General features: G+C 63.9%; 32 protein-coding genes (1 of these 32 cut by a window edge). 25 read left to right on the top strand and 7 right to left on the bottom strand.

Features of this window, described 5'->3' with window-relative positions; genetic code table 11:
• A partial coding sequence (locus ISP20_RS13560; RefSeq protein ID WP_239535790.1) for a GspMb/PilO family protein occupies positions 1-210 on the top strand: 210 nt, incomplete at its 5' end.
• A gap of 664 nt (positions 211-874) precedes the next feature.
• Positions 875-3,256: a type II secretion system secretin GspD gene (gene gspD, locus ISP20_RS13555; RefSeq protein WP_204636615.1), complete on the top strand. Its 2,382-nt coding sequence runs from the start codon at positions 875-877 to the stop codon at positions 3,254-3,256.
• A 55-nt stretch (positions 3,257-3,311) separates the two neighbouring features.
• On the opposite strand, the gene ISP20_RS13550 is transcribed toward gspD, so the two are convergent.
• Together ISP20_RS13550 and ISP20_RS13545 are read right to left on the bottom strand one after the other, a co-directional pair.
• Entirely contained in the window at positions 3,312-5,099 is a 1,788-nt protein-coding gene (locus ISP20_RS13550) for an EAL domain-containing protein (RefSeq protein ID WP_204636614.1), read from the bottom strand.
• A gap of 14 nt (positions 5,100-5,113) precedes the next feature.
• Complete coding sequence (locus ISP20_RS13545; protein ID WP_204636613.1) at positions 5,114-6,754, bottom strand: methyl-accepting chemotaxis protein; 1,641 nt, start codon at positions 6,752-6,754, stop codon at positions 5,114-5,116.
• A gap of 780 nt (positions 6,755-7,534) precedes the next feature.
• Here ISP20_RS13545 and ISP20_RS13540 point away from each other — a divergent pair.
• Positions 7,535-18,478 (top strand): autotransporter outer membrane beta-barrel domain-containing protein, encoded by a 10,944-nt coding sequence (locus ISP20_RS13540; protein ID WP_204636612.1) that lies wholly within the window; start codon positions 7,535-7,537, stop codon positions 18,476-18,478.
• Between the two features lie 43 nt (positions 18,479-18,521).
• Here the strand turns inward: ISP20_RS13540 and ISP20_RS13535 are convergent, their stop codons facing one another.
• Complete coding sequence (locus tag ISP20_RS13535; RefSeq protein ID WP_204636611.1) at positions 18,522-19,133, bottom strand: FMN-dependent NADH-azoreductase; 612 nt, start codon at positions 19,131-19,133, stop codon at positions 18,522-18,524.
• A gap of 190 nt (positions 19,134-19,323) precedes the next feature.
• Between ISP20_RS13535 and pdxR the strand changes: the two genes are divergently transcribed.
• The 10 genes from pdxR (at position 19,324) to ISP20_RS13485 (ending at position 27,299) form a co-directional block, all read left to right on the top strand.
• Positions 19,324-20,763 (top strand): MocR-like pyridoxine biosynthesis transcription factor PdxR, encoded by a 1,440-nt coding sequence (pdxR, locus tag ISP20_RS13530; RefSeq protein ID WP_204636610.1) that lies wholly within the window; start codon positions 19,324-19,326, stop codon positions 20,761-20,763.
• Positions 20,764-20,895: 132 nt separating this feature from the next.
• Entirely contained in the window at positions 20,896-21,351 is a 456-nt protein-coding gene (locus ISP20_RS13525) for a carboxymuconolactone decarboxylase family protein (protein ID WP_204636609.1), read from the top strand.
• A gap of 184 nt (positions 21,352-21,535) precedes the next feature.
• Positions 21,536-21,856, top strand: coding sequence for a quaternary ammonium compound efflux SMR transporter SugE (gene sugE / locus ISP20_RS13520; RefSeq protein WP_204636608.1), 321 nt, complete (start codon positions 21,536-21,538; stop codon positions 21,854-21,856).
• A 257-nt stretch (positions 21,857-22,113) separates the two neighbouring features.
• A complete protein-coding gene (locus ISP20_RS13515; protein WP_204636607.1) occupies positions 22,114-22,734 on the top strand; it encodes a hypothetical protein in 621 nt (206 codons plus the stop codon).
• 19 nt (positions 22,735-22,753) lie between these two features.
• Positions 22,754-23,263: a GNAT family N-acetyltransferase gene (locus tag ISP20_RS13510; RefSeq protein WP_204636606.1), complete on the top strand. Its 510-nt coding sequence runs from the start codon at positions 22,754-22,756 to the stop codon at positions 23,261-23,263.
• 8 nt (positions 23,264-23,271) lie between these two features.
• Positions 23,272-23,508 carry a hypothetical protein gene (locus tag ISP20_RS13505; protein WP_204636605.1) on the top strand — a complete coding sequence of 79 codons (237 nt, stop codon included), beginning with the start codon at positions 23,272-23,274 and terminating at the stop codon, positions 23,506-23,508.
• A 51-nt stretch (positions 23,509-23,559) separates the two neighbouring features.
• Entirely contained in the window at positions 23,560-23,988 is a 429-nt protein-coding gene (locus ISP20_RS13500; protein ID WP_204636604.1) for a DUF4259 domain-containing protein, read from the top strand.
• A 335-nt stretch (positions 23,989-24,323) separates the two neighbouring features.
• Positions 24,324-25,052 (top strand): ZIP family metal transporter, encoded by a 729-nt coding sequence (locus tag ISP20_RS13495; protein WP_204636603.1) that lies wholly within the window; start codon positions 24,324-24,326, stop codon positions 25,050-25,052.
• Positions 25,049-26,017, top strand: coding sequence for a CDP-diacylglycerol diphosphatase (locus ISP20_RS13490; RefSeq protein ID WP_204636602.1), 969 nt, complete (start codon positions 25,049-25,051; stop codon positions 26,015-26,017). Before ISP20_RS13495 ends, ISP20_RS13490 begins: the two co-directional genes overlap by 4 nt.
• Positions 25,971-27,299, top strand: coding sequence for a phospholipase D-like domain-containing protein (locus ISP20_RS13485; RefSeq protein WP_204636601.1), 1,329 nt, complete (start codon positions 25,971-25,973; stop codon positions 27,297-27,299). The genes ISP20_RS13490 and ISP20_RS13485 overlap by 47 nt, the downstream gene beginning before the upstream one ends.
• Before the next feature lie 16 nt (positions 27,300-27,315).
• Here ISP20_RS13485 and ISP20_RS13480 read toward each other — a convergent pair whose 3' ends face one another.
• The gene (locus tag ISP20_RS13480) at positions 27,316-28,089 is read right to left on the bottom strand and encodes a TetR/AcrR family transcriptional regulator (protein WP_204636600.1); all 774 of its coding nucleotides are present in this window, start codon (positions 28,087-28,089) and stop codon (positions 27,316-27,318) included.
• A gap of 250 nt (positions 28,090-28,339) precedes the next feature.
• On the opposite strand from ISP20_RS13480, the gene ISP20_RS13475 reads away from it, so the two are divergent.
• The 10 genes from ISP20_RS13475 to mdcH all read left to right on the top strand — a co-directional run bounded on the left by ISP20_RS13475 (position 28,340) and on the right by mdcH (position 40,324).
• Positions 28,340-30,496 (top strand): TonB-dependent receptor, encoded by a 2,157-nt coding sequence (locus ISP20_RS13475; RefSeq protein ID WP_204636599.1) that lies wholly within the window; start codon positions 28,340-28,342, stop codon positions 30,494-30,496.
• Between the two features lie 14 nt (positions 30,497-30,510).
• Positions 30,511-32,766 carry a GH92 family glycosyl hydrolase gene (locus ISP20_RS13470; RefSeq protein ID WP_204636598.1) on the top strand — a complete coding sequence of 752 codons (2,256 nt, stop codon included), beginning with the start codon at positions 30,511-30,513 and terminating at the stop codon, positions 32,764-32,766.
• Positions 32,767-32,825: 59 nt separating this feature from the next.
• Positions 32,826-33,959: a phosphatidylinositol-specific phospholipase C1-like protein gene (locus tag ISP20_RS13465; protein ID WP_204636597.1), complete on the top strand. Its 1,134-nt coding sequence runs from the start codon at positions 32,826-32,828 to the stop codon at positions 33,957-33,959.
• A 240-nt stretch (positions 33,960-34,199) separates the two neighbouring features.
• Entirely contained in the window at positions 34,200-35,846 is a 1,647-nt protein-coding gene (mdcA, locus tag ISP20_RS13460) for a malonate decarboxylase subunit alpha (RefSeq protein WP_204636596.1), read from the top strand.
• A gap of 11 nt (positions 35,847-35,857) precedes the next feature.
• Positions 35,858-36,175 (top strand): malonate decarboxylase acyl carrier protein, encoded by a 318-nt coding sequence (mdcC, locus tag ISP20_RS13455; protein ID WP_204636595.1) that lies wholly within the window; start codon positions 35,858-35,860, stop codon positions 36,173-36,175.
• Positions 36,172-37,119, top strand: coding sequence for a biotin-independent malonate decarboxylase subunit beta (locus tag ISP20_RS13450; RefSeq protein ID WP_204636594.1), 948 nt, complete (start codon positions 36,172-36,174; stop codon positions 37,117-37,119). Before mdcC ends, ISP20_RS13450 begins: the two co-directional genes overlap by 4 nt.
• Entirely contained in the window at positions 37,106-37,831 is a 726-nt protein-coding gene (mdcE, locus tag ISP20_RS13445) for a biotin-independent malonate decarboxylase subunit gamma (protein ID WP_204636593.1), read from the top strand. Before ISP20_RS13450 ends, mdcE begins: the two co-directional genes overlap by 14 nt.
• Entirely contained in the window at positions 37,806-38,480 is a 675-nt protein-coding gene (mdcG, locus tag ISP20_RS13440) for a malonate decarboxylase holo-[acyl-carrier-protein] synthase (protein WP_204636592.1), read from the top strand. Before mdcE ends, mdcG begins: the two co-directional genes overlap by 26 nt.
• Positions 38,477-39,382, top strand: coding sequence for a triphosphoribosyl-dephospho-CoA synthase MdcB (gene mdcB / locus ISP20_RS13435; protein WP_204636591.1), 906 nt, complete (start codon positions 38,477-38,479; stop codon positions 39,380-39,382). Before mdcG ends, mdcB begins: the two co-directional genes overlap by 4 nt.
• A gap of 3 nt (positions 39,383-39,385) precedes the next feature.
• Positions 39,386-40,324, top strand: a complete 939-nt coding sequence (mdcH, locus tag ISP20_RS13430; protein ID WP_204636590.1) for a malonate decarboxylase subunit epsilon — start codon at positions 39,386-39,388, stop codon at positions 40,322-40,324.
• 58 nt (positions 40,325-40,382) lie between these two features.
• Here mdcH and ISP20_RS13425 read toward each other — a convergent pair whose 3' ends face one another.
• Positions 40,383-40,946 (bottom strand): DUF417 family protein, encoded by a 564-nt coding sequence (locus ISP20_RS13425; protein ID WP_204636589.1) that lies wholly within the window; start codon positions 40,944-40,946, stop codon positions 40,383-40,385.
• Between the two features lie 109 nt (positions 40,947-41,055).
• Between ISP20_RS13425 and ISP20_RS13420 the strand changes: the two genes are divergently transcribed.
• Positions 41,056-42,018 carry an AraC family transcriptional regulator gene (locus ISP20_RS13420; RefSeq protein ID WP_204636588.1) on the top strand — a complete coding sequence of 321 codons (963 nt, stop codon included), beginning with the start codon at positions 41,056-41,058 and terminating at the stop codon, positions 42,016-42,018.
• A 110-nt stretch (positions 42,019-42,128) separates the two neighbouring features.
• On the top strand, positions 42,129-43,016 hold the full coding sequence (locus tag ISP20_RS13415) for a phytanoyl-CoA dioxygenase family protein (RefSeq protein WP_204636587.1): 888 nt from the start codon (positions 42,129-42,131) through the stop codon (positions 43,014-43,016).
• 112 nt (positions 43,017-43,128) lie between these two features.
• On the opposite strand, the gene ISP20_RS13410 is transcribed toward ISP20_RS13415, so the two are convergent.
• Positions 43,129-43,911: a 3-keto-disaccharide hydrolase gene (locus ISP20_RS13410; RefSeq protein WP_204636586.1), complete on the bottom strand. Its 783-nt coding sequence runs from the start codon at positions 43,909-43,911 to the stop codon at positions 43,129-43,131.
• 22 nt (positions 43,912-43,933) lie between these two features.
• A protein-coding gene (locus ISP20_RS13405) for a hydroxypyruvate isomerase family protein (protein WP_204636585.1) crosses the window boundary here: on the bottom strand, positions 43,934-44,293 show its final stretch. 540 nt of this gene lie beyond the right edge of the window; 360 of the gene's 900 nt are visible here — the last part of the coding sequence; its start codon lies off the right edge, out of view; the stop codon is at positions 43,934-43,936.

Raw genomic sequence — 44,293 nt, 5'->3', positions numbered from 1 at the left:
CTGCATTGCGATATCCAGCCGCTGGCCGAAACGCTGCACGATCTGGAGCAGGGCACCCCGTATCTGTTCGTGGATGACTTGAGCATCTATCGCAATCCGGTGGCCGCGATGCAGCAAGCGGCCGTGCCGCTGGAAGTGCAGTTCACCTTGTCCGGCTATGTGCGCCAGCCGCGCGCCACCGGCGGTGACACGCAGGGAGGTGCGCCATGAATGCGGCCGCCCAACGTCGCCTGACGCCCTTGCTCGGCGGGGTGGCCGTGCTGTTCGGCGCGTTGCTGCTGACCTTGCTTGCCGGGGTGGGACGCGGTGTCTCGTGGGGCCCGGAACGTGCCGCCACGCCGTTGCCACCCACGCACGACCAAGGTTTGCCGCCGCCGGTGCCGCTGGCGCAGTTCTCCGCCGTGTGGACGCAGCCGCTGTTCAACAACGACCGCAAGCCGACGATGCGCACCGCCGCCGGCGGCGCGAGCCTGGGCGACATGCAGCTCACCGGCATCATCCTCACGGCGCCACTGCACATGGCCTTGCTGCGCGACAAGAGCGGCGAGCACGAAGTGCGCGTGCGCCAGGGCGAGGCGCTGCCTGATGGCAGCTGGCGTTTGGTCGATCTGAGGCCGCGCTCGGCGGTGTTCGAATCGAGCACCGGCCGCACCGAACTGGAGCTGCCCGCCGGCGCGCCGATCGACATGCCCAAGGGCGACGGCAGTGCGCCACCCAGCCCGCCCGCACCGAACGGCATGGCGGTGGGTCCGGCGGCCCCACCGCAGAACGGCCCGATGATCAATGCCNGATCGCATCCGCTTGTTGAAAGAAGCCATCCAGAAGCGCCGCGCCCAACAGCAGGCGGCGACCCCCGAGGGAGCCCATTAACGTCATGTCCATCCAGCGCACGCCGCGGTTGACCCGCATCAGTACGCTCACCCTGGCCTTGTGGCTGGCCGGTTGTCAGACGCTGCCGCCGCCCAAGAGCGATGACGGTGCGTTGCAGCGCGAGGCGATGGCGGGCACCGAGAAGCCGGTCCCCGCCCAGCTCCCGTTGAACACGAAAAATGGGGCCGTGGACCCGAGCGTCACGCCCAAGCCGCAACTGAGCGAAGGCAGCGGCCAGTTCGTGCGCACCACCGGGCTGGCGCAACCGCGCAAGGCCGCCAGTGGCGATGGTGCGGTGACCTTCAACTTCGAGAACCAGCCGGTGCAGGCGGTGGTGAAGGCCATCCTGGGCGATCTGCTCAAGCAGAACTACACCATCGTGCCGGGGGTGCAGGGCAACGTGTCCTTCTCCACCTCCGAGCCGGTGGACAGCAGCCAGGCCATTCCGATCCTGGAGACGCTGCTGTCGTGGACCAACAACGCATTGGTGATGCGCGATGGTCAGTATGTGGTGATGCCGGCGAAGGATGCCGCTGCCGGCAACCTCGTCCCCAGCCTCAACGCGGTAGCACCGCAGGGCGGACTGCAAGCGCGTTTGTACCCGCTGCGCTTTATCTCGGCCACCGAGATGCAGAAGCTGATCAAGCCGTTCGCGCGTACCGACGCCGTGCTGCTGGCCGATCCCTCGCGCAACCTCATCGTGCTGTCGGGTACACCGTCGGAGCTGGACAACTACCAGCGCACCATCCACACCTTCGACGTCGACTGGCTGCGCGGCATGTCGGTGGGCGTGTTCAGCCTGCAACACGCGAACGTGGGCGAACTGGGCCCGCAGCTCGACCAGATGTTCGGACCCAAGGGCGACACGCCGCTGGCCGGCATGGTGCGCTTCCTGCCGATCGAACGCACCAACGCCATCGTGGTGATCAGCAGCCAGCCGACCTATCTGCAGGAAGTAGGCGACTGGATCACAAAGATCGATCGCGGTGGCGGCAACGAACCGGAACTGTTTGTCTATGACGTGCGCAACCTCAAGGCATCGGATCTCGCGCAGTACCTGGGGCAGATCTACACCCGCGGCAATGGCGGCGGCAGCGATGCCGGCAAAGTGGGGCCGGGCCTCACCGGATCTACGCTGGGCAGCGGCGACAATGCGATGGGCAATGCCAGCGGGATAGGCAGCACGGCGGGCAGCTTCGGCAGCAGCACCACGGGCGGTGTTCAAGGTACCGGCGGTGGCTTTGGCAGCGCGGGCGGTTTTGGTGGCACGGGAACGATCGGCACCACCGGCGGCTTCGGTACGACGGGTACGGGCACCAGTGGCGGTTTCGGCAGCACCGGCGGCAGTGCGGCGGGCGGCATGTCCTCGTTCGGCAACAGCGCCTCCAACAGCAACAACGGCAACACCGGGCAGCAGTTCGTCTCGGAGGACGGCAGCATCCGCATCAGCTCCGTCGATTCGAACAACCAGCTGCTGGTGCGCGCGCGCCCCTCGCAGTGGAAGGAGATCGAGCAGGCCATCAAACGACTCGACAATGTGCCGCTGCAGGTGCAGATCGAGATGCGCATTCTCGAGGTCGATCTTACCGGGCAGTTGGAGTTCGGCGTCCAATGGTATCTGCAGGGGTTGGCAGGCAGCACGCCGACCACCGATGGCAACGGCAATATCAATGGCGCCACCAATATTCCGCCGGGCGCGCATCGCCAGATCTCGCTGGGCTCCGGCGGTAATCAGTACGGCGGCGAGCCGCTGTTCTATTCCTTCCTGAGCAGCAACGGCAAGTTCCAGGTCGCGATTCGCGCGCTCGAAACCAATGGCAATACCAAGACCTTGTCGGCGCCGTCGCTGGTCGTGCTCAACAACCAGGTCGCGCACATCCAGGTGGGCGATCAGGTGCCGATCAACCAGACCTCCATCGTCACCGGCCTCAACACCAATGGCTCGACCGCCAGCAGCGTCAGCTACCTTCCCACGGGCGTGATCCTGGACGTGCAGCCGCGCGTGAATCCCGGCGGCCTGGTGTATCTCAATGTGCAGCAGCAGGTGAGCAACACCACCGGTTCGGCGAATTCGCAGGGCAACTTCACCATCCAACAGCGCGCGGTGGGCACGCAGATCGCGGTGCAAAGTGGCCAGACGGTGTTGCTGGGCGGCTTGATCCAGCAGAACGAGGACAACACCGACACCGGCGTTCAGGGGCTCAATCGCGTCCCGATCCTGGGCCGCCTGTTCGGCACCACCAATCACAGCCGCAATCGCACCGAGCTGATCGTGCTTATCACGCCACGCGTAATCACCAGCAGCGAAGAAGCCAAGCAAGTGACGGACGAATATCAGCGCAAATTCGAATCGCTATCGCCCTTGCGTCCCCACAACGCAGGCTGATGCCTTGGTGCCGCCGCCTGAAACCCATGCTGTCAGTCGGCGACAGACGAGCTTTCTATGTCGCCCCCACCCTGGGGAACACGTGCAGGCTCACGTGGGATCGCTTGGCGTGACGCTTGGCGCGGGCCGCGAGCATGGCGATCGATTGCGCGCGCTGGGGCAGGGGCGGGGAGAGTTCCACGGCCCCCATCACCACCGTGGTGCAGGGAAAGAACTGCGGTTCGCCGCGTCGGTCTTTGCCTTGCAAGCCGCCGTGGATGACGTCGACCGCGTCGAACAGTTGCGGCGAGCGCGTGTTGAAGGCATCGATCACGCGCTGGCATCGCGCTTCCCAATCCTCGCTCTGGAACAACAGCACGAAATCGTCGCCGCCGATGTGGCCGACGAAATCCAGCGCAGGATCCACGTGCTCGCCCAGCAGGCTCGAAAGCAGGCGGATCATTTCGTCGCCGCGTGAATAGCCGTAGTGGTCGTTGAACGGCTTGAAGTCGGTAAGGTCCACGTGCACCACGGTAAAGGGTTCACCGCCGTCGATCAGCCGTTCGAGGTGCTCCGTGGTGGGAATGTTGCCCGGCAGGAAGGTCAGCGGGTTGGCGTGTCGCGCCGCCTCGATGCGCAACTCACTCACGCGGCGCACCAGCGCTTCGCCTGTACCGAGGCCGAGATAGCCCCCGTCGCGGGTGATGATGAAGCCATCGGCGAGATACCGCTGATCCTCGCCGCGCAGCACGTCCGCCAGGCTTTCCAGGCTGCGGTTCTCGTCGCAGATGAGCGGCGCGGAGTTCATTAACGCCGTGCAGGACTTTCGCGCCAGCAGTTCGCGGGCGAACGGCTGGGCCATGCGCTCATTGACCAGGCGGCGGTTGATCAGGCCGATCGGCCGGCCGTCCTTCACCACCGCCACGGCATGCATCTCGGGGTGATCGACGAACAGCGCCATCGCCTCTTCGTTGGTCTGGCGCGGTTGCATGGAAGGTGCGTCGATCAGCAGGTGACGCACTTGCGTCGGACGCTGCGTCACCGGCCCGCGCGGCCGGGGAAGCACGGGAACGGCGGGTGTACGCAACAGCTGCCGCGAGGCTGCGCTGGCGTCGCTCGCGGTGCGTTCCGCGGGATGGCCGATCAGAAAGCCTTGCGCGTACGGAATGCCCAGGTCGCGCAGCACGCGCAGATCGGCGGGGTCTTCCACGCCTTCGCCGACCAGGTCCGTTCCCAGCGATTCGGCGACCTGGCAAAGCGAGCGCACGATGGCCAGCCTGCCGGCACTGCGCGAGACACCGTGCACGAGATAGCGGTCGATCTTCACCACATCGGGATGGATCTCGTTCCACATCTCGAAGTTGGAATGGCCGTTGCCGAAATCGTCCAGCGCGATGCGCACGCCGTGCGCGCGCAGGTAACCGAGCGCATGGGCGAGGCGGGCAGGGCTTTCCACCACGTCGCGCTCGGTCACTTCGATGGTGACCCGTGCCGGGTCGAGGCCGCCGGCGGAAAGTGCGGCGAGTACGTCATCCGGTCGCAGGGAGTCGTGCAGGATCGCGTGCGGGCTCAGGTTGACCAGCAGACGCCCCGCCGCCTGCTGCGCGGCAAACGCACCGCACAGCGTTCGTGCCGCATGCAGTTCCAGTTCGACCAGCCGACCTTCCGTACGGGCGAGGTCCAGGAGATCGAGAATGGAGATGTCTCCGGGAATGAAGTCGCATCGGCTCAACCCCTCATGCGCGACGATTTCCATCGTGTCGATGCGCACCACTGGCTGGAAGACCGGCTGGAGACTTCCTGCAGCGAGTGCGCACTCGAGCATGGCGTGAGGGGTGTAATGGCAGACGAGGCTGGCAGACATTGCCCGGGTCGATATCAGGCCGCGGCGGCCCGAACAGAGGGCGTCACTGCCGATGGGTGTCGTGCTTCGTGCATCGACTCTGGGAGGTCTTCTGCGCCAGGAAGGCGGAAGAAGGTGACTTGATGCATCAAGGCATCGGCATCGTTGGCAAGCGCGCGACCGGTGTGGTTGATGTCTTCCACCAGGTCCGCATTGGCCTGGGTCATGCCGTCCATGGCCATCACGGCGCGACCGACCTGGTCGATGTCGCCGACCTGCTCGCGCGAGGAGCGGGAGATCTGCGAGACACTGTCGGACACGCTGCCCATGCTGAGCACGATGCCGTCGAGCGCCTCGCCCGAGCGCGCCACGCGTTCGCGTGCCTCGTTCACCGCATCGCCGCTTCGTTCGACCAGGCGGCGGATATCCTTGCCTGCGTCCACGCAGCGGCGTGCCAGCTGGCGCACTTCGCTGGCGACCACGGCGAAGCCGCGCCCCTTTTCTCCCGCCTGCGCGGCTTCAATGGCGGCATTGAGCGAGAGCAGGTTGGTCTGGAAGGCGATGCTGTCGACCAGGTCGACGATCTCCGCGATGTCGCGGCTGGCTTTCTCGATGGCGGAAATGGAGTCGATCGCTTCGCCGGCGAGGACGCGGCCGTGTTCGACATGTTTCAGTGCATCGCGCGCTGCCACCGCCGCGCCATCGGCATGGCCCGCGCCTTGCGATGCCGTATCGGCCATCTGCGTCATGGAAGCCGCCGTTTGCTCCAGGTTGGCGGCCTGGGCCTGCGTGCGTTGGCTCAACGCGTCATTGTCCTGCGAGAGGCGGCGAGCACGCTCGCCGACCGACATTGCACCGTTGCGCACTTCGCCGAGCACGCGGGTCAGCTGCGCATCCATCGAGGACAGCGCGGCCAATAGCGTGCCCAGCTCGTCGTTCGTACCGACAGGCACGGGTTCGCCGAGCTTGCCGGCGGCGATGCGCTGCGCCACCTCGGTCGCACTCGCCAGCCGCTTCAGCAGCGAACGCATCAGGGCGCCGTCCATCACGATGGTGACGGCGAGCGCCACGCCCAACAGCACCAGCAACAGGATCATGCCGGCGCGATCCGCGCCGCGTTGCATCGCCACTTCCTGATTGCCCTTGCTCAGCGCGGCCTGGAAGAGATTGGCGAAATCGCTCTGCAACGGCTCGTAGGCCGGTTGCACTTCGGTAGTGAGCTTGAGTCCGGCAACATCGAATTGCCCTGCATCGAGCAGAGCGAGCGTCTCGTCGATCGTGCGGTCGGCATCGGCCCGATGCGTGGTGGTGAGCTTGAGTGTCTGAGTCTGCTCGCGCGCCAGGTCGCTGGCTTCCAGTGCCTTCCAGTGGCGTTCGGCGTCGACGCGATCGGCATGGATGCGCGTATGCGCATCTTCCACCGCCGAAGGAAGCTGCGACATCACCGCATGGACGAGCACCTGCAACGTGCTGTTGTAGTCGTTTTGCACGCGGCCTACGTCCGCGACAGGACTCAGCGAACCTTCTACCACGCCCTGGATGCGCGCATCCGCGCGACGCAACTGAACTACACCCGCCAGGCAGGTGATGGCGAGCAACGCAAGGATCGCCAAAAGGCGCAGCAGGAGGCGCCGACGCAAGGTCAGTCCAGTGATCCGTGTGGCAAGTTTGAACATGGGGAAATCCGGGGGTGGGGGACTTGCAAGAGCTGTCGGCCCGCCGCTCGGCAACTTTAGCCGGAAAAATAGAAAAAGATCGCGCCAATACAATGTGTTACGCATTTTTCGCCGAGGCAAAACCTCGCATGGACGATGACACGGAAAGATGTCGTCCGCGTGACTTTCCGGCTGCGTTTTTCAACACACAGGCAACCCCAGGGCGCCGAAAAAGCCGTGGCCACCTTGCCGCCGGCAATCGCTCCGGCATAACGCCGGGCGAGGCCAGAACGAGCGGGCACCGTTTCCCGTACGACACCTGGGCTGACGCTTCCGTCAATCTCTTCCGAAGCAAAACCTTGCCTCCCACGCCATTAGCTGTGCACCGCGCTGCAGCGTTCGAAAAGAGACGTCACGCCGAGCGAAAAGAGACGTCACGCCGAAACCTCGCGGCGATGGTTGCATACGCTTACATCGAGCTTTCCATAAGGCGCTGCGGATTGATCGCAACGAGCGGCGTGTGTTGGCGGTTGGTCGGTCGGAGAACCCCCTCCGGCACAGGGGCTATAAAAAGTGGCGACGTCTCTCTCGCATTTAAATCGATTCATCGTCGATGGCCGCCCGCATGCGCGGGCGCGCATGCGTATCCAGTGCGATGGCCACCGCCCGGCAACCCCTCGATTTCGTTTTGTCTATCGGCGCGCAGCGCGCCTTCTCACAGGCCTGGATTCGGCCTGAATCATGGCGACCGCGCGTCGCCGCACACATCTGCATCCGTTTGCACATCGACAGGGGAAAGTGATGAACCGGGTATTCCGCATCGTCTGGTCTACGGCCTTGAGCGCGTGGGTAGTGGCTTCCGAACTCACCGGCAAGCACGGCAAGGGACGCGGATGCGCCGCGTCGGCGACGATCGACGAACGGTCATCACCTCTGCGCCCTTCGCAAAGCGGATGGACGCTGCGCCTCGGCGTGCTGATGGGCTTGGCTTCGCTTTATGCGGCGCCGACGTTGGCAGCCGACAAGTACTGGGATGTCAATGGCGGTTCGGCCGGCAGCGGCGGTATCGGCAACTGGGACATCTCGACACCGAACTGGAATGCCGCCAGCGACGGCGTTGCCGGCCCTTTCACCACCTGGAACAACACGGCCATCGACAACGCCGTGTTCGCTGGCACGCCGGGTACGGTGACGTTGACTTCGCCGATCACCGTCAACAACCTCACTTTCACCCTGGCCGGTTACACGCTCACCGGTGGAACGCTCACCCTTGCCGGCACCACGCCGACCATTGCAGGTGCCGCCACCATCAGCTCGGTCATCGCCGGTAACGCAGGTCTGACCAAGAGTGCGGGTGGCGTGTTGTCGCTGACCGGTGCCAACACTTTCAGCGGTGGCATCATCGTCAGTGGCGGCCAATTGGCGGTCAGCAGTGACGCAGCCCTCGGTGCAGCCGGCAACGGCATCACCATGGCGAGCGGTACGCAGCTCAATGCTACGGCGGCGTTGGCTGCTACACGCGTGGTGACAGTGAGCAGCGGCAATGTCGGCGTGTTTGGTGTCGGTGTCGGCTCGGCACGGTTTACCGGCGCCGGCGGCTTGCTGGTGGGCAGCGGCGTCACCTTGAAGAACGCTGCCAGCGATTATACCGGCGTGACCAGCTTCAATACTGGCGGCACTTACAGCTTCAACTCCATCGGCAACCTTGGCCAGGCCAGCGCACTCGGTGCGCCGATCACCCAGGCAAACGGACAAGTGACCGTGGCCGCAGGCGGCGGCCTGGGTGGCACCTTGATCTATACCGGTAGCGGTAGCACGTCGAACCGCGACTGGGTATTCGCCAACACATCCAGCGGCGGCACTGCGCTCACCAACGCCGGTACGGGAACGCTGAATCTGAGCGGCAATATCGTCTTCTCCGGGACCTCCGCGACTGGCCATAACTTCAATGCCAACTCGGGCAATTTGGTGCTGTCGGGCATCATCAGCAGCCCCAGTTCGATTCGTCCCGTTTCCTATTCGGGAACAGCGGGCCAGAGCATCACGCTTGGTGGCGCCAATACGTATACCGGCCCCACCAACATCAACAATATCGACCTCTATGCGCCCGTGCTCGCCGATAGCGGCAACGCCAGTTCGCTCGGCACCGGCGCGTCAGGCAACATCACGCTGACCAACGGCAAGCTGCACTACACCGGCGGTGGTGCTTCGACCAACCGCACCTATGCCTTCGATGGCGCCAGCACGATCAACAACGATGGCACGGGTGGGCTCTCGCTCACGGCGGCTGCGGGCTTCAATGCGGGCGGGACTGACTCGATCACGCTGGGTGGCAGCTACAGCGGCAGCAATACCTATGCAGGCGCCATTGGCGGTACCGGCAATGTGCTTATCAACGGTAACGGCAACTGGCTGCTGAGTGGAGCGAATACCTACGCAGGCACGACCACTGTCACTGCCGGCACTCTCACCGCGGGCAGCGCCAATGCATTCGGTGCGTCAAAAGGCTTGATCGTCAACGGCGGCACGCTGGATCTCAACGACTTGGCCATCACCGCGCCATCGCTAGCGGGCACGGGTGGCAGCGTGGACCTTGGCAGCGGCTCGCTCACGCTCAGTACCAGCTCGGGCAGCACCTCGTACGCGGGCAGCATCGGTGGCACAGGCAGTCTCACCAAGCTTGGTGCCAGCACACAGACGCTCACCGGCGCCAACACGTATACCGGCGCCACCACCATCGGCGGCGGTACGCTGGCACTGGATTTTTCCGTGGCTGGCGCGCCAGCCAGCAACATCATCAACAGTGCTTCGGCGCTCAACCTGGGCGGCGGCACGCTGTCCATCAAGGGCGCAGCGGGCGCCAACACGCAGATCTTCAACGGCCTCAACGTCACCGCGGGCAACAATCGCATCAGCGCCACCGCCGGTGCGGGCGGCCTGGGCATCTCGCTGGGCGGGATCAATCGCAGCGGCGGCCTGGTCGATTTCGCGTTCAACACCGGTACCACCATCAGCACCACGCATGCGGACGGCGCGCTCGGCGGCTGGGCCACGGTCAACGGCACGGATTACGCGCAGGTGAGCGGCGGCATCATCACCGCGTTCACCAACTACGCGGACAAGGACAACGCGAACACCTGGGCGAACGGCGACATCGTCAGCGACGAGGGCGGCAATGCCAACACGCCTTACACCGGCACGGTGAACGGCAGTGTCGCGCTGGGCGGCATGAAGGTAGCCGCGGCGGCCGGATCCACGGTGAATGTCAGCACAGGCAATACGCTGAGCGTGGACGGCAGCATCATCGTGTCGCCGACAGCGGGTGCCGCCAACCAGACGATCCAGGGTGGCTCGCTGACCGGTGGCACCGCCGGCAGCCCGCTGGGCGTGTTGCAGAACGCGGCCGGCAACTTCACCATCAGTTCGACCATCGTCGACAACGGTGGTGCCACCGGCTTTGTCGTGGGCGGGCAGGGCACCGGCACGGTGTCGCTCAATGGCGCCAATACGTACACCGGTTCGACCACGGTGAGCGGCGGCACGCTCGCGTTCAATTCCGTGGCGAACGGTGGTGCGGCGAGTGCGATCGGCGCCTCAACCAACGATCCTTCCAACCTCGTGCTGGAGAACGGCACGCTGCATTACACCGGTGCGACGGCCAGCACCGATCGCGGTTTCACCCTGGTCAACGGTGGTCCGTCGCGCACGATCCAGGTGGATGGCACGACGGATCTGACCTTCAGCGGCCAGGTGACCAGCCCGGACGATGCCGGCTTCACCAAGACCGGTACCGGTACCTTGACGCTGTCCAATGGGGCCAACGATTTCGTTGGCCCGGTGACGGTGAGCGCCGGTTTGCTGTCGACCGGCACGCTGTCCAATGGTGGCTTGGCAAGCGGCATCGGCGCAGGCTCGAACGCCTCGGCCAGCCTTGTGCTGCAGAACGGCGGCGGGCTCGAATACACGGGCGCAACAACGTCGACCGACCGCGGTTTCACGCTTGCCGGTGGCCAGGGCCACGTGAGCGTCGACTCGGCGGCAACCACGCTTACCGATAGTGGCACGATCATTGGCGCCGGTAGTCTGTACAAGGACGGTGCCGGCACGCTGGTGCTCTCCGGCACCAATACTTATACCGGCGGCAGCACAATTACCGACGGTATTCTGCGTGCCGGTTCTGCCACCGCCTTCAGCAGCGTCGGCGTGATAACAGTCAATGCCGGCGGCACACTGGATGCGTCCACCTTCCCGATCAGCATCGGCGGATTGAACGGCGCCGGCAACGTCACCATGGACACAGGCGGAAGCCTCTCCATCAACGGCAACGGCACGTTCTCCGGCGCCATTAGCGGTCCTGGCGGCGTAACGATCGTTGGACACAGCGAGACGTTCAGTGGCTGCGGCAACAGCTATACCGGCGCCACGATCATTGCCTCCAGCACGATCACCACAGATTGCCTGGCCAACGGAGGCCAGGCCAGCGGTGTCGGCGCCTCCAGCAACTTGCCCGCCAATCTGCAGATCGCCGGCACGCTGGCCTATACCGGTACCAGCGTCAACATCGATCGCGGGATACAGATGAACGGCACTGCTGCGATCAACGTTAGCAACGCCGCTACCACGTTGGGCATCGGTGGAGCGATTACGGGTGCTGGACAGTTTCAGAAGGTCGGGGCGGGCACCCTGGTGCTGAGCGGCACCAACATCAATACGGCCGGCACCTATATCATCGGCGGCACCTTGCGTGCGGGTGCCACCAATGCCTTCGGCACTGGTTACATGACGTTGGCCAACACCGCCGGCGTGCTGCTCGACCTCAACAACTTCAACACCAGCGTCGCCTATCTGGATGGCGGCGGCACTACGGGCGGCAACATCAATCTCGGCAGCGCCACGTTGACCGTGACGACGGGCAACAACTCCAACGGCGCCGCAGACTTTGCCGGCGTCATGAGCGGCACCGGCAATCTCGTCAAGAACGGCGCCGCCCTGCAGATCTTGTCCGGTGCCGTCAGCACTTACACCGGCACCACCACCATCGGCACTCTCAAGCCCGATGGCACCACCTTGGCCGTCGGCGGCACCCTCCAGGTAGACGTACTTGCCGATGGCGGCATGGCCAGCTCGATCGGCGCATCCAGCAATGCCGCCAGCAATCTCGTGCTCAACAACGGTACGCTGCAATACGCCGGTGCGGGCAACAGCACCGATCGCCTGTTTACGCTGGGACCGTCCAGTGCGCTGGATGCCTCCGGTACGGGCGCGGTGCAGTTCACCAATACCGGCGCGGTCGCCTTCAGTGGCGCCGCCAACTCGGCGCAGACCGTCACGCTCACCGGCACCAGTGCCGCCAACAACAGCCTGGCGCTGCAGATCACCAATAACGGCACGGGCAACACCTCGCTCAGCAAGACCGGCATCGGCACGTGGATTCTGCGCAACGCGGCCAGCACGTATGGCGGCGTCACCACCATCGCCGGTGGCGTGCTCGGCGTGGACCATCTGACTAACGGCGGCCAGGCGAGCAGCATCGGCGCCTCGTCGAATGCGGCCAGCAACCTGGTGATCGGCACCGGCGGTGGTATCGGCGCGACGCTGCGCTACACCGGCACCGGCGACACGACCGACCGCCTGTTTACCTTGTCGACCGGTAGCAGCGTGATCGAATCGTCCGGTACGGGCGCCATCGTGTTCAGCAACACCGGGTCGGCAGCGTATGCCGGCAGCGGCAACCGCACGTTGGGCCTGGGCGGCACCAACACCGGCAACAACACCATGGGCGGCAGCATCATCGATGCCACCAGCGGCATCACCACGCTGGCCAAGAACGATGCGGGCACCTGGCTGCTGACCGGCAACAACACCTATACCGGCAACACCGTGGTCAATGCCGGCCTGCTGCAGATTGGCAATGGCGGCACCACCGGCTCCATCGCCAGCCCCACCGTCATCGTCGACACCGCCGGCACCCTGGGCTTCGATCGCTCCGATACGTCGACGCTGGCTGGCACCATCTCCGGTGCGGGTAGCGTGGTGCAGTCGGGCTCGGGTACCACGGTGCTGACGGCCACCAATATCTACACCGGTGGCACGACGATCACCGCAGGCACGCTGCAGCTGGGCAACGGCGGCACTAACGGCTCCATCGTCGGCAACGTGGCCGACAACGGCACGCTGGCCTTCAACCGTTCGGACGTCTATACGTTTGGCGGCCTGGTCTCCGGCACGGGTGGCGTGACTCAGCTCGGCAGCGGCACCACTGTGCTTACCGGAGCAAACAGCTACACGGGTGCGACGAACGTGCAGGCGGGCACGCTATTGATCGACGGCAACCAGTCCGCTGCCACCGGCGCCACTACCGTGCAGAACGGCGCCGTATTGGGCGGCGCCGGCACCCTTGGCGGCAGCGTGACCGTGATGAATGGCGGCGCACTGAATCCGGGCGACGCTGGTGCAGCGGGTACGCTGACGATCAACGGCGGGTTGACGCTGGGTGCCACCTCGACCCTGAACTATCAGTTCGGCCAGCCCAACGTGGTCGGTGGTGCACTCAACGATCTGACCGTGGTGCACGGCAACCTCAATCTGGACGGCACGCTCAACGTGTCCGCCACGCCGGGCGGCAGCTTCGGCCCCGGTCTGTATCGCATCATCAGTTACGACGGCACGCTCAACGATCAGGGCCTGGCGCTCGGCGGCAGCTCGACCGGCAACTATCAGGTGCAGACCTCGGTGGCGAACCAGGTCAACCTGATCAACACCGGCGGTCTCACGCTGAACTTCTGGGATGGCGCCAACGGCCACACCAACAACACCGTCGACGGCGGCAACGGCGTCTGGCAGAACAGCGCAGGCAACAGCAACTGGACCAGCCAGACCGGCCAGGTCAATGCGCCGTACACCGATGGCGAGTTCTCCATTTTCATGGGTACGCCCGGCACCGTGACGGTGGACAACACGCTCGGCACGGTCACCAGTTCCGGCATGCAGTTCGCGGTGAACGGGTACACCGTCACCGGCGATCCGATCACCTTCGTCAGTGGGCAGGACGTGGTTCGCGTGGGCGACGGCACGGCTGCCGGCGCGGGCATGACTGCCACCATCACCGCACCATTGAACGGTGCCGGCACGCTGGTGAAGGAAGACCTCGGCACGCTGATCATCAACAGCATCAACAACCTCACCGGAGGGACTGCCATCAATGGCGGTGTGTTGCAGGTGATGGGCACCACCGGCGTCGGTGCCCCGGGCGCTGCGGTCAGCTTCGATGGCGGCACGCTGCGTACGACGCAGAGTTCTGTGTTTGCGCACCCCGTCACCATCAACCAGGGTGGCGGCACGTTCGACACGCAGGGTGCCGGCCTGATTATCAACCAGACCATCGGCGGCGCCGGCGAACTCACCAAGATGGGTCCCGGCACGTTGACGCTCTCGGCTACCAACACGTACGCCGGTGGCACGGCGATCAACGGCGGCGCCATCAAAGTGTCCAGCGACGCCAACCTCGGCAACGCGGCGGGCGCGCTGTCGTTTGATGGCGGCGCCTTGAACAACACCGCGGCGTTCACGTCGGCGCGTGGCGTGACGCTGGGCAACGGTGGGGGCACCTTTGATACGACCGCCGATCTCACGCTTGCCGGCACCATCGGCGGCGCTGGCGCATTGAACAAGATCGATGCTGGCGCGCTCGTGCTCACCGCAGACAACACCTATACCGGCGGCACCACCATCGGTAGTGGCGTGCTGCAGCTGGGCGACAGTGGCACCAGCGGTTCCATCCAGGGCAACATCGCCAACAGCGGCACGCTGGTGTTTGACCGTTCCGACAGCGTGGCATTCACGGGTGCGATTTCTGGCACTGGCGCGCTGGAACAGCAGGGCACGGGCACCACCGTGCTCAGCGCCGCCAACAGCTACACCGGACCGACGGCGGTACGTGCCGGCAGTCTGATCATCAATGGCGATCAGTCGGCCGCCACGGGCACCACCTCGGTCGACAGCGGCGGCACCTTGGGCGGCAAGGGCATCATCGGCGGCGATGTGACGGTGGCCGATGGCGGCACGCTGAGTCCCGGCGACGTCGGCAGCGCGCCGGGCACGCTGACCGTCAAGGGCAGCGTGGCCTTGAGCGACACCTCCAACCTCAACGTCAACATGGGCCAGGCGAACGTGGTCGGCGGTCCGCTCAACGACCTGGTGCAGGTCAACGGTGACCTCACGCTCGACGGCACGCTCAATGTCTCGGTGTCCTCGGGCGGCACCTTCGATCCGGGCATCTACCGGATCATCGGCTACACCGGCGCGCTGACCGACAACGGTCTCACCATCGGCTCGGTGCCATCGCCCGATTACTTCCTGCAGACCTCGATCGCGCAGCAGGTGAACCTGGTCAACACCAACGGTTTGGCGGTGAATTTCTGGGACGGCAACGGTGCGCGCGGCGACGGCCAGGTGCAGGGCGGCGATGGCCTGTGGCAGAACGCGGCCGGCAACGACAACTGGACGGTGATCGACGGCAGCCTCAATGCGCCCTACCAGGACAGCAGCTTCGCCATCTTTGCCGGCGCCGCCGGCACGGTGACGGTGGATGCCAGCCTGGGCGCGATCAACAGCAACGGCATGCAGTTCGCCACCGACGGTTATCGCGTCGAAGGCGATGCGATTGCGCTGGTCGGTTCCGCTCCGGTGATCCGCGTGGGCGACGGCACCACGGCTGGTGCGGACATGACCGCGACGATCGCCTCGGTACTGACCGGCAGCAACGGCATGACCAAGTCCGATCTCGGTACGCTGGTGCTGGCGGGCAACAACACCTATACCGGCGGCACCACGATTACCGGCGGCACGCTGCAGTTGGGCGAAGGCGGCACCAGCGGTTCGATTCTGGGCGACGTGGCCGACAACGGCACGCTGGCGTTCGATCGTTCGGACGTCCAGACGTTCGGCGGTGCCATCTCCGGCACCGGTGGCGTGACGCAGATGGGAACGGGCACCACCACGCTCACCAGCGCCAACACGTACACCGGCGCTACCACGGTGTCCGGCGGCACGCTGCTGATCAACGGCGACCAGACCGCCGCCACCGGTGCGACCACCGTGATGAGCGGCGGCACGCTGGGCGGCTCGGGCACGATCGGTGGCGATGTGACGGTGGCCAACGGCGGCACGCTCAGCCCGGGTAATTCGCCGGGCACGCTGACCGTCAACGGCAACCTCACCTTGAACGCGGGCGCTTTGGTCGACTATCAGCTGGGTCAGGCCGGTACGGTGGGTGGCAGCCTCAACGACCTCACCGTGGTGCATGGCAACCTCACGCTGGACGGCACGCTCAACGTGACGACCACGCCGGGCGGCACGTTCGGCGCGGGCGTGTATCGCCTGTTCAACTACGACGGCACGCTGACCGACAACGGCCTGGCGATCGGCAGCTCGCCGAGCACGAACGTGTTCGTGCAGACCTCGCTCGCCAACCAGGTGAATCTGGTCAACACCGATGGCCTGACGCTCAGTTTCTGGGACGGTCCGGGACACGCCAACGACGGGGCGATCACCGGCGGCACCGGCACCTGGCGCCTCAGCGACAACGACTACTGGACCGACGCCTCCGGCGCGCTCAACGCGCCGTACACCAACGGCAGTTTTGCGGTCTTCGGCGGCACCGGCGGCACGGTGACGGTGGACAACACGAACGGCCAGGTGAGCGCCTCGGGCCTGCAGTTCCAGGCCGACGGTTATCGCGTGACCGGCGACGCCATCGCACTGACGGGCGGCGCGTCCACCATTCGCGTGGGCGACGGCACCGCGGCGGGCGCGAGCATGACGGCCACCATCGATGCCGCCCTCACCGGCGCCAGCATGCTGGTGAAGGACGACCTGGGCACGCTGGTGCTCACCGGTGCCAACACCTATAGCGGCGGCACCGACGTGCACGCCGGCACGCTGCAGGTGGCCAACGACGGCAACCTCGGTCTCGCGGCGGGCAGTCTGTCCATCGACGATGCCACGCTGCACACCACCGGCAGTTTCGTCAGCACGCGCACGGTCGGTCTGGGTGGCGCCGCCACCATCGATACGGACGATGGCACCACGCTGCAGCTGAGCAACGGCATCGGTGGCACCGGCAGTCTCAGCAAGGCCGGCACTGGCACGCTGACACTGGGCGGTACGTCGACGTATAGCGGCGACACCACCGTCGCCGCCGGTACGCTCAGCGCGGCCGTGGCCAATGCGTTCAATGCATCCTCCGCGACGACCGTGCAGAGCGGTGCCACGCTGAATCTGGGCGGCTTCGCACAGCGCACCGGCGCACTCACCAACGCCGGCACGGTGAACTTCGGCCAGACACCGGGCACCAGCCTGACCGTGCAAGGCGATTACGTCGGCCAGGGTGGCACGCTCAACTTCAACACCGCATTGGGCGGCGACGGCTCGGCCACCGACATGCTGGTGGTCACCGGCAGCACCTCAGGCAACACCACGATACAGGTGACCAACGTGGGTGGCACCGGTGCAGCGACCACGCAGGGCATCAAGCTCATCGACGTGCAGGGCGCCTCCAACGGCACCTTCGCCCTGAAGGGCAACTACGTGTTCCAGGGCCAGCAGGCGGTGGTCGCCGGTGCGTATGCCTATCGCCTCTACCAGAACGGCGTCGATGGTACGGACGGCGACTGGTACCTGCGCTCGGCGTTGACCAATCCGCCGTCCGATCCCGGCAATCCCGGCAACCCGGGCAATCCGGGTGGTCCGGGCTCGGGCACGGGTGGCGCGACGCCGCTGTATCAGCCGGGCGTGCCGCTGTACGAAGCCTATGCCGGCATCCTGCAGCAGGCGAACACGCTCGACACGCTGTTCCAGCGCACCGGCGATCGCCAGTGGGCTGATGCGCAGGCGACCGATGGCATGAAGCCCGGCGAAGGCGTGTGGGTGCGCGTGCAGGGCGGCGATCAGGACATCAAGCCCGAATCGAGCACCAGCGGCACGCGCTACGACATGTCCAACTGGAAGTCGGAAGTGGGCATCGACACCACGCTATCGGACAACGGGGGCGGCAAGCTGGTCGGCAGCGCCTCGCTGCATTCGGACCACTACAACTCCGACGTGAGTTCGGCCTATGGCGACGGCCGCATCAACACGCGTGCCTACGGCGTGGGCGCGGCGTTGACCTGGTACGCCGACAACGGCCTGTACGTGGACGGCCAGGCGCGCTGGACGCATCTGGATTCGGATCTGCACTCCAACACGCTGGGCAAGGCCGAGGACGACAACAAGGCCACCGGCTACGCCGCCGGCGTGGAAGTCGGCCAACGCTTCCGCCTGAGCGATGCATGGTCGATGGTGCCGCAAGCCCAGTTGAGCTGGGGCAAGGCATCGTTCGACGGCTTCAACGATGCATTCGGCGCACGCGTCTCGCAGCAGGACGGCAACGCCGCCTCGGCACGCGCCGGCACCACCTTCGACTACCTGAGCACGCATCAGGGTGCCTCCGGCGCGGTGGTGACGCATTTCTACGCCATCGCCAACGTCTACGACTACTTCACGGACGCGGCGCAGGTGAACGTCTCCGGCACCGATTTCACCACGCGCAACGAGCGCTGGTGGGGCGGCCTGGGCGTCGGTGGCGCGATCGATTGGGCGGGTGGCCGCTACTCGATCTACGGCGAAGTGCAGGCGCAGACCGGGCTGTCGCACTTCGGCGATTCGCATGCGGTGAATGGCAGCGTGGGTTTCCGCATGCGCTGGTAATGGGCAATCGGGAGCGAGCCCGCTCAGCAAGGGCGGGCTCGTCTCAACGAACGAGACGTTGCAAACAGTTTTGCAGCGTCCGGTCTGCATCGTCTCTTGCTGCAGTCAGTGCCTCTTGGCCGAAGGCGGTGCCCTGGACGGAGAGGAATGTCAGATCTCGCAAGCCAATGATGGCAAAGACGGCTTTCAGGTAGGGGGTTAGGAAATCCGGTTGGCGCGTGCCGTCCTCGGAGAACCTTCCACCAGAGGACACGGCAACGAAGACGGGCCGGTCGCGAAGCAGCGGCGTTTTCCCATGGCGCCCCACGTCGAACGTCCAGCGCACGCGAACCACGTGGTCTATCCATGCCTTCAGCGTGGAGGGTGCGGTGAAGTTGTGCATGGGCGTGCCAATGACCACGATATCCGCAGCTTCCAGCTCCCTGATCAGTTCAGCCGACGTCGCGGCGGTACCTTCCTGAGAAACATCCTCGGTCGCGTGCTGGGAGATCGCGTAGTTTTCATCGACATGCGACAGCGAACCGTCACCGATCATACGGGTCGACACGTTCGCGGAAGGATGCCTTTCCAGCAGAGCGTCAACGATTTTTCGCGAAAGCCTATGGCTCTCGGCAGCCCGCCCACGGGGGCTGCTGCTGACGTGCAGAATGTTCATGTCGAAAACCTTGGGTGCGTAGGAGCAGCCTTCATCCTATAAAGATCGTGACCCCTGTCGAAGGTCCATAAATGAAACTTTCATATGGTCCATCGCGATCTCCGCAACCACGCGGTACAGCGGCCCTTTCGCGCCCGGCACAAGGATCTCCCGATTTCCGGGGGGTACACTCCATACTTCGATAAACCGCATGATCGGCTGGTCCATGAACATGACCGGGAATAGCAGGATTTCGCCGTTGGACCGCGCGGCGACTGAGCCTTACTACCGACAGATCTACGACCGATTCCGCGGCGCCATCGCCAACGGAGTGCTCAAGCCTGGGGACCGCATACCGTCGGCACGCGCGCTGACCAAGGAGCTGGGCCTGGCAAGAGGGACGATCGAGGCCGCCTATTCGCTGCTGGCTGCCGAAGGCTACATCCAGGCGCGCGGCCAGGCGGGAACCATCGTGACGCCGGGACTGACGCCGCAAATCCAAAAGGCAGTCGCGGTGGCTCGCCCGGATCGCGCCGTTGTAGCGGGCAACTCTTTCCGCCCCGATTCGATCTTGCCCTTCCAGATGGGCTTGCCCGCGCTCGATGCGTTTCCCAGAAAGTTATGGGCGCGCCTGGGTGCGCGCTGTATACGTGCCACGCAGTCGACGGACATGGTTCATCCTTCCGTCTTTGGCTTGTACGGCTTGCGCGCCGCCATAGCCGCCTATCTTCAAGTGTCGCGCGGTATCGACTGCGCTCCGTCGCAGGTCTTCGTCACATCGGGATATCGTCATACCCTCGAGCTGATCGCACATGCCTTGCTCAAGCCCGGAGATCGCGTCTGGATCGAAAATCCCGGCTACCCGCCCACGCGCGAACTGCTTGGGGCAATGCACATGAACGGCGTGCCGGTGCCGGTGGATGCGGACGGCATGATCGTTTCCGAGGGTCTGAGGTTGGCTCCCCGGGCGCGCGCAGCCGTCATCACGCCTGGGCACCAGAGTCCGTTGTGCGTATCCCTGTCGCTTCCTCGGCGCCTGGCGTTGCTGGACTGGGCAGCACGAAACCACGGCTGGATCATCGAGGACGACTACGATGGCGAGTATCGCTACATCAGCCGTCCTTTGCCTGCATTGAAGAGCCTGGACCGGGATGGGCGGGTGCTTTATGCAGGCACCTTCAGCAAGGTGCTTTTGCCGGCGCTCCGGCTTGCCTACCTGGTGGTTCCGCCAGAGCAGGTGCAACGGTTCGAGGACGTCAGCCACACTTTCGCCGGCGGCAGTCCCCAGCTGGCGCAAGCCATCGTCACCGCGTTCATCATGGAAGGGCACTTCGCGCGGCATATCCAGCGGATGCGCAGGCTCTATGCCGAACGTCGGGAAGCGACGGCGGCTGGCCTGGAGAGCGTGCTACATAAATACATGCGCATCGACCCGCAGCCCGGCGGTATGCACCTGATCCTGCGCCTGAAAGGAGGGCGGTCGGATCGCCGGCTTGTTGCGCGCATGCGGGACGAAGGACTGTACGGTGAGGCGCTGACAGATTGGATGGCGAGTGGCAGGGGAGCTTCCGCCGTGCTGCTCAATTTCACCAATCTCGGCAGTCAAGGCGCGGCCGAGGTGCTCGGCAAACGCATCCTGAGGGTGCTGTAGCTCGATCGAGATCGATCGACCGTCTGCGATCAGGGAATCATGGCCTATAGGAAATCACTATTCATGGTTCTTTTTGAGTGATCCAAGTTGCAACACGATGGAACCCTCCAACAACGAGCGAAGGGTTACATCATGAGCAGCCGTATCGACTACGCGAAAGCATCGCCCGAGGGTTATAAGGCCTTCGGCGGCGTGTACGCCTCCCTCCTCAAATGCGGGCTCCCTCAGGAGCTGATCAATCTCGTGTATCTGCGCGTTTCCCAGCTCAATGGATGCGCGTACTGCATCGACATGCATTCCCGCGACCTGATCAAGGGCGGCATCAGCATCGACAAGCTGGTCCTGGTGCCTGTCTGGCGCGACGCGGGCAAGGTGTTCTCAAACCGCGAGCGCACTGCGCTGAACTGGGCTGAGAGCGTGACCCGCGTTGCAGAGACGGGTGTTCCCGAAGCCGACTACGCCGTGGCTGCCGCCGAGTTCAGCGACAAGGAACTGGCGGACCTCACCTATGCGATTGGCCTGATGAACGCGTTCAATCGCTTTGGTATCGCGTTCCGCTCCACGCCGGCAGCCGCTGCAGCCGCGTAAGCCGCTCGCAGGTGATGGCTACTTGCCGTTCCGCTCGCCGATCTACGGCGTGGCTTGGCGTGACAAGTGACGCTTCCAGCTCTACCCATGGCTCGATCCCCTGGGCGGCTCTTGTGCCGCCACGCACTTGCCCCTTGTCGTCGGGCCATGGTGCCCGACGAATTCCACGAAGAGACTTCTATTTATGGCATGGCTACTGCTTACGATCGCCGGCGTCTTCGAAATTGCCTTTGCACTCTGCATGAAGTGGTCCGAAGGATTCTCGCGAGTGGGGCCGGCGTTGCTAACGGTCGGTGCCGGCTTGTTGAGCGTGTTTCTACTTTCGTATTCGCTCCGCACACTGCCGGTAGGCACCGCCTACGCCGTCTGGACGGGTATCGGCGCCGCGGGCACGGCCATTCTTGGCATCGTGATCCTGGGCGATTCCATGGCGCCCATAAGAGTGCTGTGCATCGCCCTGATCCTGGCTGGAGTCATTGGCCTCAAGCTCGTTTCCGGGAGTTGAAAAAGTCGCCGTCGCGACCGGCGAACGCATTGCTGTGAATCTCGGTGGCATCGAGTAGACCAACAGCCGAAGGCAGTCAAACTGCCCCGAGGTACTGGCTATCAGCTGGCAACGCGATACCAGGCGAGGGACCGCAAAGAACGCCCACTTGCAGAGCCGGCAACAGTTGTCTAACATGTACCTTGGTACCAAGGTACATATGCCTGAAAGACAAACGGGTTGATCGAAAAGCTAACTGCCAGCTCGTGGGAGTTTCAATGCGCACGAAGATGATACTGATCGGTTTCATAGCCGCGTCGCTTGCGATCGGCGCGGGAATCGCCATGGTCCATTCGCAAAGCGATGCGAAGAGAGGGCACGGCGTACTTGGTGCGCACGGCATCCACGGTGCGTCGAATCTGCCATCCCACACAGGAGCGGCACACATGTATGCCGAACGCGAGTTCGATTTCGACCTGCCGGGAACAGTGGCCGCGCTGACGCCCTATTTTGGACCGGTGAAGGAGCGCGAGTGGGCGCCCGAATGGAGTCCCGACTTCGTGCGGCCTCATGGCGGTGGCCAAGAGGTCGGTGCCGTTTTCCAGACGAAGTCGGAGTGGGGCGCTGCAACCTGGGTCATGGACCGTTACGCGCCCGAGCAGGGCAAAGTCGGCTATCTCATCTTCATTCCGGATACGGGGGTGTCGCGCTACGACATTTCCCTGAGCCAGAAAGACCCGGCGACCGTGCACGTGCACGTCTGGTGCAGCCGCACGCCACTGAGTAGTGCCGACCCCAGGTATCTTGCCGAATTCGAACAGTTCTTCACGACGCAGGGCCCGGAGTGGCGAGACGCGATCACCGGGATGCTGGCTCACGCTGCGGTACAACCACACTAATCCAAGTCGAGCAACTACGATGGACGATGCGACCAGCTCCGACAGCACGATCGATTTTCTAGAGACGACGGCGAACTGCAGTCTCTTTCATCGCATCAGTGCCTACATGACAGCCGAACTTCGCCAGGGCGGCCACGACCAGCCCGAGGGCTCACTCACTGCGGACGATCTGCAGCACGCTCATGCAATCTTCGCATGTCGCGAATTGTCGGTAGTTGGCATGATCGTGGTGAGTTTCCATGCGGATGCCGAACTCGCCAGACTCTATCGCCTCTGGATTGCTCCCTCGGCGCGCCGCTCAGGAATGGGGCGCGCCTTGATGATGCACGCCGAACGTTTCGTGGCAGGGAAGGGCGGCCGGGTCATCGAGTTCGATACGGGGCACGATCTCGTCCCAGCGGTTGCCCTCTATCGAAGCCTGGATTACAAAGAAAAACCGTTCCTGGAGCGGAGCCCGAGGAGTCTCTTGTTCCGGAAGTCCTTGGCAGCAGCTGAATTCGAATCTGGGCGACCGACGAATACATCATGAATGACCCTATGAAAATTGATCGCGTGCAGACGGGTGTGCGGATCGAGAAGCGGATATTGAAGGTGCTCAAGAGCCTCGCGGAGACCATGGACATCTCATTGGGCGATCTGATCGAAGGGATCGCCTTGCATGCCTTCGAGAACAAGAAGCCCTTTTCGACCAAGACGCTGCAGCACATCCAGAAGCTGCGAGAGGTTTACGGCCTGGATCTGACCGCCGACGACAGCCACAAGTTGAAGGAATGAGTGCGTCGCGGATGGAATGTTTCGGCCAGCTATTGAGGTAAGGAGAGGCAGATGGGTGCTTGGGGTGCAAGAGTCTTTGACGACGACACCGCGTTGGATTTCCTCGAGGAACAGCTGATTCCGCGGGCCGACCCACGGGTCGTCATGCGCAAAGCGTTCGAGGCCGCGCTTGCCGCCGATTACGTAGAATACGACGCAGGCCAGGCCGTGCTTGCTTCCGCAGCCGTCATCCTGTCGGCGAAGAACGGGCAACCGTTGGACGACGACGAAACCGAGGCCCGGGTAGCCTGGCGCGAGGGACTGGCCGCACTCGACTTCGCCGCCCTGGCCGAGCTTGGTTCGAAGGCCTGTTTGCGGGTATGCGGCAAGTCCAGCGAGCTAAGGGAGCTGTGGGAAGAGGACGCCGATTTGCTCTCCGCCTGGATTGGCAATGTCGAGTCGTTGGCGAGAGGTCTCAAGCAAAACAGCTCTGGCCAATGACCCGTAAAGCGGCCACGCGAGCCAAGACATGAAAGCCCGCTGCGCCTTTATAGCTAGAGGCGCCGATATCGAGCCACTCGTTATCACGAGCAGCGCAGGAGTTTGCGCCGCGGTCTCGCCGCGTGACGCGCGATCGCCCTTGTCGTTCTAGATGTGCCATGACTTCCGGCAGGGCTGCATCCGTCGTCCTTGCACTGCATCATTATGTTATAACATAACATGTCAAGCTGACAGCGATGGAAACGAGAAGTGGACGCCAGGCTAAGCACCGCCGCGTTCATGGACATTGATGTCGTCAAGCAACGGCTCATTAGGACGTATCAGTGCATGCTCGTGTGATCGAAATCTTCCTGTCGTCCCTCATCCTCGGGGCGACATCCTTGTTCTCGCGTGTCGTTGTCTGGATGCCCGGTGGCATCCGGACTCGCTGGTTGCCATGGCTCCAGGCGGTGGCGGTAGGTTTGCTTGTCGGCGACAGCCTTTTGCATCTCTTGCCGCACGCACTGGGGTCACACGACGACTTGAGCGAGATCATGCTTGCCTTTGTCGTTGGCGCGACGTTTCTCGCTTTTGTCGAAAACGTAGTGCGCGCGCACCGCAGCGATGGAGGCGTGGTCGCGCCGGCCGCACGGATGACGCTTACCAGTGATTTCATTCACCATTCGGTCGACGGAATCATCCTGGCTGGCGCGTTCCTGGCAAGTCGTCCGGCGGGATATGCGGCGCTTGCGGCCATTGCGATCCACGAGATTCCCCGCGAGATCGCCAGCGCCGGCGTGCTGGTTTCCAACGGCTACGATCCGCGGCGCGCGTTCTTTCTGTCGCTCGCCATGGCCATTGCCGTGCCTGCCGGAGCACTCGCCGTGGCAGCGACGTTGCCGTCGGAGAAATCGGCCGCATTGACGGCGGCGTTTGCCGCGGGCTCCATCCTGTACGTCGCCCTGGCGGACATCCTTCCCGCGGCCTGGCTCAAGGCCGCCGGAAGTGCGCGATGGGCGCCAGCCATCGGTATTGCCACTGGCGTCGTGTCCATGTGGCTACTGGCCCGGGGCGAACAGTCATGACAGATGAAGGCTTCATGCGGACGGCCAAAAAGAGCGCGGCCATCCGTTCGGTGATGCGCCGCTGGCCGTGGAAGCGACGGCTGTGCTTCGTTGGCCTCACTCTCGCGCTGGCAAGCCTGTCGCAGGAAATCCCCGCCGATAACCCGCCGCAAGCACCGGACGGCATCAAAGACCGAAATGCGCTTTGGAAGAGGGTAGGTCGAGTCTGCGCACCGGCAGCGATTGCCGGCGCCCATCCGCCATCGCCTTGCACCGAAGTTCCAGGGGAGGGAGCCCATGGCGGCTACGCCATCCTGAAGGATCAGATCGGACGCTATCAGTATCTGGTGATACCCTTTGACCGCATCAGCGGCGTGGAAGATCCGGTGCTTCAGACGGCGCGCTCGCCGAACTACTTCGCGCGCGCCTGGGAGGCGAGGTCATATGTGGAAGCGGCATTGCACGGCCCCCGTGCGCGCGACCAGCTAATGCTCGCCGTGAATTCCCGCTACGGAAGATCACAGGATCAACTTCACATCCATATCGATTGTGTGCGGTCGGATGTGCACGGGGTTCTGCAACGCCTGCTTCCCAGCTTGGGCAACCAGTGGCAGAGGCTGGCTGAGCCGCTGCCTCCTTTTGGGCATGCCTATGACGCCCGATGGGTGGACGGCGCATCGTTGTCCGTCGACCCGTTCAAGTCCTTGGCGGCAGTGCTGCCGGCTGGCGATGCCATGGATCTCCATGGCCTTGCCGTCGTCGGCGCGCGGGCGCCGGATGGCCGTCCGGGATTCATCCTGCTCAGCACCAAGGCGACCTTCAACCCGGGCAACCGCGGCAGCGCCGAGGAATTGGAAGATCACCAATGCGCGATTGCCGGTGAATCTTTTCACGCCGATACCGTCATTCCGCTTCCCACGAGGCATCACGAGTCCCCGCATGAAACAGTCTCAAGCAAAGAAGCCATTCTCCTGGGTCCGCCCTGAGGCACGAAGCGTTGGGTCGATCGCTCTCAAGCTGATCTGCACATGCATCGGCGCGGGACTCTCTTCGTTGTCGATCGTTGCCGCCAAACCGGTTCCGCGTTCTCCCGAAGCCGACTTTCAGATCGTCGAAAGCGTGCCGGAGGCAACGTTCTATGGCGAACCCGGCGTGCCGCGTACGCAGGCCGTCTGGCTGCAGATGATCCGCTCGGCCCACAAGAGCATCGATGTGGCTGCGTTCTACATTGCAGACAAGCCGGGCGGCGGGGCGCTTTCGCCCGTATTGGATGCGCTGGCCGAACGCGCCGCCGCAGGTGTCGCCGTGCGGGTGCTGGTGGATCACACGTTTCTCAAGAACAACCAGGAGGGCGTGGACCGGCTGCGGCAAGTACCCGGTATCACGATCCGCGTGCTGCCCGTGGACGAATTGACCGGCGGCGTGCTGCACGCCAAGTACATGGTGGTCGACGACGAGACCGTGTTCATCGGCAGCCAGAACTGGGACTGGCGGGCGCTTGAACAGATCCACGAGATAGGGGCGCGCATCCGCAATGAGCGCTTTGCGAAAACCGTGGAAGCATCCTTTGAATTCGACTGGCAATTGGCCGGCCATCCGGATTTGCCCAAGGCAGCCCAGGCAGCCCAGGCATCACCGGACTTCACGCCCGTGACCGAAGACAACCCGGTCGTTCTGCAGGATGGCGGTTCTTCACCGATCACGGCTTTCCCCGCTTTCAGTCCGTCGTCATTGATGCCTGCATGGGTCAGCAGCGAAGAGGGGGCGTTGATCCATATGATCGGCGCGAGTCAGCACGTCTTGCGCGTCCAGGTCATGACGCTGTCGGCGATCAAGCAATATGGCGCCAAAGGCTGGTGGTCCAGCCTGGATACGGCCATTCGCGACGCAGCCGCCCGGGGTGTGGACGTCCGTATCATCGTCGGCGACTGGTCGCTCACTGAGCCTGCGCAGTCTTACCTGAAAAGCCTGGCGTCACTGCCCAACATCACGGTGAAGTTCAGCCGCGTCCCGCCATCGCCGAGCGGATTCATCCCTTACGCGAGAGTCGAGCACGCCAAGTATGCCGTGGCGGATGACGACCAGTCGTTCGTGGGCACCGGCAACTGGGAGTGGAGCTACTTCCATACCACCGTGGATGTGTCGGTGCGCGTGAATGGAAAGTCGGCGGCCGGTACCTTGTCGTCGATTTTTGATCGCGACTGGAATGGCGGTTACGTGACGACGATCGTCCCCGGCCAGAGCTACGCGTCACCACGAACCCATTGAACGGCGATGGGCGCGATCAGCGTTGCCGCGTCTTGCGCGCGGCAACCGTCTTCTTCGTGACCTGCTTCTTCGGTGCCGCTCGCTTCTTCAGCGTACCCGCGTAGGCTTCCTCGTTCTCCACGAACTTGTCGTAGTAGCGTACGACCATGTCGGCCACTTCGGCATTGATAAGGTTGCCGTCGAGTTGCGGATTGTCGATGACCATTTCCGTCGCGGCGTACATCACTTCGGTGGACAGGCGCATGGAGAGGCGCAGCGCGGCTTCGTCCGCATGCGGATAACGGCCGCGCAATGCGTCGTAGCTGGTCTCGGTGACGGACTCGTGCGAATCCAGGCGGATGTGTCGCAGCGTGGGCACCGCACGCAAGGCGCGCATGATCCACGCCGAGCCGGGAAAGGCCATGGTGGCGGCGTTGATGCGCGACTGCATGTCGCGCAGGCCGCGCGTGGTGGCGTCGCGCGAGCCGTCGTAATGCAGTTGTTGCTCCGCTTCCAGCCACTCGCGATAGGCGCGGTTCTGGCACGCCATCAGGCGCTCGCCGAGTTCCTTGAGGATGGCGTATTTGTTGGGGAAGTAGCGGTACAGCGCCGGCGGACTGATGCCCGCTTTTTCGCACACCATGTTGGTGGACAGCCTCTCCACGCCCACGTCGCCGAGCAGTTGCGCGGTGACCTCGAGGATCAGCTCGAACGTTTCCACCGAGCGCTGCTGCACCGGTTGCTGCTTGGTGTCCAGGTCGATCTTCGCCGCGCGCGCAATGGTTTTCTTGGCTGCCTTGCCGGTACTCATGCGTGTTCCTTGTTGGTCGAACGGATGGCGACGCGAGCGGCGACATTAGCAGCCTTGATTGCTCGCACGCATGCGGTGCTGATGTCGTGCCGGTGGCCTCGCCACACGAGCGTCAACTTGTTGTCATGACAGAAAGATAGTTTTCACTACTCTTTCCCATGGTCGCACATTTCAGCCGCTCCGACACGATCCCCGGGCCAGCACGGCTCCGTGGCGGGTGGCTGCGTGCCAACAAAGGAGTCTGTCGTTCATGCGTCAAGCAATCCGTCTCGGCCTGGGCGTGGCTGCCCTGGCCGCCGCCTGCGGCGTGGCCGCACAGGACGCGCGCAATCTGCAAGGCATTTCCGTGTCGGCCGCAGTCGACGATCCCAATGCAGCGCCACCGGGTACGGCATCCGCCCTGGCGCCCTCGCAGGCGAGCCTGTCGGAACTGGAGCCGCAATCCATCCTCAACCGCAACTACATCCAGACCATCGCCTCGCCGAAGGACGATTACCTCGCGTTGCTCGAACTCACGCCCTCAGCGATCAACGCGTCACCCAATGGTGCGGGCTTCTCCAGCAAGAGCGGCACGGTGCGCGGTTTCCAGGACGGTGAGTACGACGTGAGCTTCGACGGTATTCCGTTCGGCGACCCGGGCGCGTTCGGTCATGCGACCACGGCGTTCTTTCCCGCGCCATCGCTCGGTGAGGTAGTGGTGGATCGCGGCCCTGGCACGGCCAGCAATCTTGGCAATGCAACCTTCGGCGGCACGGTGGCGCTTTACTCGGCACCCACCACGGACAAACCCTCCGGCCAGCTCTCGACCATGTACGGCAGCGGCAACACCTGGCAGGTGGCGGGCGAGGGCAACACCGGCACGTTCGGCAACCTCGGCACGCAGGCGTCGGTGAACTACAGTCATCTGGAAACGGACGGCCTGCTCGACAACGCCGGCCTGAAGCAGGACAACGTGCTGTTCAAGATCAAGCAGCCGCTGGGCGAGCACACCACGCTTACCCTGGTCGCCGATTACAACAAGGTCAACTGGAACACCTTCACCGCACAGCCGCGCAAGCAGACCGATCGCTACGGCATCGATTTCGGCGGCCTGACCGATGATCCCGACACGCAGGGTTTCTACAAGTACAACGTGGACGATCGCCACGCGGATTTCGAATACCTGCAGCTGCATGGCGACTACAACAGCTGGCGCCTGGACAACAAGCTCTACACGTACAGCCTGCGCGACGGCGGTCCCGGCGGCGTGGACCTGCTGGGCAACACGCCCAACCAGGCGTTGCTGCCGCACGGCGGCGTGCCGGGCGCGGTCAACCACAGCGCCTATCGCGCCTGGGGCGACATGCTGCGTGCGGAGAAGGACCTGGGCACCGGTTGGCTCGACAGCACCTTGCGTGCCGGCATCTGGGCGGAGCGCGCGTACCAGAGCCAGCACGAGGTGACGGTGGATCTTTCCACCATGACGCCGCGCACGCTGGCCGGCACGCCGAACGACCAGATCATCGACACCAATGCGCACTCCAACACCACGCAGAGCTACGTGGAAGTGGAATGGCGGCCGGTGGAGAACCTGAGCATCGTGCCGGGCCTCAAGCACGTGAACTTCGATCGCACGCTGGATGGCGTTTCCAACTTCCTGCCGGTGGGCGGCAGCGGCCACTTCAGCACGAACCTCGGCGCGGTGGCGGTGAACTATCGCTTCAGCCCGAATCTCTCCGGCTATGCGCAGTGGGCGGAGGGCTTCCAGGCGCCCAAGGTGACGATCCTGCAGGGCGACGGCAGCCAGGTCAATCCGCAGACCACCAAGAACTACCAGGCTGGCCTGGTGTGGAAGACGGAGCAGACCGTCGCCGACATCGACGTCTACTACATCGACTTCGGCAACCTGGTGAACAGCGTGGAAGAACCGATCGGTCCGGACGGTTCGCTGATCAGCGTGTATTTCAACCAGGGCGGCGTGATCTACAAGGGCATCGAGGCCGAGTTCACGCGTGTGCTCGGCCATTCGGGCTTCAGCTTCACCGCCAATGGCAGCCTCAACAGCGCGTATTCGAAGACCACGGGCCTGCAGATTGCCAACGCGCCCAGCTCCACCGCCGACGTTGGCTTCATCTACGACCGCGGCCAGTTCTACGGTTCGTTCCTGACCAAGTACGTGGGCGCACGTTACACGGCCACCGGCGAGACCAGCGGTGCCAACTACAACCCGAACGCGCGGCTGCCGGCGTACAACTATACGAACCTGAATCTCGGTTACCGGTTCATGCCTGATCTAAGACTGCAACTTTCATTGAATAACCTGTTCGACCATCGCAGCGTCATCCAAGGCAACGGCGCGGCGACCAACCCGACGTTCTATTACCTGTCCGGACGCAATTACACGGTCCAGATGACCTATACGTTCTGAAGAAGACAGTCGACATGATCCTGATGAAACGCTACCCATCTCTGCGCAAGGCCTTGCGCATGGCCATCTTTGGCCTGGCCACACTTGCTCCCGCACTTCCCGCGCTGGCCGCCGAGCATGCGGCGGACGTTGACCCCCTGATCGGCGAGGACTGGTACGGCGAGGTATTCGTCGGCGCCACCACGCCGTTCGGCATGGTCAAGCTGGGACCCGATATCCGTGGCTTCGGCGCCCGCAAGGGTTTCCAGAGCGAGGGCGATATCCGCGGCTTCAGCCATTTGCATCTGAGCGGTGGCGGTGGCAAGTACGACAACATCCGCGTGGCGCCGGTGACGGGCACGCTCAATCCCAAGGACATCCATTCACCACGCAGCGGCGAGCAGGCGAACGCCGGCTATTACGCGGTCAACCTGGATCGCTACGGCGTCAAGGCCGAGCTGACCGCGACGCGTCGCGTGGGCATGCATCGCTATACCTTCGCCCAGGCCGGCGACGCGCACATCACGCTGGACCTGGATCTGCTGGAGAAGGGAACGGGCGAGGAAACGCAGCGCTTCCTCGGTGGCGAGATGTCGGTGGTCTCACCCAATGAGATCGTCGGCGTGGGCCGCTATATCGGCGGCTGGAACGAAGGCGGCGAGTACGACGTGTATTTCGACCTGATCACCGACACGCCGTCGCAAGGCGCACAGACGTGGCTGGGCGACACCTTGAGCGCGACGCCGAAAGCCAGCACCGAGACCGATCGCCCGCTGGGTGGATCGCTGGATTATCGCGTCACGGCCGGGCAGACGATCCAGGCCAAGGTGGGCATTTCCTTTGTCAGCGCACAGCAGGCGCATCGCAACGCGACCGAGGAAGTGCGTGACTGGCGCTTCGACGACGTGCGTGCCGCTGCCGTAGCGCAGTGGAACAAGGCACTGGGCCGCATCGAGATCGGTGGCGCCACGGAAACGCAGCGCCGCCAGTTCTACACCGCGCTGTACCACACCATGATGATGCCGTCGGACCACACCGGCGAGAATCCGAAGTGGTCCTCGAAGGAACCGTATTACGACGACTTCCAGGCGATCTGGGACACCTTCCGCAGCGATGCGCCGCTGTTGATCCTGATCGCACCGGATCGCCAGCGCGATATCCTGCGTTCGCTGATCGACACTTATCGCCACGCCGGTTACATGCCCGATGCACGCGTGGGCAACGACAACGGCCGCACGCAGGGTGGCAGCAATGCCGACGTGCTGGTGGCCGATGCCTATGTGAAAGGACTGGGCGGCATCGACTACGCCACGGCGCTGAAGGCGGTGGAGAAGGATGCGCAGGTGCCGCCCGCCGACGCGCGCAAGGAAGGTCGCGGCGGCCTGGAGTCGTACAACAAGCTCGGGTACATCGCGCAGCCGACCGAACGCGCCGGCTCGCGCACCGTCGAGTACGCCTATGACGATTTCGGCATTGCCGAAGTGGCCTGCGGTCTCGGCCATGCGAAGGACGCCGAGCTGTACAAGGCACATGCTGGCAACTGGGCGAACCTGTGGGATGCCTCGTGGCAGCAGGAGGGCATCACCGGGTTCCTGCGCCCGCGCAACGCGGATGGGAGCTGGGCGCCGCAATACCTGGTGCGTCGCGGCACCTGGCCGGATTTCTACTATGAAGGCGACCTGTGGACGTACTCGCTCTACGCGCCGCAGGACGGTCGCAAGCTGGTGCAGCTCTCCGGCGGCAACGAGGCCTTCGTGAAGCGGCTGGACGCCTTGTTCGACGGCCTGCATTTCGACATCACCAACGAGCCGGGCTTCCTGATTCCCGATCTGTACCTGTGGGCCGGCCGCCCGGACCGCACGGCGGATCGTCTGCTGACCTATCTGCACAAGGCCTTCAAGGATTCGCGCGACGGTATTCCGGGCAATGACGATTCCGGCGCGATGTCCAGCTGGTACGCGTTCCAGTCGATGGGCTTCTATCCGAACGCAGGGCAAGACGTGTACCTGATCGGCACGCCGTCGTATCCGCGCGTGGACATCGACCTCGGTGGCGGCCACACCTTCACCATCGTCGTGGACAACCTCGATGGGCACAGCGTCAATCGCTACATTCAGTCGGCCACGCTCAATGGCCAGCCGCTGGACAACGCATGGTTCCGCCACGGCCAGATCGCCAAGGGCGGTACGCTGAAGCTGGTGATGGGACCGACACCGTCGCACTGGGGCACCACGACACCGCCGCCGTCGCTGTCTGATCCCGGCTTCGCGCTCTGCACGGCCAAGCGTTGATTCCCTGCATCGCGCCGGCAGGTCCGGCGCGTTCTCCCCACGATTCCAGGATGTTCGCCATGCTTCTCCGTCATTCCATTTCATGGTCGCTGTTTGCGTTGACCGCGGTTGCGCTGGTGTCGCCGGCGGTAGCCGACGATGCGCTGCGCATCAACCAGATCCAGGTCATCGGCACCCACAACAGCTACCACATGGGCTTCGCCCCCAGCGCCACGCGTCTGATGCAACTGGAAGCACCGCAGGCGCTCGCCGCCATCGACTACAGCCATCCCGCGTTGACCAAACAGCTCGACGACGGCGTGCGCCAGATCGAGCTCGATGTGTTTGCCGATCCCAAGGGCGGCAAGTACGCGCATCCGTCGATCTCGCACATGATCGACCTGGCCGGCCTGCCGGACGATCCGCCGCTGGCGGCACCAGGCGTGTTCGACCAGCCGGGTTTCAAGGTGATGCACATCCAGGACATCGACCAGCGCAGCACCTGCCAGCCATTCACCGCCTGCCTGACCGAAGTACGCGCGTGGTCGAAGGCACATCCGGGCCACGTGCCGATCTTCATCCTGGTCGAGACGAAAGAGGGCGCCCTGCAGGCGAAGATTCCCAGCGTCACACCGGATCCGTTCACGCCCGCGGTGTTCGATGCGTTGGACAAGGAGATCGCCTCTGTCTTCGCACCCGACGAAATCATCACGCCCGACCAGGTGCGCGGCAGTCATGCCACGCTCAATGAAGCCGTGCGCGAAGGTGGCTGGCCGACCCTGACCAAGGCACGCGGCAAAGTGGTGTTCCTGCTCGACCAGCGCAAAGCAGAGCCCGTCTATCTCGAAGGGCATCCGGTGCTGAAGGATCGACTGATCTTCACCAATGCCACACCGGGCGCGCCGGACGCAGCCTTCACCGAATGCAACGAGTGCAGCGCGGCGCAGATCGACGAACTGGTGCATCGCGGCTACCTGGTGCGCACGCGTTCGGACGATCCCGAGCAAGGGCAGGGCAAGCGCAACGACGGCACCCGTCGCGACGCCATCATCAACAGCGGCGCGCAGATGATCAGCACCGACTATCCCGTGAACGAGCCGTCCGATCATGGTTATCAGGTGGGCTTGCCCGGTGGCGTCGCCGCCCGTTGCAACCCCGTGCTCGCGGCGGATGCCTGCAAGGGCAAGACGCTGGAGAAGCTGGCCAGCCATTGAGTTGGCCAGGTGGCCCGTCGCCGATCCGACGGGCCACTGCACGGCGCTGCTGCACTTGCCACGGGTCTCATCGGGGATTCCTCTGAATCCCCTCTGATAACTTCATAAACCCACGTCGTTCCGCGCGTTAGGATCTTTCCATCGAGTACGAGGCATGGCGCAGCGGCCTTTTGACCGCGAATCCGGATGCTCTCGCTTGTCGGCGGAAAAGGTCTGACTGAGATACGCGGAGGATTGGGTATGACCGTTTGGAACAGCGCGCAGCGTCTGCGCGATGAAAGGATACGTGCGGGAGCGGCCTACGCGCAGGGCAAGCGCGTGGCAAAGGCGGACGCCACGGCCCTGCTCGAGGCGGTCATCCGGCCGGGCGACCGGGTATGTCTTGAAGGCGACAACCAGAAGCAGGCCGATCTCCTGGCCAGCGCGTTGGCTGCGGTCGACAAGAACAGGATCCATGACCTGCATATGGTGCAATCGGGCGTGGTGCTGCCCGAGCACCTGGACCTCTTCGAGCTGGGCATCGCCAGGCGCCTCGACTATGCCTATTCGGGGCCGCAGTCCCAGCGCATCGCCAAACTGCTGTTTGGCGGCAAGATCGAGCTGGGCGCGGTACACACGTACCTGGAGCTGTTCGCACGTTATTACGTCGACCTCACACCCCAGGTGGCGTTGATTGCCGCGGTCAGCGCGGATCGCGAGGGCAATCTCTACACGGGACCCAACACCGAGGACACGCCAGCCATCGTCGAGGCCACCGCGTTCAAGGACGGCATCGTCATTGCGCAAGTCAACGAGATTGTCGACAAGCTGCCCCGCGTCGATATCCCGGGCGACTGGGTGAACTTCGTCATCGAAAGCGGCAAGCCGTTCTACGTCGAGCCACTGTTCACGCGAGATCCCGGTGCCATCACCGAAACGCAGATCCTTACCGCCATGCTGGCCATCAAGGGCATTTACGCGCCTTATGGCGTGCAGCGCCTCAATCACGGCATTGGCTTCAACACGGCGGCCATCGAGCTGTTGCTGCCCACCTACGGCGAACGCCTGGGGTTGAAGGGAAAAGTGGCCAGCCATTGGGCGCTCAATCCGCATCCCACCTTGATCCCCGCGATCGAATCGGGCTGGGTGCAGCAGATCCACAGCTTTGGGTCGGAAGTGGGTATGGACGCCTATATCCAGGCGCGGCCCGACGTGTTCTTCACCGGCCCCGATGGTTCCTTGCGCTCCAATCGCGCCATGAGCCAGACCGCCGGCCTGTATGCCTGCGACATGTTCATCGGCTCCACCTTGCAGATCGACCTGCATGGCAATTCATCCACGGTCACCGCCGACCGCGTGGCGGGTTTTGGCGGCGCTCCCAACATGGGCAGCGATGCGCGCGGCCGGCGCCATCCCAGCCAGCCCTGGTTGCTGGCGGGCAAGGAGGCCGATCCCGATAGTCCCGCGCCGTTGCGTCGGGGACGAAAGCTGGTCGTACAGATTGGCGAGACCTTCGGCGAGAAGAACGCACCGATGTTCGTGGAACAGCTGGACGCCTTGAAACTGGCCTCGAAGCTCGACCTGGAACTGGCGCCCGTGATGGTCTATGGCGACGATGTGACCCATATCGTTACCGAGGAGGGCATTGCCAACCTCTTGCTGTGCCGAAGCAACGACGAGAGGGAACACGCCATTCGCGGCGTCGCCGGCTATACCGACGTAGGACGGGCGCGCGACAAGAAGCTGGTGCAGCAGCTGAGGGAGCGCGGCGTGATTCGGCGCCCGGAAGATCTGGGCATCGATCCGTTGGACGCCGATCGCCGCTGGCTCGCAGCTCGCTCGATCAAGGACCTGGTGCAGTGGTCCGGCCATTTGTATGCACCGCCGTCCAAATTCCGAAATTGGTGAGGAGACCCATCGTGGAAACACTCAACTACCGCAACAAGGCGCAGCAGCGCGCAAAGGGCACGAGGCGCCAGGCCATCGTCGGCGTAGTGGCCTCCGGAAATCTTGAAGTGTTGGTCGAACGCATCCTTCCCGACGGGGAGTGCGAGGTGGACATTCGCACCGCCGCGGAAGGTTTCGGCGAGGTGTGGCAGGCCGTGATTGCCGACTTCGTCGAACGCCGCTCGCCGGGAGGGTTGAAGCTCTCCATCAACGACGGCGGTGCGCGGCCCGACACGGTCGCGCTTCGCCTGGCACAGGCCGTGAGCGCGATGGAAGGAGAGCGCACATGAGCACGGTCACGCTGGACAATGCAAAGGTCGAGCGCCAGCCCCTTGTCTCAACCGACAGCTGGTACGAGGCCTCAGCCAGGCAGCGCGTGGAAGGTCTTCTCGACGCGAACAGCTTCGTGGAATTCATCGGCCCGGAAATGCGCGAGATTAGCCCGCACCTGGCGCTGTTCGATCTGCCCGAGCAGTTCGACGACGGCATGGTCGTGGGGCTCGGCCGCATCGACGGTGCGCCCGTGCTGGTCGCCGCGCAGGAAGGCCGTTTCATGGGCGGCGCGTTTGGCGAAGTGCATGGCGCCAAGTTGAAGGGACTGTTGCGCGCCGCCCGCGATATGGCTTCGATGCCGGTGCTTATCCTTTTCGACACCGGCGGTGTGCGCCTGCAAGAAGCGAACGCCGGTGAACTGGCGATTGCCGAGATCATGCGCGCCTTGATGGAAGCGCGCTTCGCTGGCGTGCCGGTGGTGGGCCTGGTGGGCGGTCGCTCGGGATGCTACGGCGGCGGCGGATTGATCGCCGGCAGCTGCTCGGCCTTGGCGGTGTCGGAACAGGGGCGCATCAGCGTTTCCGGTCCCGAAGTCATCGAAACCAATCGTGGGGTCGAGGAGTTCGACTCCAAGGATCGTGCCTTGGTATGGCGCACCATGGGCGGCAAGCATCGACGCCTGATCGGCGGCGCGGAAGTGTTTGCCGACGACACCATCGAAAGCTTCCGCAACGCCGCCCGCTATCTCATCGAGCTTGCCCCCGCGCCAACGCTCGACACGCTGGAAGCGGAGCAGGCTCGCCTTGCACAGCGTATCCACGACTTCGGCGACTGCGCGGACGCGCTCGATATCTGGCGTTCATTGGGCGCCAGCGAGCCTGAAACCATCCCCGCCCTGTCCTACGAAGCATTCGTTGCACTCGCCGATCGCCTTCAGGAGCCTCGTCATGACGCTCGATGAGATTCTTGCATCGCTGTTTCCCGCTGGCCACGACGTCGTTCGCGAGCGTGGCCTGATCGCCGGGCAGGGTCGCCTCCCGGATGGCGGGGCGATCGCCGTGATTGGCGTAGAGGGTCAAACGCCGGTCGGCGTGGAAGAGGCTGCCCAGCTCGCCGGCAACGTCATCGAAGTCATCAAGTCGGGCGGCAACGAGCCGATCCTGGTGTTGATCGACAGCGGCAGCCAACGCATGAGCAAGCGTGACGAGTTGCTGGGCATCAACGAGTTCCTGGCTCATCTGGCGAAGTGCCTGATCCTCGCCGACAAGCTGGGACACCGCACGGTCGGTCTGCTCTATGGCCACACAGCAGCGGGAGCATTCATTGCCACGGCGCTGGCCACCCGCACCTTGCTCGCGCTGCCCGGTGCCGAGCCGGCGGTGATGGATCTTCCCTCCATGTCGCGCGTAACCAAATTGTCCATCGACGTGCTGGAGGAGAAGGCCAAATCCACACCGGTCTTTGCACCCGGCCTGGACAACCTGTTTCAGACCGGCGCCGTGGCGGTCACGCTGGACCCGGCCAGCTCGCTCGCCGATCAGCTGCAGGCGCAACTGTCCCGTCCGGCCGAGCGCGATGACAACCGCGATCAACTCGGCGCGGAACGCAACGGCCGTCCCAAGGCTGCCGATATCGCGAGGCGTGTTTATGAGCTTGCACGCGCTTCCGTCTGATCCGCTGTTGCAGCGGCATCGGCTGGTTCACGTTCGATCCGCCGCGTGGCGCGCGTGGCTCGCCTCGCGTAGCGATCTGGCCAACGAGCCGTTGCTGTCCGGCTGGGTAGATCGCGGGTGGCCGCTCATCGTTCGCCGCCCCGTGCCGGGCGAAGGCAGTGGACTGCCGCTGGGCTTGCCGCTGCCGCCTTCGGCAGGCAAGCGCCGTATCGCCCTACAGATGGCAGCCGGCGACATCGTTGCAACCACCCCGTTGCCCACATTGGCCGAATGCGTCGATACCGCACCAGCCGCCTGGCAACCGAGCCTGTGGCAACTGGCGACTCACGCAAGGGCGTATGGCGTGGAGGCTCGTGTGTTCGGCAGCCTGGCATGGCAGCGGCTGACAGGTCTGACGTATCTGAGCTCTAACTCCGATCTCGATATCGTCTGGACGCTTCCGGATCGCAACCGTATCAGCTGGTTTCTTTCAGACCTGGCCGATATCGATTCGCTCGCGCCGGTACGCATCGATGGCGAACTGCTGCGTGCCGATGGCGCCGGCGTGAATTGGCGCGAACTGCACTCCGGTGCGCCTGAGCTGGTTTTAAAAACGGCGGCTGACGTGATCCTCTGTCGGCGGGAATCGTTTATCGGAATGCCCTCATGAATGCTCGCCTGACCGTAGTGTCGAATGTTCCGGTTGCTGACCGCCCGCCTGCGCAATCGTTTCAGGAGCGGGTGGCCGCATGGGCCGAGCGCAGTTTGATACTGGAAATCGAAACGTGGCCCAAGCCGGGGCTGGTGAGTCATGTCGATGCCGGAAGCCATACCGATATGGACGCCGACACCTTCAAGCGAAGCGCATTGGCTCTACGGCCTTACTTTGCCGCCCTGGTTGATGCCGGCATGCACAATGCGTCCATGACGACGCTACGCAAGATCGGTTTGCGCGCCGAACACGCCATGCTCTCTGCCACTGGCGGAGTGAATACGCATCGTGGCGCCATCTTTGGCGTTGGCCTGCTCTGCGCGGCAGCTGGGCTGCGAGAGGCTGGCCTCGTCTATGCGGATGAAGCGTTGGGCACCGTGGTAAAGCGTCGGTGGGGCAGGGAGATTCTTGCCGGCCCAAGGCTTCCCGATAGTCACGGCGAAATGGCCGGCGCACGCTATGGCGCGGGCGGCGCGCGCCAGGAAGCAGCGCAAGGTTTTCCCAGTGTCTACGAGGTTGGGCTGCCTGCGTTGCACGATGCGCAGCACATTGCCCCGGGCGAGCATGAGGCGGCCCGTGTGCAGGCGTGTTTCTCGCTGATTGCCGCTGTCGAAGACACCAATCTATTGCATCGCGGCGGCGCGGAGGGTTTGCGCTTTGCGCAACAGGCAGCGCGGGACTTTCTCGATCGAGGCGGTGTCGGCGATCCGGCCTGGCAGGTACGTGCCGAACGCATCCATCGCGCGTTTGTCGGGCGTCGGCTCAGTCCGGGCGGTGCCGCCGACCTTCTGGCCATGAGCGTCTTCGCGATGGAACTGGAGCGTCGCCCGTCGCATCACTCGACCGCTGAGATGGCATAGGGCATGGCACTCGCCATCCTTTGTTCCGGGCAGGGCGGCCAGCATCCCGGCATGTTCGACTTGACCGGCGATGCTCCGCAAGCCGCTTCATTGTTTGCGCATGCCTCGGCGCAGCTCGGTAGCGATCCCCGCGTCCTGGTGAAGCAGGCCGATCTAGATGCGCTCCACCTCAATCGGACGGCTCAACTGCTTTGCACGCTGCAGGCACTCTCCGCGGCTGCACTGCTCGATAGCGCACTTCCAGGCCAGCGTTGCCTGGCGGGCTATAGCGTGGGCGAAGTGGCGGCCTGGGGCGTGGCGGGATGGCTCGGGGCCGTTGAAACGCTCGACCTAGTCGACACGCGTGCCCGCCTGATGGATGCGGAAAGTCATGGCGACGAAGGCATGCTCTTCATTCGCGGATTGGACAGGGCGAGCGTCGACCAACTATGCGCAGGGCGCGAAGCCGCCGTTGCGATTTGCAATCCCGCCAACGCCTGGGTGCTCGCCGGTCGAAGAAGCGCGCTGGACATCATTGCCCACGAGGCCACTCAACATGGCGCCTTGCGCGCTTCGTCGATTCCCGTGAAGGTGCCTTCCCATACCTATCTGCTTGCCAACGCCTCCGCCGCTTTTGATCGAGCCCTGGCAGACGTCCACCTTCAAACGGCACGACAACCGAGGGTTCGCCTCTTCAGCGGCATCGATGGCGACCCCGTGCTGGACGCCGGCAACGATCTGCACAAACTCGCTCTTCAGATATCGCATCCCATTCAATGGGAAAAATGCCTGACGGGTTGCGTGGAGGCGGGCGCCACGGCTTTTCTGGAACTGGGACCCGGTCGCGCCCTCGCCGAAATGGCCGCAGGCGCTTATCCGGAGATTCCTGCGCGAAGCCTCGACGATTTTCGTTCGGTACGCGGCGTGCTCGAATGGCTGACTCGCGTCATGGGATCGGCGTGAGCCCCATTGTTCTCGCCTGCCAGCGGGGAGGCTTGCTAGCCTCCCACGCTGCACGACATCAACGCTCGCGCGGAAGACCCAACGCGCGGATCACGTCTTCCCTGAGCAGATAAACCGAGACCACCAGCAGGACTAGGTCCTTCAGCAGGAAGGCCGCATTCATTGCCATCGCGGGAAAGCCGCCGGCGCCGGCATCCCAGCCATCGGGGACGAACGGAAGAATCGTCAGGGTGGAGATGAAAGTTGCGATGGAGCCGAGGGCACCCAACACGCCCAGCTTCTTGTTCCAGAAGCCCAGCAGCAGCAACGAGCCGAACGTCCATTCCGCGGTGCCAAGGAGGATGGCGGTGCCGTGGATGCCCAGGAGCGGGATCGTCCAGAAGATGAGCGGCCCGTGCGTGATCAGCGGCGCCAGTGCCGTGATCTCGGACTGGAACCATTTGTCGTAGCCGAACCAAGCGAAGATGACGACCATCGCAGCACGAAGCAGGTGGTAATCGAAGTCTTTCATCAACAGGCCGGATTTGGCGAGAAGCTGGAGGAGGGCGTTCATGGCTTTTCCTTCGTGAAATGGGTTGGCGGATGTCGTGTCGTACGAACCGGGCCGCCAGCGCGGCGTCACGTCCGCTCGGCTCGATCTCTGCGACGGAGCCACTTTACGAAGAAGGGTTAAGACGATTAATATCGAATCGTCTCGATAATATGCTCAAACGTATCAACGGGGGTTGGCCATGTCTCCGCCGCTCGATTGGCTGAGCCGGTTGCTGGAAGTGACGCCGGTGCGCGGGCAGCTTGATCTGCGCTGCCAATACGGAGCGCCCTGGCGTATCGATCAGAGGGCTTTTGCAGACGGCGAGATGGCCTACCACATCGTGCTCAGTGGCTCGGCATCCTTGCTCGATCCCCATGGCGGGAGGCCTGACGTGCTGGAAGCGGGCGACATCCTGCTATTGGCCCAGGGTGAAGCGCATACCTTGCACGATGGCAGCGGAGCTCGCGCCAAGCCGGCCAAGCATCGCGTCGCCGCCAACCTCGTGTTCAGCCACAACGCAGGCAAGGGTGATCGCCTCGATATGCTGTGCGGACGTTTCGTGCTGTCGCCGCCGCATGCGCGGCTCCTGCGTCGCTATCTTCCGGCGCGTCTCATCGCACGAACCGGCGTTGCCGCGTCGACGACCGGCCAGGAAAGCGGCGCGGCGTTGCACAGCCTGATGGCGCTCATGCAAGCAGAGAGCGGCGCTGATTTCCTGGGTGGACGCGCGATGCTCGACGCCTTGTCGACAGCCTTGTTTGCGCTGACGCTGCGGTTTGCCAGCGAATCAAGGGAGGCGCCCGCGGGATTGCTGGCTTTGGCGGGATACCCGCGACTCGCTCCCGCGCTGGATGCCATGTTTCACCATCCTGGCCACCCGTGGACCCTTCCGCTTCTGGCGGAGAAGTGCAACATGTCGCGGGCGACGTTCGTCCGCCTGTTCCACGAAAAGCTCGGCATGTCGGCCAGCGACTTCCTGACCGATATTCGCATGACGCTATCGGCGAACGAACTCCGAACGACGACCGCCTCCACCGGCGCCATCGCGGAAGCCGTAGGCTATCAATCCGAAGCCGCCTTCCAGCGAGCCTTCAAGCTGCATATGGGTATGACCCCGGCGCGCTGGCGAAAGCAGGCGGGGCTTGAACAATCTTTGGCGTAGTGAGGAACGCAATGGTGGAGGCGGAAACAAGTCTGGGCATCGAGGAGCTACGTGCTTATTGGGCTTGCCAGTGCACGCCAGGATCCACGGCACCGCTGCCCCAGGATGTCGTGAAGACCTTGCTGGCCGGCCTGGGTCTGAACGTGCTGGAGACCTTGCGTTACTTGCACCATGAGCGGCCGAGCTATGCGCAATTTGAAGCCTGGATAGGGGAACGCCATGGCGGCGAACTGGACGAGGCCTCGATCAGTCGCCTGCGGCGCGCGCTGGCAGGCGAGAGTGTCGGCGCCGAAGTCGGTCATCTCGACGGCGTCGAAGGACTGAGCGCGGACGACCTTGCGCACTGGCACGAGCATGGCTACGTCATTCTGCGTAACGCGATCAGTCAGCAGGCGGCACAGATCGGCGAAATGGCCATCTATGAATTTTTGGGCATGGACCGCGACGATCCGGACTCCTGGTATCGCACCTCGCTAGGCCATTCGATCTGGGTGCCGTTGCTGCGGCATCCGGCACTGGCCGCGAATCGTCGCGCGCCACGCATTCACAAGGCGCACGCCCAATTGTGGGGGCGTGACGATCTTTGGGTGACCGTCGACCAGGTTGGATTCAATCCGCCCGAGCGAAAGGACTGGCAATTTCCCGGGCCGCATTTGCACTGGGACGCCACACTGGCCGAACCGCATTGCTTTGGACTGCAGGGTATCCTGTACCTCGCCGACGTCGATGAGGACCAGGGCGCCTTCAGCTGTGTGCCGGGCTTTCATCGGACGCTGAAGCCGTGGCTGGAAAGCGTCCCCGCGGGCGTGAATGCCCAAGATCACGCCCGTCGCACCTTGACCATGAAACCGATTGCCGCCAAGCGCGGCGACATGATCATCTGGCACCACCTGCTGCCGCATGGCAGCAGTCCAAACCGGGCGCGGCGCCCGCGCCTCGTGCAATACATGTCGCTGCACCCGACGCGCTTTGCCTACACCGCGGAATGGAAGTCGTGATGGCAACGACTCAGTCGTATGGGTGTAGGACGGCACTGTGCACTCGGCATCGCACTGGCTATGCCGAGGCCGACGTACCGCGCCCGCTGGCAGGGTGAGACGACGTCCAGCGTCAATCCAGCGGACGCACCCAGATATTGCGGAAGCTGATCGCGCCCGAGGGATCGCCATGCGCCTGCAGTTTGATGGGGGCGTCCGCGTAGGGTTTGTACTTGGGCTTGCCGATGTAGAAGGTTTCGCCGGCCAGCTGGGTGTGGTTCTGCACCAGTACGCCGTTATGCAGCACCGTCACGTAGCCCGGTGATTTCAGCGAGCCGTCGGCGGCGAATACCGGTGCGGTCCACACGACGTCGTAGCTTTGCCATTCGCCCGGCGGACGCATGGCATTGACCAGCGGCGGCGCCTGCTTGTAGATGCTGGCGGCCTGGCCGTTGACATAGGTCTTGTTGTTGAAGGAATCGAGGATCTGAACCTCGTAGCCCTCGTCGCCCGGTCCGGTGGAGGCGAGGAAGAGGCCGCTGTTTCCGCGCGCCTGGCCCTCGCCGGTAATGTCCTTCGGCACCTGCCATTCCAGATGCAGCTGGTAGTTGCGGAAGTGCTGCTTGGTCTGGATGTTGCCGCTGGCTTTGTCGACCGTCACCACGCCATCATGCACTTTCCAGTGCGCCGGCAAGTGGTCTTTGGACGTCTCCCACTGACTGAGGTCGCGGCCATCGAACAGCACGATGGCATCGGATGGCGGAGCGGCATCCAGCTTGCCGGGCGTGATGACCTTGGGAACGGGTTCCCACTGTTCGGTTGCCTTCGGGTCGGTCGGCTCGGCTGTCTGCGCGTGCGCCGCGGCTCCGACGATGGCGAAGGCCAGCAGGTTGAGGGTGAGGGCGATGGGCTTCATAGGTGTTCCCGTGGCAAGTTCTTCATACCGTGCAGATGCGGACGGCGTCGGCGAATGAGGCGAAGGGGTCGGGGTTGGCGGGCGTGAATTCGTGCGCGATGAAACCCTGGAAGCCGGTGTCCGCAATCGCCTTGGCCACCGCGTGGTAGTTCAGCTCCTGCGTGCCGTCGATTTCGTGGCGACCCGGCACGCCACCGGTGTGGAAGTGCCCGATCCAGGCCAGGTTGTCGCGCACGGTGCGGATCACATCGCCTTCCATGATCTGCATGTGATAGATGTCGTACAGGAGCTTTACGTTCGGCGAGGCGATGCCTTTCATCACAGCCACGCCGAAGGCCGTGCTGTCACCCTGATAACCGTGATGATCGACCTTGCTGTTGAG

It is taken from the genome of Dyella kyungheensis, assembly GCF_016905005.1.
GTDB classification, from domain to species: Bacteria; Pseudomonadota; Gammaproteobacteria; order Xanthomonadales; family Rhodanobacteraceae; genus Dyella; species Dyella kyungheensis.
This window is presented reverse-complemented; position numbering and strand designations above follow the sequence as displayed.

Coding starts and splice junctions, on each gene's coding strand:
- gspD (WP_204636615.1), top strand. CDS start 875: ATGTCCATCCAGCGCACGCCGCGGTTGACCCGCATCAGTACGCTCACC.
- ISP20_RS13550 (WP_204636614.1), bottom strand. CDS start 5,099: ATGTCTGCCAGCCTCGTCTGCCATTACACCCCTCACGCCATGCTCGAG.
- ISP20_RS13545 (WP_204636613.1), bottom strand. CDS start 6,754: ATGTTCAAACTTGCCACACGGATCACTGGACTGACCTTGCGTCGGCGC.
- ISP20_RS13540 (WP_204636612.1), top strand. CDS start 7,535: ATGAACCGGGTATTCCGCATCGTCTGGTCTACGGCCTTGAGCGCGTGG.
- ISP20_RS13535 (WP_204636611.1), bottom strand. CDS start 19,133: ATGAACATTCTGCACGTCAGCAGCAGCCCCCGTGGGCGGGCTGCCGAG.
- pdxR (WP_204636610.1), top strand. CDS start 19,324: ATGATCGGCTGGTCCATGAACATGACCGGGAATAGCAGGATTTCGCCG.
- ISP20_RS13525 (WP_204636609.1), top strand. CDS start 20,896: ATGAGCAGCCGTATCGACTACGCGAAAGCATCGCCCGAGGGTTATAAG.
- sugE (WP_204636608.1), top strand. CDS start 21,536: ATGGCATGGCTACTGCTTACGATCGCCGGCGTCTTCGAAATTGCCTTT.
- ISP20_RS13515 (WP_204636607.1), top strand. CDS start 22,114: ATGCGCACGAAGATGATACTGATCGGTTTCATAGCCGCGTCGCTTGCG.
- ISP20_RS13510 (WP_204636606.1), top strand. CDS start 22,754: ATGGACGATGCGACCAGCTCCGACAGCACGATCGATTTTCTAGAGACG.
- ISP20_RS13505 (WP_204636605.1), top strand. CDS start 23,272: ATGAAAATTGATCGCGTGCAGACGGGTGTGCGGATCGAGAAGCGGATA.
- ISP20_RS13500 (WP_204636604.1), top strand. CDS start 23,560: ATGGGTGCTTGGGGTGCAAGAGTCTTTGACGACGACACCGCGTTGGAT.
- ISP20_RS13490 (WP_204636602.1), top strand. CDS start 25,049: ATGACAGATGAAGGCTTCATGCGGACGGCCAAAAAGAGCGCGGCCATC.
- ISP20_RS13485 (WP_204636601.1), top strand. CDS start 25,971: ATGAAACAGTCTCAAGCAAAGAAGCCATTCTCCTGGGTCCGCCCTGAG.
- ISP20_RS13480 (WP_204636600.1), bottom strand. CDS start 28,089: ATGAGTACCGGCAAGGCAGCCAAGAAAACCATTGCGCGCGCGGCGAAG.
- ISP20_RS13475 (WP_204636599.1), top strand. CDS start 28,340: ATGCGTCAAGCAATCCGTCTCGGCCTGGGCGTGGCTGCCCTGGCCGCC.
- ISP20_RS13470 (WP_204636598.1), top strand. CDS start 30,511: ATGATCCTGATGAAACGCTACCCATCTCTGCGCAAGGCCTTGCGCATG.
- ISP20_RS13465 (WP_204636597.1), top strand. CDS start 32,826: ATGCTTCTCCGTCATTCCATTTCATGGTCGCTGTTTGCGTTGACCGCG.
- mdcA (WP_204636596.1), top strand. CDS start 34,200: ATGACCGTTTGGAACAGCGCGCAGCGTCTGCGCGATGAAAGGATACGT.
- ISP20_RS13450 (WP_204636594.1), top strand. CDS start 36,172: ATGAGCACGGTCACGCTGGACAATGCAAAGGTCGAGCGCCAGCCCCTT.
- mdcE (WP_204636593.1), top strand. CDS start 37,106: ATGACGCTCGATGAGATTCTTGCATCGCTGTTTCCCGCTGGCCACGAC.
- mdcG (WP_204636592.1), top strand. CDS start 37,806: ATGAGCTTGCACGCGCTTCCGTCTGATCCGCTGTTGCAGCGGCATCGG.
- mdcB (WP_204636591.1), top strand. CDS start 38,477: ATGAATGCTCGCCTGACCGTAGTGTCGAATGTTCCGGTTGCTGACCGC.
- mdcH (WP_204636590.1), top strand. CDS start 39,386: ATGGCACTCGCCATCCTTTGTTCCGGGCAGGGCGGCCAGCATCCCGGC.
- ISP20_RS13420 (WP_204636588.1), top strand. CDS start 41,056: ATGTCTCCGCCGCTCGATTGGCTGAGCCGGTTGCTGGAAGTGACGCCG.
- ISP20_RS13410 (WP_204636586.1), bottom strand. CDS start 43,911: ATGAAGCCCATCGCCCTCACCCTCAACCTGCTGGCCTTCGCCATCGTC.